At 71.9% G+C, this 56,837-nt stretch carries 45 protein-coding genes (1 of these 45 running past the window's edge); 16 read left to right on the forward strand and 29 right to left on the reverse strand.

Features of this window, described 5'->3' with window-relative positions:
• Positions 1-413 precede the first annotated feature (413 nt).
• Both ACFVT1_RS27545 and ptsP read left to right on the forward strand, forming a co-directional pair.
• On the forward strand, positions 414-863 hold the full coding sequence (locus ACFVT1_RS27545; RefSeq protein ID WP_389800192.1) for a PTS glucose transporter subunit IIA: 450 nt from the start codon (positions 414-416) through the stop codon (positions 861-863).
• A 76-nt stretch (positions 864-939) separates the two neighbouring features.
• Positions 940-2,610, forward strand: a complete 1,671-nt coding sequence (gene ptsP, locus ACFVT1_RS27550; RefSeq protein WP_389800193.1) for a phosphoenolpyruvate--protein phosphotransferase — start codon at positions 940-942, stop codon at positions 2,608-2,610.
• 59 nt (positions 2,611-2,669) lie between these two features.
• Here the strand turns inward: ptsP and ACFVT1_RS27555 are convergent, their stop codons facing one another.
• Together ACFVT1_RS27555 and ACFVT1_RS27560 are read right to left on the reverse strand one after the other, a co-directional pair.
• On the reverse strand, positions 2,670-3,605 hold the full coding sequence (locus ACFVT1_RS27555) for a hypothetical protein (protein ID WP_389800195.1): 936 nt from the start codon (positions 3,603-3,605) through the stop codon (positions 2,670-2,672).
• Between the two features lie 67 nt (positions 3,606-3,672).
• A complete protein-coding gene (locus ACFVT1_RS27560) occupies positions 3,673-5,649 on the reverse strand; it encodes an acetoacetate--CoA ligase (RefSeq protein ID WP_389800197.1) in 1,977 nt (658 codons plus the stop codon).
• A 221-nt stretch (positions 5,650-5,870) separates the two neighbouring features.
• On the opposite strand from ACFVT1_RS27560, the gene ACFVT1_RS27565 reads away from it, so the two are divergent.
• Positions 5,871-8,222 carry a glycoside hydrolase family 31 protein gene (locus ACFVT1_RS27565; RefSeq protein ID WP_389800198.1) on the forward strand — a complete coding sequence of 784 codons (2,352 nt, stop codon included), beginning with the start codon at positions 5,871-5,873 and terminating at the stop codon, positions 8,220-8,222.
• A 36-nt stretch (positions 8,223-8,258) separates the two neighbouring features.
• Here ACFVT1_RS27565 and ACFVT1_RS27570 read toward each other — a convergent pair whose 3' ends face one another.
• A complete protein-coding gene (locus tag ACFVT1_RS27570) occupies positions 8,259-8,789 on the reverse strand; it encodes an NUDIX domain-containing protein (RefSeq protein ID WP_389800583.1) in 531 nt (176 codons plus the stop codon).
• Between the two features lie 68 nt (positions 8,790-8,857).
• Here ACFVT1_RS27570 and ACFVT1_RS27575 point away from each other — a divergent pair, with 68 nt between their 5' ends.
• Together ACFVT1_RS27575 and ACFVT1_RS27580 are read left to right on the forward strand one after the other, a co-directional pair.
• Positions 8,858-9,667, forward strand: coding sequence for a M15 family metallopeptidase (locus ACFVT1_RS27575; protein ID WP_389800200.1), 810 nt, complete (start codon positions 8,858-8,860; stop codon positions 9,665-9,667).
• A gap of 116 nt (positions 9,668-9,783) precedes the next feature.
• Positions 9,784-10,131, forward strand: a complete 348-nt coding sequence (locus ACFVT1_RS27580) for an Mpo1-like protein (RefSeq protein ID WP_389800202.1) — start codon at positions 9,784-9,786, stop codon at positions 10,129-10,131.
• Between the two features lie 138 nt (positions 10,132-10,269).
• Here ACFVT1_RS27580 and ACFVT1_RS27585 read toward each other — a convergent pair whose 3' ends face one another.
• From ACFVT1_RS27585 to ACFVT1_RS27600, 4 genes are read right to left on the reverse strand one after another with little or no spacing between them, the layout of a single operon-like run.
• The gene (locus tag ACFVT1_RS27585; RefSeq protein WP_362208907.1) at positions 10,270-10,875 is read right to left on the reverse strand and encodes an ATP/GTP-binding protein; all 606 of its coding nucleotides are present in this window, start codon (positions 10,873-10,875) and stop codon (positions 10,270-10,272) included.
• A complete protein-coding gene (locus ACFVT1_RS27590; RefSeq protein WP_389800203.1) occupies positions 10,856-11,278 on the reverse strand; it encodes a DUF742 domain-containing protein in 423 nt (140 codons plus the stop codon). Before ACFVT1_RS27590 ends, ACFVT1_RS27585 begins: the two co-directional genes overlap by 20 nt.
• A 9-nt stretch (positions 11,279-11,287) precedes the next feature.
• Entirely contained in the window at positions 11,288-11,731 is a 444-nt protein-coding gene (locus ACFVT1_RS27595) for a roadblock/LC7 domain-containing protein (RefSeq protein WP_362208912.1), read from the reverse strand.
• Positions 11,728-14,613 (reverse strand): nitrate- and nitrite sensing domain-containing protein, encoded by a 2,886-nt coding sequence (locus ACFVT1_RS27600; RefSeq protein ID WP_389800205.1) that lies wholly within the window; start codon positions 14,611-14,613, stop codon positions 11,728-11,730. The genes ACFVT1_RS27595 and ACFVT1_RS27600 overlap by 4 nt, the downstream gene beginning before the upstream one ends.
• A gap of 399 nt (positions 14,614-15,012) precedes the next feature.
• On the opposite strand from ACFVT1_RS27600, the gene ACFVT1_RS27605 reads away from it, so the two are divergent.
• Positions 15,013-15,495, forward strand: coding sequence for a hypothetical protein (locus tag ACFVT1_RS27605; RefSeq protein ID WP_389800207.1), 483 nt, complete (start codon positions 15,013-15,015; stop codon positions 15,493-15,495).
• A 177-nt stretch (positions 15,496-15,672) separates the two neighbouring features.
• Here ACFVT1_RS27605 and ACFVT1_RS27610 read toward each other — a convergent pair whose 3' ends face one another.
• The 6 genes from ACFVT1_RS27610 to ACFVT1_RS27635 all read right to left on the reverse strand — a co-directional run bounded on the left by ACFVT1_RS27610 (position 15,673) and on the right by ACFVT1_RS27635 (position 29,273).
• Positions 15,673-20,490 (reverse strand): hypothetical protein, encoded by a 4,818-nt coding sequence (locus ACFVT1_RS27610; RefSeq protein WP_389800208.1) that lies wholly within the window; start codon positions 20,488-20,490, stop codon positions 15,673-15,675.
• A 116-nt stretch (positions 20,491-20,606) separates the two neighbouring features.
• Positions 20,607-21,536 carry a hypothetical protein gene (locus ACFVT1_RS27615; protein ID WP_389800210.1) on the reverse strand — a complete coding sequence of 310 codons (930 nt, stop codon included), beginning with the start codon at positions 21,534-21,536 and terminating at the stop codon, positions 20,607-20,609.
• A gap of 172 nt (positions 21,537-21,708) precedes the next feature.
• Positions 21,709-23,235, reverse strand: coding sequence for a hypothetical protein (locus ACFVT1_RS27620; protein ID WP_389800212.1), 1,527 nt, complete (start codon positions 23,233-23,235; stop codon positions 21,709-21,711).
• An 82-nt stretch (positions 23,236-23,317) separates the two neighbouring features.
• On the reverse strand, positions 23,318-26,980 hold the full coding sequence (locus ACFVT1_RS27625; protein ID WP_389800214.1) for a hydantoinase B/oxoprolinase family protein: 3,663 nt from the start codon (positions 26,978-26,980) through the stop codon (positions 23,318-23,320).
• 262 nt (positions 26,981-27,242) lie between these two features.
• On the reverse strand, positions 27,243-28,661 hold the full coding sequence (locus ACFVT1_RS27630; protein WP_389800216.1) for a HEAT repeat domain-containing protein: 1,419 nt from the start codon (positions 28,659-28,661) through the stop codon (positions 27,243-27,245).
• A gap of 219 nt (positions 28,662-28,880) precedes the next feature.
• Complete coding sequence (locus tag ACFVT1_RS27635) at positions 28,881-29,273, reverse strand: ankyrin repeat domain-containing protein (RefSeq protein WP_389800218.1); 393 nt, start codon at positions 29,271-29,273, stop codon at positions 28,881-28,883.
• A 323-nt stretch (positions 29,274-29,596) separates the two neighbouring features.
• Here ACFVT1_RS27635 and ACFVT1_RS27640 point away from each other — a divergent pair, with 323 nt between their 5' ends.
• A complete protein-coding gene (locus ACFVT1_RS27640) occupies positions 29,597-29,791 on the forward strand; it encodes a hypothetical protein (protein WP_018103962.1) in 195 nt (64 codons plus the stop codon).
• A gap of 37 nt (positions 29,792-29,828) precedes the next feature.
• Complete coding sequence (locus ACFVT1_RS27645) at positions 29,829-31,466, forward strand: hypothetical protein (RefSeq protein ID WP_389800220.1); 1,638 nt, start codon at positions 29,829-29,831, stop codon at positions 31,464-31,466.
• A gap of 59 nt (positions 31,467-31,525) precedes the next feature.
• Here the strand turns inward: ACFVT1_RS27645 and ACFVT1_RS27650 are convergent, their stop codons facing one another.
• Positions 31,526-33,025 carry a PLP-dependent aminotransferase family protein gene (locus ACFVT1_RS27650; RefSeq protein WP_389800222.1) on the reverse strand — a complete coding sequence of 500 codons (1,500 nt, stop codon included), beginning with the start codon at positions 33,023-33,025 and terminating at the stop codon, positions 31,526-31,528.
• A 102-nt stretch (positions 33,026-33,127) separates the two neighbouring features.
• Between ACFVT1_RS27650 and ACFVT1_RS27655 the strand changes: the two genes are divergently transcribed.
• From ACFVT1_RS27655 to ACFVT1_RS27670, 4 genes are all read left to right on the forward strand, one after another.
• A complete protein-coding gene (locus tag ACFVT1_RS27655) occupies positions 33,128-33,850 on the forward strand; it encodes a YitT family protein (protein WP_389800224.1) in 723 nt (240 codons plus the stop codon).
• Entirely contained in the window at positions 33,847-34,611 is a 765-nt protein-coding gene (locus ACFVT1_RS27660) for a glycerophosphodiester phosphodiesterase (protein ID WP_389800226.1), read from the forward strand. Before ACFVT1_RS27655 ends, ACFVT1_RS27660 begins: the two co-directional genes overlap by 4 nt.
• A gap of 46 nt (positions 34,612-34,657) precedes the next feature.
• A complete protein-coding gene (locus ACFVT1_RS27665) occupies positions 34,658-36,022 on the forward strand; it encodes an MFS transporter (protein WP_389800228.1) in 1,365 nt (454 codons plus the stop codon).
• Positions 36,023-36,287: 265 nt separating this feature from the next.
• Positions 36,288-36,662: an RNA polymerase-binding protein RbpA gene (locus ACFVT1_RS27670; protein ID WP_007262928.1), complete on the forward strand. Its 375-nt coding sequence runs from the start codon at positions 36,288-36,290 to the stop codon at positions 36,660-36,662.
• Positions 36,663-36,812: 150 nt separating this feature from the next.
• Here the strand turns inward: ACFVT1_RS27670 and fxsA are convergent, their stop codons facing one another.
• The 4 genes from fxsA to ACFVT1_RS27690 all read right to left on the reverse strand — a co-directional run bounded on the left by fxsA (position 36,813) and on the right by ACFVT1_RS27690 (position 40,940).
• Positions 36,813-37,403, reverse strand: a complete 591-nt coding sequence (gene fxsA, locus ACFVT1_RS27675; RefSeq protein ID WP_389800229.1) for an FxsA family membrane protein — start codon at positions 37,401-37,403, stop codon at positions 36,813-36,815.
• Positions 37,404-37,489: 86 nt separating this feature from the next.
• Positions 37,490-38,257 carry a polyprenol monophosphomannose synthase gene (locus tag ACFVT1_RS27680; RefSeq protein WP_362208952.1) on the reverse strand — a complete coding sequence of 256 codons (768 nt, stop codon included), beginning with the start codon at positions 38,255-38,257 and terminating at the stop codon, positions 37,490-37,492.
• A gap of 549 nt (positions 38,258-38,806) precedes the next feature.
• Positions 38,807-40,453, reverse strand: coding sequence for an amidohydrolase (locus ACFVT1_RS27685; protein ID WP_389800231.1), 1,647 nt, complete (start codon positions 40,451-40,453; stop codon positions 38,807-38,809).
• Positions 40,454-40,499: 46 nt separating this feature from the next.
• Positions 40,500-40,940, reverse strand: coding sequence for an Lrp/AsnC family transcriptional regulator (locus tag ACFVT1_RS27690; RefSeq protein ID WP_124718962.1), 441 nt, complete (start codon positions 40,938-40,940; stop codon positions 40,500-40,502).
• Between the two features lie 203 nt (positions 40,941-41,143).
• Here ACFVT1_RS27690 and ACFVT1_RS27695 point away from each other — a divergent pair, with 203 nt between their 5' ends.
• Positions 41,144-41,542, forward strand: a complete 399-nt coding sequence (locus ACFVT1_RS27695; protein ID WP_389800233.1) for a hypothetical protein — start codon at positions 41,144-41,146, stop codon at positions 41,540-41,542.
• Positions 41,543-42,002: 460 nt separating this feature from the next.
• Here ACFVT1_RS27695 and ACFVT1_RS27700 read toward each other — a convergent pair whose 3' ends face one another.
• Entirely contained in the window at positions 42,003-43,175 is a 1,173-nt protein-coding gene (locus ACFVT1_RS27700) for an acyl-CoA dehydrogenase family protein (protein ID WP_389800235.1), read from the reverse strand.
• A gap of 376 nt (positions 43,176-43,551) precedes the next feature.
• On the opposite strand from ACFVT1_RS27700, the gene ACFVT1_RS27705 reads away from it, so the two are divergent.
• Positions 43,552-44,826: a glycoside hydrolase family 18 protein gene (locus tag ACFVT1_RS27705; protein ID WP_389800237.1), complete on the forward strand. Its 1,275-nt coding sequence runs from the start codon at positions 43,552-43,554 to the stop codon at positions 44,824-44,826.
• 259 nt (positions 44,827-45,085) lie between these two features.
• Here ACFVT1_RS27705 and ACFVT1_RS27710 read toward each other — a convergent pair whose 3' ends face one another.
• Positions 45,086-46,456 (reverse strand): peptidase C39 family protein, encoded by a 1,371-nt coding sequence (locus tag ACFVT1_RS27710; RefSeq protein WP_389800239.1) that lies wholly within the window; start codon positions 46,454-46,456, stop codon positions 45,086-45,088.
• A gap of 175 nt (positions 46,457-46,631) precedes the next feature.
• Here ACFVT1_RS27710 and ACFVT1_RS27715 point away from each other — a divergent pair, with 175 nt between their 5' ends.
• Together ACFVT1_RS27715 and ACFVT1_RS27720 are read left to right on the forward strand one after the other, a co-directional pair.
• Positions 46,632-47,261, forward strand: a complete 630-nt coding sequence (locus tag ACFVT1_RS27715; protein WP_389800241.1) for a uridine kinase — start codon at positions 46,632-46,634, stop codon at positions 47,259-47,261.
• A gap of 360 nt (positions 47,262-47,621) precedes the next feature.
• Complete coding sequence (locus ACFVT1_RS27720; protein WP_389800243.1) at positions 47,622-49,532, forward strand: AAA family ATPase; 1,911 nt, start codon at positions 47,622-47,624, stop codon at positions 49,530-49,532.
• Between the two features lie 88 nt (positions 49,533-49,620).
• Here the strand turns inward: ACFVT1_RS27720 and ACFVT1_RS27725 are convergent, their stop codons facing one another.
• The 9 genes from ACFVT1_RS27725 to ACFVT1_RS27765 all read right to left on the reverse strand — a co-directional run.
• Positions 49,621-50,718 (reverse strand): hemolysin family protein, encoded by a 1,098-nt coding sequence (locus ACFVT1_RS27725; RefSeq protein ID WP_389800245.1) that lies wholly within the window; start codon positions 50,716-50,718, stop codon positions 49,621-49,623.
• Entirely contained in the window at positions 50,715-52,085 is a 1,371-nt protein-coding gene (locus ACFVT1_RS27730) for a hemolysin family protein (protein WP_389800247.1), read from the reverse strand. The genes ACFVT1_RS27725 and ACFVT1_RS27730 overlap by 4 nt, the downstream gene beginning before the upstream one ends.
• Before the next feature lie 185 nt (positions 52,086-52,270).
• Positions 52,271-52,735 (reverse strand): PH domain-containing protein, encoded by a 465-nt coding sequence (locus ACFVT1_RS27735; protein ID WP_362208983.1) that lies wholly within the window; start codon positions 52,733-52,735, stop codon positions 52,271-52,273.
• Between the two features lie 35 nt (positions 52,736-52,770).
• Positions 52,771-53,619 carry an ATP phosphoribosyltransferase gene (hisG, locus tag ACFVT1_RS27740; protein WP_389800249.1) on the reverse strand — a complete coding sequence of 283 codons (849 nt, stop codon included), beginning with the start codon at positions 53,617-53,619 and terminating at the stop codon, positions 52,771-52,773.
• Between the two features lie 69 nt (positions 53,620-53,688).
• Positions 53,689-53,961 (reverse strand): phosphoribosyl-ATP diphosphatase, encoded by a 273-nt coding sequence (locus ACFVT1_RS27745; RefSeq protein WP_073739434.1) that lies wholly within the window; start codon positions 53,959-53,961, stop codon positions 53,689-53,691.
• Positions 53,962-53,996: 35 nt separating this feature from the next.
• On the reverse strand, positions 53,997-54,482 hold the full coding sequence (gene ribH, locus ACFVT1_RS27750; RefSeq protein WP_114243451.1) for a 6,7-dimethyl-8-ribityllumazine synthase: 486 nt from the start codon (positions 54,480-54,482) through the stop codon (positions 53,997-53,999).
• 30 nt (positions 54,483-54,512) lie between these two features.
• Entirely contained in the window at positions 54,513-55,811 is a 1,299-nt protein-coding gene (locus ACFVT1_RS27755) for a bifunctional 3,4-dihydroxy-2-butanone-4-phosphate synthase/GTP cyclohydrolase II (protein ID WP_389800251.1), read from the reverse strand.
• A complete protein-coding gene (locus ACFVT1_RS27760) occupies positions 55,808-56,452 on the reverse strand; it encodes a nicotinamide riboside transporter PnuC (protein WP_389800253.1) in 645 nt (214 codons plus the stop codon). The genes ACFVT1_RS27755 and ACFVT1_RS27760 overlap by 4 nt, the downstream gene beginning before the upstream one ends.
• Positions 56,449-56,837 carry the 3' portion of a riboflavin synthase gene (locus ACFVT1_RS27765; RefSeq protein ID WP_389800255.1) on the reverse strand. The gene runs 229 nt beyond the window's last position, so the window shows 389 of its 618 coding nt (coding positions 230-618); its start codon lies off the right edge, out of view; its stop codon occupies positions 56,449-56,451. The genes ACFVT1_RS27760 and ACFVT1_RS27765 overlap by 4 nt, the downstream gene beginning before the upstream one ends.

A 56,837-nucleotide genomic window follows, 5' to 3' on the forward strand; every position in this document is an offset into this window, starting at 1 on the left:
GTCTTGCGTTTCCGACTCTATCAGACTCTTTCGTGTCCGATTCCCGGTCGAAGCGGGGTTGCTTTCCAGTTCTTCGCTTTCGCGTTTCCCTTTCCAGCGAGTCCGACTCTATCAGGCCTTTTCATTCCTCTTGACCAACCTCCTGCAGACATGCAGGTGCCGATCCGAGTTAGGGTCAGGGCTTAAAAGTCGCCGCCGACCCCCGACGTGAAGTCGTGCTGGGGTCAGGCAGGGGTATGACAGTACAGGCAGCCGAGAGTCGAGGCAAATCGTTTCCGGCACTTCTCCGAGGGTCCCGAACCGCCAGGACTCGGGCGGAACCGGAACTTCTTATGACTTACTCTGCTGAACAGCACGCCGTCGTCTGCAAGCCGTGACGGCGCCATTCGAGCTCCACCCCTGGGAGGTTCCCCATGACCACTGTGACGTCCCCCCTCGCCGGACGTGCCATCGGGCTCGCCGCCGTGCCGGACCCGGTCTTCTCCGGCGCGATGGTGGGTCCTGGAACCGCCATCGATCCCGTGCGCGAGCCGTCCGAGGCCGTATCGCCGGTCGACGGCATCGTCGTCTCCCTGCACCCGCATGCGTTCGTCGTCGTCGACGGGCAGGGGCACGGCGTACTCGTCCACCTCGGCATCGACACCGTCCAGCTCAATGGCGAGGGCTTCGAGCTGCTCGTGAACAAGGGGGACACGGTCACCCGCGGCCAGGGGATCGTGCGGTGGGACCCTGCGGGCGTAGAGGCCGCCGGCAAGTCGCCGGTGTGCCCGATCGTCGCGCTGGAGGCGACTGCTGACTCCCTCTCCGATGTCCGGGAGGACGGCGACGTCAAGATCGGCGACACGTTGTTCGGTTGGCAGTGACGGACTCGGCGCGATGACGGCCGACTGGATATCCACCGCGGAGGCACGGACCGCCGCACAACCGGGGACGGGTGAAATGGAGACAACGCTGCGAGGCGTCGGCGTGAGTCACGGAGTGGCGATCGGCGAGGTGCGTCATATGGGTACGGCGGTGCTCGAACCGCCGGCGAAGCAGATCCCGGCCGAGGAGGCGGAGCGCGAACAGGGGCGCGCCCGCCAGGCTGTGGAAGCCGTGGCGGCCGATCTGATCGCGCGCGGCAACCTTGCCGGCGGCGAGGCCCAGCATGTGCTTGAGGCTCAGGCCATGATGGCGCAGGACCCCGAGCTGATCGCCGATGTGGATCGGCGCATCGCCGTCGGCAGCACTGCCGAACGCGGCGTCTACGACGCGTTCGCCGCCTATCGGGCGCTGCTCGCCAACGCCGGTGAGTACCTCGCGGGGCGGGTCGCCGACCTCGACGACGTCCGCAATCGGATCGTGGCACGTCTGCTCGGTGTGCCGATGCCCGGTGTACCGGACAGCGACGAGCCCTATGTGCTGATCGCCAGGGACCTGGCGCCCGCCGACACGGCGCTGCTCGACCCTGCCCTGGTGCTCGGCTTCGTGACCGAGGAGGGTGGGCCCACCAGTCACAGCGCGATCCTGGCGCGGGCGCTCGGTGTGCCCGCCGTGGTGGCGCTTCCCGGGGCCGGGGACCTGGCCGAGGGCACGGTCGTCGCGGTGGACGGCAGCACCGGTGAGATCTTCGTCGAGCCCAGCGCCGAGAAGCGTGCGGAGCTGGAGAGCGCCGCTGCCGCGCGCAAGGCCTCGCTGTCCGCTTCGACCGGTCCTGGGGCGACCTCCGACGGTCACAAGGTCCCGCTGCTCGCCAATGTGGGCGGGCCGGGCGACGTGCCGGCTGCCGTCGAGGCCGGTGCGGAGGGTGTGGGGCTGTTCCGTACCGAGTTCCTGTTCCTGGACGACAGCAAGCGGGCGCCGTCCGAGGAGAAGCAGGTCGCGGCGTACCGGGCGGTGCTCGAGGCGTTCCCCGAGGGGCGTGTCGTGGTGCGGGTGCTGGATGCCGGTGCCGACAAGCCGCTGGACTTCCTGACGCCGGTGGACGAGCCCAACCCGGCGCTGGGTGTGCGTGGGCTGCGGAGCCTGCTGGACCACCCCGAGGTGCTGCGGACCCAGCTGACCGCGCTGGCGAAGGCGGCCGAGGGTCTGCCTGTCCATCTTGAGGTCATGGCTCCGATGGTGGCGGACCGTGCGGACGCGAAGGCCTTCGCAGACGCCTGCCGTGAGGCCGGGCTGGCGGCGAAGTTCGGCGCGATGGTGGAGATTCCGTCAGCCGCGCTGCGGGCGCGCTCGATCCTGCAGGAGGTCGAGTTCCTCTCGCTGGGTACCAACGACCTGGCGCAGTACACCTTTGCCGCCGACCGTCAGGTGGGCGCGCTGTCGCGGCTGCAGGATCCTTGGCAGCCTGCGCTGCTCGATCTGGTCGCGCTGTCGGCGGAGGCGGCCGGTGCCGAGGGCAAGAGCTGCGGCGTCTGTGGTGAAGCCGCCTCCGATCCCCTGCTCGCCTGTGTCCTGACGGGGCTGGGTGTGACGTCGCTGTCGATGGGTGCCGCGTCCATTCCGTATGTCCGCGCCACGCTGGCGAAGTACACGCTCGCGCAGTGCGAGCGTGCCGCTTCTGCCGCGCGGGCGGCCGACTCCGCCGAAGAGGCGCGGGTGGCGGCTCAGGCTGTGCTGTCGGGCGAGTAGTCCTGCGGTGTCTGTGGCGAAGGGGCTCCCCGCCGGTGGCGGGGAGCCCCTTCGGCCTGTCAGTGGTGCGTCTCCGGTTCGTCCGCCCCGATGTCGAAGCCGGCGCAGTACTCCACGTGCGGCTCCGGGGCGACGGGTTCGCCGGTGTCGGCGTCGGTGCAGTAGGCGCTGAAGACCTCGCCGGCGGTGAGCGGGACCAGGCTGCCGCGGGCCAGCCGCCAGCCGTGGACCCGGTCCTGGGTTCCGGGGCTGCTCGTCCGGAGTACGACTCCTCCGGGCTTTTCGAGGGCGATGCCGACGGCGAGCACCGTGACGAACTCGGCTCCTTCCGCTGTTTCGAGGCGGGCGGGCCCCGTGGTGTCGCGCTCGGTATGCAGGACGGCGAGCAGGTGCTCGGTCTCGGTGGGGGTGCTGCAGACGAGGTGGTGGGTGCCCGGGCCGGCCGTCTCCAGCATGCGCAGCAGGAGGTGGGAGGCCCGGTCGAAGGCGGCGCGGCCGATGTCCTGTCCGCAGTCGGCGCATGCTCCGAGGTCGGCCAGGGTCATCGTGGCGTATTCCCAGGTGGCCCGGCGGACGGCTCGGCCGACCAGGAGTGGGATCAGGGTGTCGATGGGTTGGCCGGTGTACGCGACGGTGGCGCCGATCGAGGCGATTTCGGCGGTGAAGCGGCTGCGGCTGGCAGGGGTGTCGGGAGCGATTCCGGACTCGGTGCAGAACTCCGCGTACTCCTCGGGGTCGAAGAGGGCGACCGTGGCGTGCATGCCCTGTGCGGCGAGGGCCTTCAGCAGGCCCTCGACCTGCTGGAGGTAGACGGTGTGGTCGTCGAAGGTGAAGGTGCGGTAGCGCTGCATCGCCGCGAAGTCCTTCTCGTCGGCCAGGAGGCCGACGGTGCTGGGTGCTTCGCGGCGCAGCGTGCGCCGCATGGAAGTCCGGGACCGCCCGTACTCGCCGGTCCCGATGGTCTTGTCCTGCTTGGTGTTCCTGGTGTGCGCCATGACTCCCCCAGTGCGCTGTCGATCATTGCTCACTCAGAGTAATCAGGGGCACTGACAGTGCGGGCGGTCAGCGCCGCTTGCGGGCGAGGTCCTCGTAGAAGTGGAGGAGTTCGAGGTTGTCGATCGAGCCGGGATTGACCGCCTTGGCCAGGGTTGTGCCCTGCAGGAGGCGTTTGACCGGAACCTCGATGCGCTTGCCGGTGAGGGTGTGCGGGATACCGGGGACCTCGATGATCTCGTCCGGGACGTGGCGCGGGGAGAGGTTCGCGCGGATGGTCTGCTTGATGCTGTCGCGCAGGTCGTCGTCGAGCGAGGCACCGTCGGCGAGGTGGACGAAGAGCGGCATCCAGTACCCGCCGTCGGGCTCTTCGAGGCCGATGACGAGGGACTCGCGGATCTCGGGGAGCCGTTCGACGGCTTCGTAGATGTCTGCGGAGCCCATCCGGACACCCTGGCGGTTGAGGGTGGAGTCGGAGCGGCCGTGGATGACGACGGAGCCGTGTTCGGTGATCGTGATCCAGTCGCCGTGGCGCCAGACTCCGGGGTACATGTCGAAGTAACTGTCGTGGTAGCGGCTGCCGTCGGGGTCGTTCCAGAAGCGGATCGGCATGGAGGGCAGGGGTGCGGCGACGACGAGCTCGCCGACCTCGCCGATGAGTGGCTTGCCCGCGGGGTCCCAGGCCTGGAGGTCCGTGCCGAGGCACGGGGCCTGGAGCTCGGCGATGTGCACGGGGAGGGTGGGGACCGCGCCGGCGAAGCAGCTGCAGACGTCGGTGCCGCCGCTGACGGAGGCGATCCACAGGTTGTCGTCCACTTCGTCGTGGAGCCAGCGGAATCCGTCGGGCGGGAGCGGGGAGCCGGTGGTGGCGACGCACTGGACGCGGGAGAGGTCGAAGTCGCGGCCCGGGTGGACGCCGGCTTTGCGGCAGGCCATGACATAGGCGGCGGAGGTGCCGAAGAGGGTTGCTCCGGTCTGTTCGGCGACGCGCCACTGGGCGCTGACGTCCGGGTAGCCGGGGCTTCCGTCGTACAGCACGAGTGTCGTCCCGGTCAGCAGGCCGGAGACGAGGAAGTTCCACATCATCCAGCCGGTGGAGGTGTACCAGAAGAAGCGGTCGTCGGGGCCGAGGTCGCAGTGCAGTCCGACCTGCTTGAAGTGTTCCAGCAGGATGCCGCCCTGGGACTGGACGATCGCCTTGGGGAGCCCGGTGGTGCCGGAGGAGTAGAGCACCCACAGCGGGTGGTCGAAGGGGACCTGTTCGAAGACGGGCTCGGTGTCCGCCGACGTGAGGGCGGACCAGTCGAGGGCGCCCTCCGGGGCCTCGGTGCCCAGCAGCGGGATGTGGACGACGGCGCGCAGGGTGGGGAGTTCGCGGCGCAGCTCGGCGACCGTGTCGGTGCGGTCGTGCTCCTTGCCGCCGTAGCGGTAGCCGTCGACGGTGAACAGGACGACCGGTTCGACCTGCTGGAAGCGGTCGAGGACGCTGCGGGCGCCGAAGTCGGGGGCGCAGGAGGTCCAGACGCCGCCGACGGCCGCGGTGGCGAGGAAGGCGACGACCGCCTGGGGGATGTTGGGGACGTAGGCGCTGACGCGGTCGCCCGGTGCGACGCCGAGAGCGCGGAGTTCGGCGGCGAGCGATCCGACCTGCCGGCGGAGTCCGGACCAGGAGAGGGGGACCTGGGTGTGGGTCTCGTCGACGTGGATCAGGGCGGGGGCGTCGGCGCGCAGGGGGTCGTCGGCGGTGCGCAGCGCGTGTTCCGCGTAGTTGAGGGCGGCGCCGGGAAACCACTGGGCGCCGGGCATGGTGCGGTCGCCGATGACGGATTCGTACGGGGTGGAGAACCGTACGTCGAACCAGTCGGCGACGGCCCGCCAGAAGGTGTCGAGCTCGTCGACCGACCAGCGGTGCAGCGCCTGGTAGCCGCCTTCGGCCGGTGCTCCGTAGCGCTCGGCCGCCCAGCTCTGGAAGCGGGTGACGGCGGCGGCCGCGATGCGGTCGGGGCCGGGCTGCCAGAGGGGGGCGTCGTTGGCTGCTGCGGTCATGGCGGCTCCCTGACTGTACGGGTACGCGGGGTGGGCGTGGGTCGCGCGCACACGTGCTGGGGTGTGCGCGTGAGGCGGCTTTTACGGACGATGCCACGTGATCGTCTTTCGCACCAGGGTTCGTCGCCCATGGTCGTGTGTCCGGACATGTGGTCCGGCCACGGGTGAACGGAAGTTGAACGGCGCCCGCACCCGCCCTGCCGGGTGGCAGGGTGAGCTGCATGAACGGTCGTGACCTGGTGCGCTCGGTGAAGATGGTCGGTTCGGTGCGGGGGCTGCGCACGATGCGCTCCTCCTGGCGGCGCCGGAATGCGGATGCGCGGGCGCTGCCCCGGCGCGGTGCGGAGCGGGCGAGGGTGCCGGGCCTCGTGGTGGGGGCGGAGCCGGAGCCGGGCGGGGGTGTGGTGCGGTTCGCGCGTTCGGAGTTGCGGGTCCGGGTGGCGGTGGGCGGGGCGGTGTTCTGGGGCTGGGACGGGGCGGACCCGTTGCCGTCGTACGCGTTGCCCGGCGTGGCGCCGGAGGCGGATCCGCGGGCCGCGCTGGAGCCGGACAAGGACGGCGGCTGGCAGGTCGTCTCGGAGCGGCTGACCGTCGCGGTGTCGCGGCACGGGGCCGTGGAGCTGCGTACGCCGGGCGGGGTGGTGCTCCGGCGCGAGCTGCCGCCGCGCTGGTGGGAGCCGGTCGCGGGCGGTGCCGCTCGTTGGGTGCAGCGGTCCGAGGTGCCGGCGGATGCCCGGTTCTTCGGGCTCGGCGGGCGGGCGTCCGGGCCGCGGCTGCGGGACGGTGTGTACCGGTTGTGGAACACCGACCCGGGTGGTCGCTTCGGGCCGGACGACGATCCGCTGTACCTGACGATGCCGGTGCAACTGGTGGTCTCCGATGCGGGGACGCATCTGCTGTTCCACGACAATTCCTGGTCGGGGCGGGTGACGCTGCGCGAGGGCGAGGAGGGCGCGGGATCCGGCCACGACCGCCCGGGGATGTGCGAGGTGCGGATGGACGGGGGGCCGCTGCGCTGCTGGGTGATGGCCGGTACGCCGGCCCGCGTGTTGCAGGGCTGGACGGCGCTGACGGGTGCGCCCGCGCTGCCGCCGTCCTGGGCGCTGGGTCCGCAGCATGCCCGTTGGGGGTTCGGGAGCGAGCGGGAGGTGCGACGGGTCGTCGCCGGTTACCGGGAGCGGGGGTTGCCCCTGTCCGTGCTGCATCTGGACATCGACCACTACGACGCGCACCGGGTGTTCACCGTCGACCGCGGGCGCTTTCCCGATCTTCCGGGGCTGGCCGAGGAGTTGCGGGAGGACGGGGTGCGGCTGGTGTCGATCGTCGATCCCGCGGTGAAGGCGGAGCCGGGGAACGCGGTGTTCGACTCGGGCGCGGCGGTCGGGAGCCGCGGGGCGTTCGTCCGGGACGCGCGCGGGCGGCTGGTGCGCGGGGAGGTGTGGCCGGGTGAGTGCGTGTATCCGGACTTCACCGATCCGCAGGTGCGGGAATGGTGGGGCGGGCTGTACGAGGAGCGGTTCGCGCAGGGGTTCTCCGGTGTGTGGCACGACATGAACGAGCCGGTGTCGTTCGCGGCGTTCGGGGATCCGACGCTGCCGCGGTCGGCGCGGCACTGCCTGGAGGGCCGCGGGGGTGATCACCGCGAGGCCCACAATGTGTACGGGCTCGCGATGGCGCGTGCCGGGTACGAAGGGCTCCGCCGGCTGCGGCCGGAGACACGTCCCTTTCTGTTCTCGCGTTCCGGTTGGGCGGGGATGCAGCGGTACGGGGGGACCTGGTCCGGGGATGTGGAGACCGGCTGGCCCGGGCTGCGGGCCTCGCTGGCGCTGGTGCTGGGGCTGGGGCTGTGCGGGGTTCCGTATTCGGGGCCGGACGTGGGCGGGTTCGGCGGGTCGCCGTCGCCGGAGCTGTATCTGCGGTGGTTCCAGCTGGGTGCGTACCTGCCCTTGTTCCGTACCCACAGCGCCATCGACGCGGGGCGGCGGGAGCCGTGGGAGTTCGGGCCGGGGGTGCTTGAGCACGCGCGGGCCGCGCTGGAGGAACGGGAGCGGCTCCACCCCTACTTCGTGACGCTGGCGCAACTGTCCGGGCTGACCGGTGCGCCGTATGTGCGACCGCTCTGGTGGGGTACGCCCGGGGAGCGGTCGTTGCGGGAGTGCGAGGACGCGTTCTTGCTGGGTGACGCCCTGCTGGTGGCGCCTGTGCTGGAGCGTGGCGCGGACCGCCGGGCGGTGCGGCTGCCGCGGGGGCGTTGGTACGACACGGCGACGGGTGAGGCGTACGAGGGGCCCGGTCAGGTGTTGCTCGATGCTCCGTTGTCGCGGGTTCCGGTGTTGGCGCGGGCGGGTTCGGTGCTGCCCGTGCGGGGCGCGGACGGGGGTGTGGAGCTGGAGGTGTGGGCTCCGGCCGCAGGGCGCAGTGGCGGTGGTCTGGTGGTCCGGGACGCGGGTGACGGCTGGGAGCGGGCGGAGGTCGAGCGGTATACGTCGCGGCTGGTGGACGGGGAGGTCGTGGTGGCGCGGGAGGGTGAGGAGGGGCCGGTGGACGGTCCGGTGCGCGTCCGCGGTTTGTAGGCCGCGCGCCGAGTTCCGGAAGTGGCCTCGGGCCGGTCAGGGGTAGCCCCCGTCGAACCAGGTGCGGACGGCCCGGGTGTGCAGGGGGAAAGCGAGCTCGGTGGGTGTGCGGAGCAGGTGGAAGCCGGAGGTCTCGTCGGTGGGCGCGGAGGGCGGGAGGCTGTCGGCGGGGCGTTCCGGAAGCAGGCCGAAGAGGAGTAGATGGCCGTCCGGGGCGCTGAGGGCGTCGGCCAGGCGCACGTCCTCCTCGCCGGCTTCGATGCCGGTCTCCTCGCGCAGTTCGCGTACGACGGCGTGCTTCCAGTCCTCGTCGTGGTCGATGAAGCCGCCGGGGAGCGCGAGGCCGCCGCGGTGGGGCGGGACGGTGCGGGTGATGACGACGAGGCCGGTGCCGTCCCGGTCGGTGGCGGGGAGCAGTGCCACGGCGACCGGCAGCGGGTTGCGGTAGGCCGTTTCTCCGCACGCGGCGCAGGTGCGGGGCCAGGCGGCGGAGGCCGCCGAAGCGGCGAACGGTGCTCCGCAGCTGCCGCAGTGGGAGTCCTTGGCCGGCTTCTCGGGGTCGCTCATGGGGGCGGACACGCGCGGACTGTATCCGATCGCCCGCCGGACGTGCCGTTCTGCTGGATTATGTGCTCATGACAGGTATCGCTTCCGCTCTCCGTGTCCTGGCCACTGCCGCTGCCGCCGCCCTGCTCGCCGTCACCGCCACCGCCCCCGTGGCGCAGGCGGGACCCGAGCCGAAGGCCCCTGAGGAGTTCGTCGCGCTGCGTTCGGTGGATCCGACGATCATCCAGGAGATGCGCTACCCCACCGCGCACAACTTCATGGGCGTGCCGGTGGACGGCTACCGTCAGCCGCTCTGCATCCTGACCCGGCCGACGGCCCTGGCCCTGCACCGCGCGCAGACCCGGCTGCTGGCGCAGGGCTACTCCCTGAAGGTGTACGACTGCTACCGGCCGCAGCGGGCGGTCGACCATTTCGTGCGGTGGGCGAAGGACCTCGACGACGAGACCATGAAGGGCGAGTTCTATCCGCGCGTCGACAAGGCGCGGCTGTTCGCCGACGGCTACATCGCGGAGAAATCCGGACACAGCCGCGGCAGCACGGTGGATCTGACGCTGGTGAAGCTGCCGGCCGCACCGACCGGACCGTACCTGCCGGGCGGGCGGCAGGTGCCCTGCTACGCGCCCCGCTCCGACCGCTTCCCCGACAACTCCCTGGACATGGGCACGGGGTTCGACTGCTTCGACACGCTCTCCCACACGGACGACCCGCGTATCCAGGGAGCTCAGCGTGCCCATCGGCAGTTCCTGCGGAAGACGCTCGCCGATGCCGGTTTCGTGAATCTGGCCGAGGAATGGTGGCACTACACGTTCGAGCCCGAGCTGTTCCCGGACACCTACTTCGACTTCCCGGTGGCCAGGAGGTCCGTCGCGGGGCACTGACACGCGTGCGGAGAACGAGCGGCCGGGACCACCCCCGTGGGTCCCGGCCGCCCGCTCTTCCTCTCGGACGCGAACCGACCGTTTCCGGTTGCCACCCCAGCCGTTACGGTGCCCGTATGCCACAGCAGACGTTCGATTCCTACGAAGAGTTCTGGCCCTACTACGTCGCGATGCACTCCCGGGCCGCGACCCGCTGGGTCCATCTGACGGGCACCCTCACCGGGCTCGCGGTCACCGCGTACGGCCTGGCCCGCGGCCGCAAGAGGTACGCGGCCGCGTTGCCCCTGATCGGGTACGGGACGGCCTGGCCCGCGCACTTCCTCATCGAGAAGAACAATCCGGCCACCTTCGGGCATCCGGCCTGGTCGCTCCGTGGCGACGTGCAGATGATCCGGATGATGCTCGCGGGCCGCGACCGGGACCTGGCGGAGATCGCGGCCAAGTGGCTCGCCGAGAACCGCTGACCGCTCCTGCCGGCAGCCTTGACGGCCCCTCACGCCGGGTGAAAAATCCTTGCGCGGTCGGGCAGCAACGCGCGGCCCGTACCCCGGTCGGCGGGGGTGCGGGCCGCGTTGTCCGTGCCGCGGCCGCCGTACGGGCCGCTACGTCGTGGCGGGCTCGCGGGGGCGCTCCGCACGGGCCACCGCATGCTCGACGACCGTCACCAGCACGTCCCGCGCGGAGGAGCGGTCGCGCGCGTCGCACATCAGGACCGGCACCTCGGGATCGAGGTCCAGCGCAGCCTGCACCGTCTCGGTGGCGAACTTGTCCGCCCCCTCGAAGCAGTTGACGGCGACGGTGAAGGGAATCCTGCGGCGCTCGAAGTAGTCGACCGCCGCGAAGCAGTCCTGGAGCCGCCGGGTGTCCGCGATCACGACCGCGCCCAGCGCGCCCTGGGCCAGTTCGTCCCACAGGAACCAGAAGCGGTCCTGTCCCGGGGTGCCGAACAGGTACAGCACCAGGTCCTCGCGGAGGGTGATCCGGCCGAAGTCCATGGCCACGGTGGTGGTGGTCTTGGCCTCCACGCCCGCCACGTCGTCCACCGGGCGGCCCGCCTCGCTGAGTCTCTCCTCCGTACGCAGCGGCCTGATCTCGCTGACCGCGCCGACCAGAGTCGTCTTGCCCACTCCGAAGCCGCCCGCCACCAGGATTTTCAGGGTAACGGGCTCCACGGGCCGCCTGTTGCGGCTAGAGCGCCCGAAGGCCATTGATCACCTCGCGAAGAATGTTCACGTCCGGCAGCTCCGCCGGCGGAACGGGACGGGTTACGTGCACCAGCTCGTCCTCGACGAGATCACCGACCAGCACCCGGACCACCCCTACGGGGAGGTCCAGGCCGGCCGCGAGTTCGGCGATCGACTGGGGCATGTCACTGCAGAGTTCGACGATCTCCACATGTTCCGGGGAGAGCGTCTGGTCCCGGCCGGGGTCGTCGGCCGCGGGTTCGGGGACGACGACCGCGATCAGGTCGAGGCGATGGCGGGAGGCGCTGCTGGTACGGCCCCGGGTCATCGCGTACGGACGGACCACGGGTCCCGCATCGGCGTCGTACCAGCGCGATGCCTGCGGGTCCGCGGGCGCGGCCGGAGATCTGGAGAAGTCAGCGCTCATGCCGTCCCCTCACCCCCCGGCGGACAGACCGGTCGTCCGGGGAGCGTTGGCCAGGTGGGCGCCGACGCGCTTGACCATCAGCGTCATCTCGTACGCCACCTGGCCGACGTCGGAGTCGGCATCGGCCAGCACGGCGAGACAACTGCCGTCACCGGCCGCCGTGACGAAGAGGAACGCCTCGTCGAGTTCGACGACGGTCTGGCGCACCCGCCCCGCGTCGAAGTGGCGCCCCACCCCCTTGGCCAGGCTGTGGAATCCGGAGGCGACGGCCGCCAGATGTTCGCTGTCCTCGCGGGTCAGGTCCTTGGACGTGCCGGTGGCGAGGCCGTCGCTGGAGAGCACCAGCGCCTTGTGGATGCTGGCGACGCGCTCGACGAGTTCGTCGAGGAGCCAGTTCAACTGGCCGGAGCCCTGGCGTGCGGTGTTGGGTGCTGCGGCGTTCGGTGCGGTCATGGACCGTCCCCTCCCGAAGTGGTTCCTTGTGCTGTGTCACCGGGACCGGTCACGTCCTCGGCGTTCTGCCTCCGGCCGCGCTGCCAGCCGCGCTGGAGCGAAGCCATGCGGCTGCGCACCTCGTCCGCGTCGCGTTCGAAGTCCTGGTCGGGTTCCGTACGGGCCGGCTCCGCATCGCGGCCGCCGGAGACTTCGCGAAGCTGCGGGGCGAGGCTTGCCTGCCTGATGCGCCGGGGCAGGCCGCCCACCGTCTCGGGGGCCGCGACCGGGGCTGCCGGGCGCGCGGGTTCGGTCGGCGCGACGGGTTCGGTGGGCGCGGCAGGACCGGTGGGTTTCCGGAAGCCGGCGGACTGCCGGATTTCGGTGGGCTGCCGCGGCTCGGAGGGCCTGCCGGTGTCGGCGGCGGAGAGCCACGGGCCGGCGGCCGGCGGCCTGAACCCAGCGTCACGGGTGGGACCGTCGGAGCCGGAAGCGGGGTCGTGCTCGGCGGCTGCGGGGTGGGCGCGGCCCGCCTCGTCGACCCGGCGGCCGTTGTCGGTGACCAGGATCGGCGGTTTCCGGCGGGGCAGCGGCACCGGGCCGCCGGGGCGACTCGCCCGTACACCGGCCGCGGACTGCCCCGCCTGGTCGGACGCCTGCTGGTGCTGTTCGCGGTCACCGTCGCGCCGGAGGTCGCGGGAGCGGAAGATGCCTCCGCGTTCGCTCTCGGTGTCGTCGATGTCGGACACGCCGCCGGGCAGGGGATCGAGCAGGGGATCGAGTACGGGGTCGTTCTCGAAGCCCAGTGCTTCCACGGGTCCTTCGAGCTCCACCGGTCCGTCCAGGAGGGCCGGGTCCACGAGGCCGGTGGGGACGGGGGCCAGGCCGGAGGACCTGCCGGTGACCCGGCGGTCCTTGTCGCCGCCCGGTACCTGTCCGGCCGCCTTTGCGCTGCCGATCGCCTTCTCGGACCGGCGGTCGAGCCGGAATCCGGTGCCGTGCGTGTCCGGTGCGTCGGTGAGGAGCGCCGCGGGAATGAAGACGACCGCGGTCGTGCCACCGTACGGAGAGGTCTGCAACGAGACCCGGACGTTCTGCCGCTGGGCCAGACGGCTGACCACGAAGAGACCGAGCCGGTCGGTGTCGGAGAGCTCGAACTCCGGGGTCTCGGCGAGCCTCAGGTTGGCGTCGAGGAGGACATCCGGGGTCATACCGAGGCCCCGGTCGTGGATTTCGAGCGTGAAACCGTTGGCGACGCGTTCGCCGAGCACCTGCACCGCGGTGTGCGGGGGCGAGAACACGGTGGCGTTCTCCAGGAGTTCGGCGATCAGATGGGTGAGGTCGGCGACGGCGGGGCCCCCCACACCGAAGCGGGGCAGCCTGCGGACCTCGATCCGCTCGTAGTCCTCGACCTCGGCGACCGCCGCCCGTACCACGTCCATCAACTGGATCGGCTTGCGCCACTGACGGGACGGCGCGGCACCGGAGAGGATCACCAGGCCCTCGGCATGGCGTCGCATGCGCGTGGTGAGGTGGTCGAGGCGGAAGAGGTCCGCGAGTTCATCGGTGTTCTCGGTGCGGCGCTCCATGGTGTCCAGGAGCGTCAACTGCCGGTGCAGCAGCACCTGGTTGCGGCGGGCGAGATTGACGAAGACCTCGGACACCCCGCGTCGCATGTCCGCCTGCTTGACCGCGGCTTCGACGGCCGCCCGTTGCAGGGTGTTGAGAGCCTGTCCGACCTGTCCGATCTCGTCCCGTTCATACTGGAGGCGCGGGGCCTCGGTCTCGACATCGATCTGTTCACCGGCGGCGAGGCGGCGCATCACGCTCGGCAGCCGTATGCCGGAGACCTCGTGGGCGTCCTTGCGGAGCCGGGAGAGGTCACGGATGAGCTCACGGCCGATGCGTACGGAGACGAACACCGAGGCGAGCAGGGCGAGGAAGCCGAGGACGCCCGCGACGCCCGCCTTGATCAGGACGCTGTAGCCGGCGGGCTTGCCGCGGTCCTGGAAGCGGTTGTTCATCTCGGTGGAGTCGTTGGCCAGCCGGTCCAGGACGGGCGGAGCGACCTCCTGCCAGCGCTCGGCGTCGACCGCTCGCGGGTCCTGGGTGGGACCACCGTTGATGAGCGTGCTCTCGGCCGTTCTCAGTGCTTCGCTGTCCGGGCTCGCCCAGTACTGCTCGACACGTTGGCGTTCCGACGAGGGGAGCATCTCGCCATTTGTCTCGTAGAGCAGCTTCCGATTGGCGACGAGGTCGGAGATCTGGCGCAGTTCGGCGGCGGAGAGCCGGCCGGCGACGAGCGCCGAGGCCACCAGGGCGTCTTCGCGGGAGAGCATTTCGCGGGCTCGTGAGATACCGGCCAGCGCGCGGACCTGCTTGTCCATCGACACGTTCTCAATCGTGCGGAGACCGTTCAGAAAGCGGTAGCAGGGATCTATGAGACGGTCGTAGAACTCCATCGCCTTCAGACGGTCGATGGTGCGTTTCTCGACCGAATCGCGGAGCGCTCCAAGGCCCTCGACCGTGCGGAGGACCGCATTCAGCTGGGTCTCGTCCTCGGGCCTCAGTGCGTCGCGAATGCCCTTCTGCCGTGCACTGTCCTGGACGTCCGCGACGACGCGGTCGGTGGCCGCTCGTTGGCGCCGCAGAAGGGGAAGGGCATTGGATGCTCTGGGGTCGGCGAGAAAGACCACGGTCTGGCGGCGCTCGTCCTGGATGGCGCGGACGGTGTCCTCCAGAGGATGACCCACCTTCTCCACGATGGTGCTCGCACTCAGCAGGTGGCTTGCCTCGCGCCCCGTCAGGAACGTGGCGAAACCCCAGAGTCCGGTGAGGGAGACGAGCGGCACCAGCAGCAGGGCCACGATCTTCCTGCGGATGGACTTTCCGCGAAAGCGCATGGCCTCCCCCAGACCGACCCCACGGGTCGGGGATCGTGTTCCGTCAACAAACGGCGTGAGCCTACTACTGACAGCGAGGCAACTCGAAGAGATGTCCGTGATGTTTTTCAGCCGGACTCCCCGTTGTTGATCATGAGTTGTCCGGGCATTCCGGGCTATTAAATTCGCGAAAGCGGCAGAAGAGACCGGTCGGAGCAGCATACGATCCGGCAGGGCAGTTGGCTTGAATTCTTCGCTCGATGACGGTTCGAGGGAATCTTCACAGCTGGTCACTCGTCTCTCTGTACGGGCAGGGAGAACACGGGGAGCGCTGGGCAGACGGTCCGATCCGCCCGCGTAGACACGGCGTACGCCGGGCAACAACCCTGAAGTCGGACAGCGGTGGGGAGTTGAGGGTCCTTGGATACGGAAGAGCGTCGGAGCCCGGTGCCGTCGGCACCGGGCGCGACGGCGGCCTCGGCAGCGACCGGCGGGGCGAGGATCCCGCGCCAGGAGCGCCGGCAGCTCTGGGTGGAGGAGCCGGCGACACGTCGGCGGATGCCGGATCCGGTGCGTACGGCCGCTGTGCGTGCCGTGCTCATCATGTCGTTGACGATCATCCAGGCCGTGGTCGCGTTCCTGTGCACATTGGCGGGGTCCTGGCTGGCCTTTCCGATGGTGCTGAGCGGTGTGGGCAGCACCGTGGTCGCGACCTGGTCGGTGCTGGACGTCTGGGTCACCCGGCAGGTCTGGAATCAGCGCAATGGCGTGGTGTCCGTGCCGAGCAGTTCGGCGCGGCAGTTGCGCCGTGAGCGGCGCAGAGCACGACGGGCGGCACGGACCGCGCGGCGGGACGATGCCCGGATACGCCGCCGGGGCGCGGGCAGCCTCTCGCGGGCCTGAGCGGCGCCGGTCCACCGGGCGGTGCAGGGACCGCCCGGTGGACCGGGCCGGACCGGGTTCGGGAGTCGGCCCGGTCCACCGACCCGCCCCGCCTCGCCCCCCGGTCCAGGAGCCTCGTCCTCGCTGCCCCGTCCCTGGTGCCCGCCGTCGTCCGACGTCGCTCGCCGTTGTCCGCCGTTACTCGCCGGACGAGTCCGCAGGGGGTGTCCGGACGGTGTCGGGCGGTGTCGTGGTGCGCTTGAACATGCGGGTGGCGGTGATCTCGCCGTGCACCGTCCCACCCTTCGGGTCCTGCTGCGGCAGCCCGGGACGAAGGTGCTCCTCCACGCTGATGTACTTCAGCCCGGCCCGCAGGTCCGCGTCATTGCGCAACCGGATCACCAGCGGGAATTCGGCGAGCGCCGTGGTGTCGAACAGACCGGTCGTGTAAAGCAGCTGCACACCGAGGGCGTCCGACACCGCGCGCTGGAGTTCCAGGAGATAGGTGGCGTTGGCGCGGCCGATGGGGTTGTCCAGGAAGAGCGTGCCCGCGTGCCGGTGCTGATGGCGGTCACGGCCGCGGTCGTTGCTGCGCAGTGCGGCCATCGTGCAGTAGAGGGCGATGGCCGCGGTGAGCAGCTGACCCCCGGAGAAGACGTCGCCCATCTGGCCGACCGGGACGCGTTCGGCACGGAGCACCGCGTCCGGCTTGAGGATCTCCACGGCGATGCCCTTGGGCTCCAGCGCCGCCTGCACGCCGCGCAGCAGGAGGGACATGCCGTCCCTGCGCAGGTCGGAGTTCTTCTTCAGGGCGGCGCGGGTGGCCTCGTCGATGACGTCGCCGAGCCGCTCGGTGAGCGTCGCCTGGTCGGGTTCCTCGAAGCGGATCCGGAGGAACTCCTGGCCGGACCACTCCCCCAGCCCCTCGGGGAGCTGGGAGAGCCGCTGGGCGGAGCGAAGGGTGGTGAGCGCGGACTCCACGAGGCCGCGGAGCCGGTCGACGATGGAGTCGCGGTTGCGCTCCAGCTGGGCCAGCTCGTCGGTGAGGACCCGGAGCCGGGGCGCGAAAGCGGCGGCCCACTTCTCCGCGTGCTCGGGCAGCGCCGCGGCCGGCAGCTCACGGATCTGCTGGCGGGCGGGGGTGCGGACCTGTTCGTAGCGGGTGGAGTTGGCATGCCGTACGAGGACGTCGCTCGCTTCGCGTACGGCGCTCTCGGCGGCGGACAGGTCGGCGGTGCAGCCGCGCAGTGAACGGCGGGCCTCGGCGGCGGACTGCCGGGCCTCGTCGAGGCTGCCCGGGTACGGCTCGGGGGCCTCGGTGTCGTCGTCCGCGCCGTGGTCCCGGAGGAGGTCGCGCAGGAGCGCCGCGGTCTCGTCGAAGCCGCCCGCCGAGTCCTCGGCGGTGCGGTGGGCGTGCAGCAGTTCGGCGTGGGCGGCCCGTGCGGTGTCCAGGGTCGCGGTGGCGGCGGTCAGTTCGGCCGTGGCGCTGCGCAGGAGAGTCTGGGCCTGCTCGGCGTCGGCCGGGACCAGCTCGCCGGGGAGTTCGGTGTGGTGGGTCTCGCCGTCGACCGGGGCCAGGCGCTCGGCCTCACCCCGCAGCCGGCCCAGTTGCTCGCTCGCGGTGGAGGCACGGGTCTCCAGGAGCTGGACCAGGGACTCGGCGCGGGCGGCGGCCGCCTGCCGGGAGGGGCCGTCGGCGCCGTCGGTGCTTTCGAGGAGCTGGGCGGCCCGGGTGCGGACCTTGTTGGTGAGCCGGTCCAGTTCGGCCAGAGCGGCACTCTCGTCGCTCTCCGCGCGGGCCTGTTCGGCGCGCAGGTCGGCGCCGACGCCCACCTTCTCGTACAGCTGGGACGCGGCCCGGTAGGCCTCCCGCAGCGCGGGGAGCGCGCGGCGCGGGGCGTCGGGCGCGGGCTCCGGGAGGTGCTCGGGCGCACCCGCGATCTCGGCACGTTCGGCGCGCAGGGCGCGGGCCGTGCGGCGGGCGTCGTCCGCAGCGCGCTGGGCGGCCCTGCGGTCCTCGTCGGCGGCGCGGGCCCGCTCCAGGCAGACGGTGGCGCGGGCCTCGGACTCGGCCGCCTCGTCGATCAGTTCGCGCAGCTTCGCCTGCCAGCCCGCGCGTTCGCGGAGCCGGTAGGCGAGGCCCGCGAGCGCGTCGGCGGCCCGTCGGGCACGCTGAGCGGCCTCCTGGCGTTCGTCGCGGACACGGGCGGTGTCCGCGGCGGCCTCGTCGGCCTCGGCTCGCACGGTACGGGCTTCGGCGAGCGCGGCTTCCGCCGTCTCGGCGGCCGTACGGGCGGTGCGCGCGGCTTCGGCCAGTTCGGCCAGCATGCCGGGCGGGCAGTCGGCGCGCCAGGAGCCGATGCGGGCGGCGAGGGAGCGGTCGGCCGTGAGGCGGGCCGCGAGCGTGCGGATGTCCTCGTCGCGGGCGGCGGCCCTGCTCCTGAGGGCCTGCCGCTCCTCGTCGGCGGCGTGTTCGTCGTGCATCGCCGGGTTCGGCGGGACGAGGAAGACTCCTTCCGTGCTCGCGGCCGAGCCCGTGCCGGTGGCCGGGACGGGGGCGAGCAGTGCGGCGGCGGTGCCCACGGCGACGGCGGAGCGCGGCAGCAGGGCGGCGCCGCTCAGGACCTCGCGGGCGCGGGCGTGCGAGTCGGGGTCGGTGATGACCACGCCGTCGACCAGTTCGGGACGGGCGGCGAGTACGGACGCGTGGTCGGCGGGGTCGACGGCCTGGGCGAGGTAGCGCCAGCCGGGCAGGGCCGGGATGCCGTGTTCGCCGAGGTATTCGACGGTGGCGAGGACGTCGGGGCCGGGCGGCAGCAGTCCGCCGTCGCCGAGCGCGCCGAGGATGCGGGAATCGTCGGCGGCCGCGGTCCGCAGTTCGAAGAGGCGGCGTTCGGCGGCGGCGATGCCCTGGTCGAGCAGCTCCCGCAGTTCGCCGGCGCTGCGGTCGAACTCCTCGGCGGTGAGCGGCTGTTCGCAGGTGTCGGGCTGTTCGGCCGTGACGGTGTGCGTGCCGTGCGCGGCCTGGCCCGGTCGGTCTGCCCGGCCGCCCTGATCCGCGTGGTCCGCGCGGTCGGTGGCGTTCTGGTGGTCCGCGCCGTGCGGGGCGTCGGGGTCCGTCTCCGTGCCCGCCGGTCCGCGGCGGGGCCGGGGCACGTCGGCGTCCTGCGCGGCGGGCAGGCCGAGCAGGTCGGCCAGGCGGCGCTCGGCGGCGATCGACTCGGCGGCCCTGAGCTCGGCCTCGTACGAGTGTTCCGCGGCCTGCGCGGCGTCGGCGGCGCGCGCCGCGGCCAGTTCGGCGCGGCTCTCTGCGGCCGCGGCTTCCCTGGCCCGGTCGGCTGCCGAGCGGGCGGCCTCCCTCGCGGTGTCCCACCCGGCGACGGCGGACTGCTCGGCGTCGCTGGCGGCGAGGGCGGCGCGCGCCGGGTCCGCGTCCGGCGCGGTGTTGTCGAGCCAGCCGGCCCGTACCGCCTCGGCCGTCTCCTGCTCGACCTCGGCGAGGCGCTGGCGCAGGTGTCCGGCCTCGCTGCGGGCACGCTGGGCCTCGGTCGCGGCGGTGGTGGCGTCGCGGTGAGCCGTCTCGCTTGCTGTCTGGAGCGTGTCGGAGCGCTCCTCCTCCTCGTTGGCCAGCGTCTCGCCGGCCTCCGCCGCGGTGTGCAGGGCCCGTACGAGATCGGCGGCCGCGTCCGCGCGGGCGGCGAGCGCGGGTGCGGCGTCGCGCTCGGCCTCACGGATGGCGACGGCGACCCGTGCGGAGCGGTCGGCGGCGGCGCGGTGGCGCAGTACGGCCTCGGCGGCCTGCCAGGCGGAGTGCAGGGTGCGGGCGTCGCCCAGTTCGCGGCGCTGGGCGGCCGCGCCCTTCTCCGCCGCGGTGAGGGCCAGGGAGGCGTGCCGGTAGGCCAGTTCCGCCGCGATCTGCGCGCTGCGGCTGCGGGCCTCCTCGGCCGCGGTGACGGTGTGGGCCGCGGCCGTGACCTGCTGGGCCAGCTCGGCGGCCCGGCCGCGCTCCTGGCCGGCGCGGGCGGAGAGCCTGCGGGCGAGCGTACGGGTGCGGCGCTCGGCGCCCGCGTGGATGTCCCGGGCGTGGGAACGGGTGCCGGTGGCCTCCACGATGCGGCCGAGCAGATCGGCCGAGCCCGCGGTGAAGTCGCGCTCGGCGGTCAGCTCGGCGCGGCGGCCCAGCTTGTTGCCGAAGCCGCTGACCAGGTCGGCGAGGCCGTCCGTGTCACGGGTGTCCGTGACGGCGCGCAGGAGCAGGTCGGTGAAGTCGGAGTCCTTCTTGACGGCGAAGAGGCCGGCCGCCTCGCCCTCGTCGGCGTTCATCTCGCGCTGGTAGCGGAAGAGTTCCGGGTCGAGGCCGAGGTCGCCGAGGTGCTCGTTCCAGCGGTCGTGGATCTCTTCCCAGTGCACATCGAGGTGCTGGTAGAACTTGCCCGCCTCGGTCAGGGCGTCGCGGAAGCCCTTCATCGTGCGCCGTCGGCCCTGTGCGCCGGAGGCGCCCTCGACGGGGCGGTGCACGGAGGTGGCCTCGGCGACCGGCAGGGAGTCCAGGCTGAGCCCGGGGCCGGGGCGGAAGGAGTACCACGCCTCGGCGAACTTCCGCGGGTCGTTGGAGACCTGCCGGCCGCGCCACTCGCTGACCTTGCCGACGACCACGCACTCGCCGGTGAGGGTGTGCTGCCACTCCAGGGCGACATGCCCGCAGTCGTCGGCGAGCAGGAACTTGCGCAGCACCCCGGAGCTGGCGCCGCCGAGGGTGTTGCGGTGGCCGGGCAGCATCACCGAGAAGATCAGCTTCAGCAGCACCGACTTGCCGCCGCCGTTCTCCAGGAAGAGCACCCCGGCGGGGGCGGGGCGGCGCGGCGGGCCGACCGGTTCCTCCTCGAAGAACTCCGCCTGGGCCGGGGCGGGGCGGGGCACGGGTTCGCCCACTCCGCGCAGGTCAAGCACGGTGTCGGCGTAGCGCGCACCGGCAGGCCCGATGGAGTAGAGGCGGACCCGGGACAGCTCGTACATGGCGGCGGACTCTCGTCGTTCAGACAGCGGGAGGGAGACGGCGGTGGTGGGGCGGGGGGACAGCGATGGTGGGGGGCGGCGATGGCGGTGGGAGGACGGCGGTGGTGGGGCGGGGGTCAGGCGTGGAAGGGCAGACCGGCGTCGGCGGCCAGCTCCAGGTCGTCGGAGTCGGGCGGCGGCAGGAGCGTCGCCGTGCCGTCGCTGACCGGCACGACTCCGAGTTCCAGGAGTTCGGCCATGGCGGCGCTGCCGGCCATGTCGCGGACCTGGAGCTGGTAGCGGGCGGTGGTACGGAAGGCGCCTCCGGCGTCGTCCCCGGTGCGCTGGAGGAAGCCGGAGTCGGTGAGGAAGGCGACGGCCTTGCCGACGATGCCGGTGGTGGAGCCGGCCAGCCTGCGGGCGTCCTTCGTCGCCCCGGTGGAGCTGCGCCGGGCGTAGATCCGCCAGGCCGCTTCCAGCCCGGGGTGGTCGGTGGCCGGGTCGGTGTTGTCGCCGTGCTCCTCGGCTCGCTCCTCCAGGCGGTGGCATGCCTGGCGTACGAACGAGTCGACGCCGTTGACGGTGATCCGGCCGATGTACGCGTCGTCGGCGAGGTCCTCGGGGCGGGGGAACGCCATCGCGGCGACGGCGAGATGGGCGAGCCCGTGCAGGAAGCGGTCGGCGGAGTCCGAGGAGGCGCGGCGGGCGTAGTCGCCCATGCGGACGGCGAAGACCGAGTCCTCACCGGCGGTCACGGCCATGCCCGCGCGGGTGGACACCTCCAGCACGACCAGGCCGAGTCCGGTCGCCACGGCGTCGGCGAGCCGGGCGAAAGCGGGCTCCTCCCGGTAGCGGCGCAGGAGTTCGGCGTATTCGGCGTCGCGTGCGGGCAGCAGTTTGGGCTGCAGTCCGAAGGCGACGAGCCGGGCCGCGTCGGCTGTGTCGGCCGGGGTGACGGGTGCGGTCGCGGCGGGGCCGGCCGGGTCGGCGGGCGCCGTGCTCTCGGTCGTGTGCGCGGCGGTCGGCTCGCTCCACGCGTCGGCGTGCTGTGCGCGGTGGTCGCTCACGACGGTCGCTCCTTGCTGCGGAAGATCTTCGGTACGGGGTGAACGGAAGCGGTTCTCGCGGCATCCGTCCCGAGCGGTGCGGTGCCGGCCGGTCCGCCGGCGGGGCGGCGACGCCCACGGCCGGGGTGCGGCGGCCGGGTCGGCGACCGGTGTGCCTCCCGCGGCACGCCGCTCATGATGCCTCCGAACGGTCCGCGGCCATTCCGGCCGCGTCCAGCAGGGCTGTGCCCACTATCAGGTCGGCGCCGCCGAACTCCGGGTCGTCCAGCTGCGTTCCGTCGTCGACGGAGAACAACAGGCGCTGCTCGCCCTGCCGGTAGGCGGTGCCGACCGGCGGGCTGGCGGCGTGCACCGCGAGCAGGGCTACCAGATAGGGCAGTTCGGGGTCGCGGCGGCGGGCCTCCGCGAGGAGTCCGGAGAGCCGGCGCGGGGCGTCGTGCTCCAGGTCGAGGAGTTCCATGGCACTCGCGAGCTGTTCCTCGCTGAACCTGCTGTCGTCCGGGGTGGCGATGAGGTCGGGTTCGGGCATCTCGGCGCCCAGGTGTTCCCGTTCCAGGGGCGGGGTGAGCAGCATGTCGACGAGGTCGCCCACCCGTACCGAGGTGGGGGTGCGCAGTCCGGTGCCGTGGGCGAAGAACGCGTCGGTGACGCGGATGGCCTCTTCCACGGGGAGCGGCAGCAGTGGGGCGACCAGCTGGCCGTACAGGTCGAGGCCGCCGCGGGCCATGGGGGCGGCGAACGCCTGCCGGTCCTGTTCGGCGCGGAACAGCGGCCCGGCTTCGAGCAGTCGGGACTGGAGCTGGGTGTGGCGGCGGATGCAGTCCTTGACGATGTCGACGAGTTCGGCGGCGCGTCGCTTGTGCTCGGGCTCCTCGGCCTCGTCGCGCGCCTTGCGGATGTTGGTGAGGATCGCGTTCTCGTGGCGGTAGCGGTCGGCGACGTGATCGAGCGCCTCGGCGATCATGTCGGGGACGGCGTTGAGCCAGTCGACGGCCCGGACGTTGCGCCGGGTGGCCTCCAGCGTCTTGCGGAGGGTCTCGGCGTACTGCACGGTGCGGTAGCGGGCCTGTTCGGCGGCGAGCTGGGCGTCCGCGAGGCGGCCCCGGCTGATGAGGACCTCCAGCTTCACCTCGGCGGCGATCTGGGCGCTGGTGACGTCGGTGTCGAGGGCGCCGACCAGGACGTTGACCGCTTCGTCGGTGGCCCGGAGGTAGACGGTGCCGCCGTATCCCGGGACCTCTTCGATCAGCTTGAAGTCGTAATCGCGACGGACATACACCCCATCGGGGCCGAAAGTGCCGTACACCGCACGGAATCCGCGGTCGACGCTGCCGACGTTGATGAGGTTCTCCAGCACCCAGCGGGCGACCCGCTCGTGCTCGGCGGCCGGGCGGTCCGGGGCCTGGGCGGCGACGCGGGGGAGGAGCCTGGCCACTATCTGGTCGTGGTCGGCACCGGTGTCGAAGTCCATGTTGAGGGTGACGTGGTCGATCGCGGCGAGCGCGACCTCGGCCATCGCGTAGACCGTGTACTCACCGGCCAGATTCGCCTTGCGCACATCGAGGTCGTGCAGCGGCGCCGTGCAGGCGAGCGCGCGCAGCCGCCGCGAGAGCCCCTCGTCGGCGGCGGGGCCCGGGGCGGGCCGCGGCCCCGCGCTGAGCTGGGGCGCAGCGTTGTCCGTGTAGGCAGGCGAAGTCACGCTGCACAGATTAGGTCCTCGGACTGACAACGGTCGAAACGGCGCAGAAGCGACCGTTGCCCGGAGTCGGCCGGCCGCGTCGTCACGGCTGCTCGCCGGTGCGCTCCGTACCGCCGCCGCGGCCCGGTTCCGGGGCTCCGTAGCCCCCGCCGCCCGGCGTGCGGAGCACCAGGACGTCCCCCCGCTCCAGGTCGGCGGTGTCGCAGCCGCGCAGCGGTGCGACCGTCCGGCCGTCCGCCCGCTCGATGTGCTGCTCGCCCAGCGCGCCGGGCTCTCCGCCCGCCATGCCGTACGGCCTCACCCGGCGGTGGCCGGAGAGCAGCGCCACGGTGACGGGTTCGAGGAAGCGGATGCGCCGCTCCACGCCGCGGCCGCCGTGCCAGCGCCCCGCGCCCCCGCTGCCGTCCCGTACCCGGAAGCTCTCCAGCAGCACGGGGTAGCGCCATTCGAGGACTTCGGGGTCGGTGAGGCGGGAGTTGGTCATGTGGGTCTGCACGGCGTCGGCGCCGTCGAAGCCGTCGCCCGCGCCCGAACCGCTCGCCACCGTCTCGTAGTACTGGACCCGTTCGTTGCCGAAGGTGAGGTTGTTCATGGTGCCCGAACCCTCGGCCTGGATGCCGAGCGCCGCGTACAGGGCGCCGGTGACGGCCTGGGACGTCTCCACGTTTCCCGCGACGGTGGCGGCCGGATGGACGGGGGCCAGCATGGAGCCCTCCGGAATTCTGACCTCCAGGGGTGCGAGGCAGCCGCTGTTGAGGGGGATGTCGTCGGCGACCAGGGTCCGGAAGACGTACAGCACGGCCGCCATGACCACGGATTTCGGTGCGTTGAAGTTCCCCGGCTGCTGCGGTGAGGTGCCGGTGAAGTCGACGACCGCGCTGCGGGCGGCCGTGTCCACGGTGAGGGCGACCTCGATGACCGCGCCGTTGTCGGTCTCGTAGCGGTAGGTGCCGTCGTGCAGTGCGGCGATGATCCGGCGGACGGACTCCTCGGCGTTGTCCTGTACGTGTCCCATGTACGCGGCAACGGTCTCGGGCCCGAACTGCTCCACCATGCGCCGGAGTTCGGCGATGCCCTTCTCGTTGGCGGCGATCTGGGCGCGGAGGTCGGCGAGGTTGGTCTCCGGGTCGCGGGAGGGGTACGCGGCGGCGGTGAGCAGTTCGCGTGTCTCGGTCTCGCGGAGTCTGCCGTCCCGCACCAGGAGCCAGTTGTCGAACAGCACTCCTTCCTCGTGGATGGTGCGGCTGAAGGCGGGCATGGAGCCGGGGGTGATGCCGCCGATCTCGGCGTGGTGTCCACGCGAGGCGACGAGGAACCGCAGCCGCGGCCCCTCGCCGGCGGTCCCGTCGGGGGCGAACACCGGTGTCACCACGGTCACGTCGGGCAGGTGCGTGCCGCCGTGGTACGGGTCGTTGATGGCGTACACGTCGCCCGGCCGCATCGCTGCGCCGTTGCGCCGCAGCACCTCCTTGATGGACTCCCCCATCGAGCCGAGGTGGACGGGGATGTGCGGGGCGTTGGCGATGAGGTTGCCGTCCGCGTCGAAGAGGGCGCAGGAGAAGTCGAGCCGTTCCTTGATGTTGACGGAGTGGGCCGTGTTCTCCAGGCGCACGCCCATCTGTTCGGCGATCGACATGAAGAGGTTGTTGAAGACCTCCAGCATGACGGGGTCGACCCGGGTGCCGACGGCGGTGCGGCCGGGGCGCGGGCGGACCCGGGTGAGCAGCAGGTGGCCGGTGGCGGCGAGAGCGGCCTGCCAGCCCGGGTCGACGACGGTGGTGGCATCCGCCTCGGCGATCACGGCGGGGCCGGTCACGGTGTCCGCGGGGTGCAGTTCCTCGCGCCGGTGGAGCGGGGTGTCCTGCCATCGCCCCTCGGCGAACATGCGTACGGTGTCGTGTGGTCGAGGCTCGGTGCTCTCGCGGGGCGCGTGGCCGGCGGGGCGCGGCCGGTGCTGTCCCGCCGTCCCGGTCGCCTCGACCGACACCGCTTCGACGACCAGGGGTTTGTCCATGGTGAACGCGTAGCGGGCGCGGTGCTCGGCGGTGAACGCCTCGGCCATGGCGGACACGGTGTCCAGGTCGACGGGCAGGCTGGAGTCCGTGCCGGCGTAGCGCAGCAGTACGCGGGCGCGCGTGCTGATCGCGCTGTCGGGGACGGCGTCGGCGCGCAGTTCGGCGCGGGTGCGGCCGGCGAGTGCGTCGCAGAGTTCGCCGACCTCGGCGCGGGTCGCCTCGGTCAGTTCCGCCTCGACGGACTGCTCGCGCATCGCGGTGGCGTCGGCGAGGCCGATGCCGTACGCGGACAGCACACCGGCCAGGGGCGGTACGAGGACGGTGTCGATGCCCAGGGCGTCGGCGACGGCGCAGACGTGCTGGCCCCCGGCTCCGCCGAAGCCGGTCAGGGCGTAGCGGGTGATGTCGTGCCCGCGTTGCACGGAGATCTTCTTGACCGCGTTCGCCATGTTCAGCACGGCGATCTCCAGGAACCCCGCGGCGACCTCGGCCGCCGTGCGCCGTGTTCCGGTGGCGCGCGCCACGTCCTCGGCGAGGGCGTCGAAGCGTTCGCGGACGAGGTCCGCGTCGAGCGGGAGGTCGCCGTCCGGTCCGAAGACGGCCGGGAAGTGGGCGGGCTGGACCCGGCCGAGCATCACATTGGCGTCGGTGACGGTCAGCGGCCCGCCGCGGCGGTAGCAGGCCGGGCCGGGGATCGCGCCCGCCGAGTCGGGGCCGACACGGTAGCGGTGGCCGTCGAAGTGCAGCACGGAACCGCCGCCGGCCGCGACGGTGTGGATGTTCATCATGGGGGCGCGCATCCGCACCCCCGCCACCTGGGTGCCGAGCTCGCGCTCGAACTCGCCTGCGTAGTGCGACACGTCGGTGGAGGTGCCGCCCATGTCGAAGCCGATGACGCGGTCGTATCCGGCCTGTCCGGACGTACGGGCCATACCGACCACGCCACCGGCGGGTCCGGAGAGCACCGCGTCCTTGCCCCGGAAGTGGGAGGCCTCGCGCAGCCCGCCGTTGGACTGCATGAACATCAGCCGGACGCCGTCGAGTTCCCGGGCGACCTCGTCGACGTACCGGCGCAGGATCGGTGAGAGGTAGGCGTCGACGACGGTGGTGTCGCCGCGTGGCACGAGCTTGATCAGCGGGCTCACCTCGTGCGAGCAGCTGATCTGGGTGAAGCCGGCCTCGCGGGCCGCGGCGGCCACGGCTTTCTCGTGTGCGGGGTGGCGGTAGCCGTGCATCAGGACGACGGCCGCGCTGCGCAGGCCGTCGGCCCGGACGGCCCGCAGCCGCTCGGCCACCGCGTCCCGGTCCAGTGGCGTCACGACCCGGCCGCGGGCGTCGGTCCGTTCGGGGACCTCGATCACCCGCTCGTACACGGCTTCGGGCAGCAGGATGCGGCGGTCGAAGAGCCTCGGCCGGTTCTGGTACGCGATGCGCAGGGCGTCCCGGAAGCCTTCCGTGATGACCAGCACGGTCGGCTCGCCGCGCCGCTCCAGCAGGGCGTTGGTGGCGACCGTCGTGCCGATCTTCACCGTGCCGACCCGGTCGGCGGGGACGGGGTCGGCCGGACCGAGTCCCAGCAGACCGCGGATTCCCGCCACGGCGGCATCGCGGTAGCGGTCCGGGTCGTGGGAGAGCAGCTTTCGGGTGACCAGGTATCCGTCGGGGTCCCGGCCCACGACGTCGGTGAACGTCCCGCCACGGTCGATCCAGAACTCCCAGCGTCCGGTCATCTCTCCATACTGGCCCGCGGCGCCCCAAACTGGCCCGCGGCACCGGCGACGGCCCCGCCGGCACGGCCTGCTCCCTGGTGGTCGGCGCACCGCGGGGGAGCGGCCGACGGCACGGCCCGGACCCCGGGCACCGCGCAGGCCCCGGCGGGGAGTTCGACGTGCTTCTCCGGGGCGAACCGTCCGACGTACCCGACGATCCGCTCCCGCCGGGCGCGAGACGGTGCCGCGCGCCCCCCGACGCGCGCCGCCGGGTGCGCCCCGGTCAGACCGCGGGGGTGTCGGGCCCGATCCTGCTGCGTACCGCCGTCTGCACCTCTGCCTCCTCCGCCGGGTCCGCGGCGAGTCGGCGCAGCCGCTCGGCGACCCTGATGTCGCCGGTCTCGGCGTGGAGTGCGGCGACCTCGCGGGTGGTCTCCTCGCAGTCCCACAGGCATTCGACGGCGAACCCGGTGGGGAAGGAGGGGTCGGTCGCGGCCAGTGCGCGGGCCGCACGGCCGCGCAGGTGCGAGGAGGACGTCTCCCGGTAGACATGGCGCAGTACGGGGGCGGCACAGGCGATGCCCAGTCGGCCCGCGCCGTCGACGAGGGTCCACAGGCGTGGCGCGTCAGGGCCTTCGCCCCGTACGGCTTCGCGGAGTGAGCCGAGGACCAGTGGGGCGTCCTGGGCGCCGCCCCGGCAGGCGAGCACACCGGCCGCGGAGGCGCCGAGGGCGTCGGGACGCCGGGCCCAGCGCCGGGCGCGCTCCACCGCCGCGTCGCCGCACATCCGCTCGAAGGCGGCGACGGCCGCGTCGGCGACGGTGCGCGAGGCGCTGACGGCGGCGTCCTCGATCAGATCGAGCACGGCCGGGTCCCTGGTCTCGGCCAGGTGGTGCAGGGCGGCGCAGCGCGCGCCCTCCGGGCCGCTGCGGGCGGCCCCGATGATCGCGGACCGGTCGTCGGGACCGGCGACGGCCGTGAGGCAGCGAGCGGCCGGTACGTGGAGGACGCTGCCCCGTTCGAGTCCCTGCTGGGCCCAGTCGAACACGGCCTGGACGCTCCATCCGGGGCGCGGGCCGCCGGGCCGCATCTGTCGCTGCCAGCGGTCGAAGGAGCCCTGTTCCGAGGCGGCCCTGACCCGAGCGCCGACCTCTTCGCGGGGGTCGTCGGCCCAGAGCCGCCAGGGGCGTGGTTCGAACGCGTCCCGCACGGTGGCGGCCAGCTCGGCGGTGCCCTCCTCGGTGGCCGGGAACCGGCCGAGCACGGGTACGGCGAGGGCACGGAGTCCCGCGTCGTCGTCGCGCAGGGCCAGCTCGTCGAGGGCCCAGGCCCAGTTGGCCCCGGTCGCGGCATACCGCCGCAGCAGGGCCAGGGCGTCGTCCCGTCCGTACGAGGCGAGGTGGCCGAGAACGGCGAGGGCCAGCCCGGTGCGCGAGTCGTCGGTGTCGAGGTGGTCGTCGGGATCGCACAGGTGGCGCTCGATCTCTTCGACGCCGCCGTCGAGGTCGAGATACAGGCGTGCGTAGTAGAGCGAGCGGTTCTCCACCTGCCAGTCGTGGCGCGGATCGCTCAGGACGCAGTGGTTGAGAGCCGCCAGGGCCTCGGGGCGTGGCGCGGCGAGCGCGTGGAGCGTGCCGTCGCCACGGCCCCTCTGCAGCAGGCCGAGCAGAGTGCCGCTCGGCGCTATGAACGGATCAAACATGAAAAAAGCCTCACATCAAGCTGTCGACGCAACCGGGACTGTGCAGTTCCAAGTGCCGGGTGGGGCACTACGCCGCGCAGCGACATGATCGGCCGACCGCCGTCTTCTGCTTGGTGTAGACCATCTTCCTCTGCCTCTCGTCGGTGGCCCGAATCGGGCCCGCGACGTCATGATGACCCAGCCATTTCGCCACCGCGACCACATTTACGACGTACCCGGTCAGTGGGAGCCGAAGAGTTCCAGCAGGTCGACCTTGCCGAACATGCGTGCGGTGTCCAGCGCGGAGGGCGTTCCGGCCGCCGGGTCGGCCCCCGCGGCGAGCAGCGCCGCGATCACCGCGTCCTCACCCTTGAAGACGGCTCCGGCGAGGGGGGTCTGCCCGCGGTCGTTGGCCCGGTCCGGGTCGGCGCCACGGGCGACGAGGGCGGTGACCGCGGCGGCATGGCCGTGATAGGCGGCGAGCATCAGCAACGAATCGCCCCGGTCGTTGGTGAGGTTCGCGGGAACACCCGCGTCGACGTACGCGGCGAGCGTGTCGGTCTCACCGCGGCGAGCCAGGTCGAAGACCTTCGTCGCCAGCTCGACCACCTCGGGATCGGGGGCTTCGCTCATCGGACGGACCGCCTTCCATTAACCGGTTTCACCACTGTTGACCTGCTGGGCCGTACGTCCCGGGGGCCGTACGAGTGAACCGACAGGGTACTGCCCAACCGCGCACATACCCCGTGCCGCCCGCGGCAAAAGATCACACCCGGTGACGGCGGAACGGCACGCGGCATCGGATGTTCCGCCCCCACCGGCACCCATCGAGACTCGATCCGCCAATCAAGTGAAAATACAGACTTTTCACTCGAATGCAGCTTTTATCGCATAGATACTTCCGGTGAACCTGGAAGGACTCATGGTGACTGTCCCCCCAACCAGGAGAACTCCTCATGATCCTGTCCATGTCAGGCGTCGTCATCCTCGGCATCATCGTCTTCCTGTTCTTCAGGAAGGACGGCCTCAAGGCATCGCACGCACTCGTCACTGCCCTGTTCGGTTTCTATCTGGCAGGCACCGCCATCGCACCGAGCATCACCGCGGGCGGCGCGAGTCTCGCCGGCCTCCTGGGCGGGATCAAGTTCTGACCCCCCACGACCGCTCCCACCCCTTCAGGAGACCGACGTGGCCCGGCGACCACTCCCCCGCATTCTGAGCAGCGGCACCGCATCGATCACTCGCAGCCGCGAGTTCGCGCGCACGGCCACCGACAACGCCACGGACGTCCTCACTCCGCTGATCACGATCGGCCGGGGTCTGCGGCTGCTGGCCGGAGCCGGACGGCAGAAGTGGGCCGCGACACCCAAGGACAAGCGCGGCCCGGTGCTGTGCTCCGTCGCGGCCTGCGTACTGGTGGTCGCGCTCATGCCGTACGGGTCCGTGCTCACCCTGGTCACGGTGATGGGCGCCGCCGCCTGGAAGGGGCGGGAGCGGACGCCGGTGAAGACCGGCCCGGACGAGGCGGAGACCGGGCGGCTGCGATCCCTCTACGAAGCGCTCGTGCCCTACTTCTCCGTGGCCGACGACCCCAGTCCGCTGTTCGCCCGCGGCGGCGACTGGGACAAGACCTTCAGCGGCTACGAATTCGACTCCGACGGGCGCCTGACGCGTCTCCAGTTGACGTACCCCGCCTACTTCACCGACAGCGAGGCCGATTCCCGCGCCCGGATCGAGCAGCTGCTGCACGCCAAGTCGGGCCGCGGCCGCGAGTACCACTTCGCCTGGGACGAGGAGAGCAACCGGCTCGTCATGAACGTGCTCGGCGCCCTGCCCACCTCGATCGGCGCCCAGCGCTTCGTCACCGCTCCCGGCGAGACCGTGCTCGGCTTCACCGACGGCGACGCGGTGCAGCGCACCGTTCCCGTGAACGACGACGGCACGACCCGCGACGCGCCTCCGGTCGTCTGGCGGACCGGCTCCCGCTCCACCGAGCCCCATCTCCTGGCCGTCGGGCAGCCCGGCAGCGGCACCACCACGCTGATGCGCTCCATCGCCCTGCAGGCGCTCCAGCACGGCGACATCCTGGTCGTCGAAGGGAGCGGCACCGGCGAGTACGCCTGCCTGGCCGGGCGCGACGGAGTACTGGCCGTGGAGTGCGGCCTGGCCGGCGCGCTGGCGACCCTGGAGTGGGCGGCCCACGAGACGGAGCGGCGGCTGATCGCCGCGAACCGGGCCCGGCAGTCCGGTCACCCCGCCCCCGACGACATCAAGCGCCCCCTCTGGGTGCTGCTGGACCGCCCCAGCGTCCTCGGACACCTGGCGGTCGCCGACGGCAGACCCGATCCCCAGGAACTGCTCCAGGTACCACTGCGGCACGGCAGGGCGGCGAACGTCACCGTGGTCATCACCGATCAGTTCGACAGCCTGGACATGCTCGGCGAGACCGTCAGGACCCACACCCGGGCCCGGGTCGTGCTCGGCGACTGCTCCCGCGACCGGATCGAGTCGGTGCTCGGCACGGAGCCGCACACCACCCCGACGCCGCATGTCCCGCCGGGCCGCGGGTACGCGCGGCTCGGCACCGGCCCCGTGCTGCGGCTCCAGGTCCCGGCCACACCCGATCCCCACGACGAGGCGACCAGCGAAGCGCAGCGGCAGGCGGTACTCGGTCTGCTCCCGGAACGGCAGGCGGAGGCCGGGACGGCTCCCCCGGTCGAGGCGGCCGAGGGGCCCGCGCCCGTCGGGGCGGGCGTCCCGGATCCGGTGATGCCGCACCCCCTGACCGCGGCCGTGGCCGTCGAGGGCGTGGGGGTCGGCGACTGAAGCGGACCGGTGCGGGGGCGGTGTACCGGCCGGTCCGCCGCCCCCGCGCCGTTGTGCGGTCAGGCGACGAACGTGCGCGGCGCCTCCACCCCCGCACCCGCCCCCGAACCCACCAGCTGCGCCGCCGCCGCGAGCCGTACCGCCGCCTCGTCCGCGACCGGCCCCGAGACCGTGAACGGCAGCCGTACGTACCCTTCGAAGGCGCCGTCGACACCGAACCGGGGGCCGGAGGGAACGCGTACGCCGACCCTCTCCCCCGCCACCGCGAGCCTCGAACCCGAGAGGCCGCCGGTACGCACCCAGAGGGTCAGCCCCCCGCGCGGAACCGAGAACTCCCAGTCCGGCAGCTCCCGGCGAACGGCGGCGACGAGCGAGTCCCGGTTCTCCCGCGCCTGTTCGCGCCGGACCTGGACCGCCTGCTCCCAGCCGCCGGTACGCATCAGCCAGTTGACGGCGAGCTGCTCCAGGACGGGCGTACCCATGTCGGCGTAGGCGCGGGCGGCCACCAGGCTGCGGATCACGTCCGGGGCGGCGCGCACCCAGCCGATCCGCATGCCGGCCCAGAAGGCCTTGCTCGCCGAACCGACCGTGATCACGGTGGAGCCCGCCGGGTCGAAGGCGCAGACCCGGCGCGGCATCCGGACGTCGTCGTCGAGGTACAGCTCGTTCATGGTCTCGTCGACGACGACGACCGTACCGGCGGAACGGGCGGCGTCCACCAGCTCGCGCCGCCGGTCCTCGTCGGCCAGCGCGCCGGTCGGGTTGTGGAAGTCGGCGACGACGTAGGCGAGCCGCGGCGCCGCGTCGCGCAGCACCTGCCGCCACCGGTTCATGTCCCAGCCGCCGAGCCCCTCCTCCATCGCCACCGGCACCAGCCGGGCACCCGCCTCCCGCATCAGCTGCAGGATGTTGGCGTAGCTCGGGGACTCCACCGCGATCCGCTCGCCGCGCCCCGCGAACAAGTGGCAGATGGCGTCGATCGCGCCCATCGCCCCGGTGGTCACCATGATCTGCTCGGGCATGGTCGGGATGCCGCGCCCGGTGTAGCGGTCGGCGATCATCTGGCGCAGCGCGGGCAGACCGGCCGGGTAGTCGCCGTGCGTGTGGGCGTACGGGGCCAGCTCCTCCAGGGCTCCCTGGACCGCCCGGGTCAGCCACGGCTCGGGGGCCGGCAGCGAGGCGCAGCCCAGGTCGATCACCGAACCGAGCGACTCCGGAGGAAGCGGCTCCAGGCCGCGCGCGGGCAGCGGATTGCCCGCGGGAACGGCCGTCCAGCTGCCGGCGCCGCGGCGGGACTCCAGGAACCCCTCGGCCCGCAGCGCCTCGTAGGCGGCGGCGACGGTGGTGCGGCTGACGGACAGGGCGAGCGCCAGTTCGCGCTCCGCGGGGAGCCGGGCGGCCACCGGCACCCGGCCTTCCAGGACGAGCAGACGGACCCCGTCGGCCAGCGCCCGATAGGCGGGCGGCCTGCGGGTGCCCGGTCCGGCGGGCCGGGGCTGCTGGGCATGGAGCTGCCGGGCGAGCTGTGCCGCACCGACTGCCGAAGTCCACTGCGCCATGGAAATCAGTCCACCTTCCTCGGATTGGCCATAGTTGGCAGCCAATCCCCTGCCACAGAGTGACATGCGGCAGTCCACCACCACCACTTCAGGGGGCATCTCTTGTCCATCACCAGCGCCCCTAGCGGGGCACATCTCCCCCGAAGGCTGACGCAGCTGTACGTCGGCCTCGTGCTGTACGGAGCCAGTTCGGCGCTCCTGGTCCGCGCCGGTCTCGGCCTCGAACCCTGGGGGGTGCTGCATCAGGGGCTCTCGGAGCGCACCGGGCTGTCCATCGGGGTCGTCTCCGTCGTCGTCGGCGCCGCCGTTCTGCTGCTGTGGATACCGATCAGGCAGCGTCCGGGCCTCGGCACCGTCTCCAACGTCTTCGCCGTCGGCCTCGCCATGGACGGGACGCTGGCGCTCGTGCCCGGGGTGCACGGCCTCGCCGCCCGGATCGCCGTGATGGTCGCGGGGGTCGTGGTCAACGGTGTCGCGACGGGGCTGTACATAGCGGCGCGGTTCGGCCCGGGACCGCGCGACGGACTCATGACCGGCCTGCATCTGCGGACCGGCCGCTCCATCCGGCTGGTCCGCACCCTGATCGAGGTGGCGGTCGTGGCGACCGGTTTCGCGCTCGGGGGCTCCCTCGGCGCGGGCACGGTCCTCTACGCCCTGTCCATCGGCCCGCTCGCCCAGTTCTTCCTGCGCTTCTTCGCGATCGGCGGGAATCCGGCCGAGGAGGCCGCCGCCGGGCCGGGCGAGGAGGCGGCCTTCGCACCCCCGCCCGGCGGCACCACCACCGTCACCACCCGGACACCGGAGCAGGCCATACTGCCGAAGTGACCTCCGTACGCCACCCCTATCTGGACCATCCCGCGACGATCCCCTTCGCCCATCGGGGCGGTGCCGCCGACGGGATCGAGAACACGACGGCGGCGTTCCGCCGGGCCGCCGAGGCCGGATACCGCTACTTCGAGACCGATGTGCACACCACGGCGGACGGCCGGCTGGTGGCCTTCCACGACGCCACCCTGGACCGGGTGACGGACGCCCGGGGCCGGATAGCCGAGCTGCCGTGGAGCGAGGTACGGCGGGCCAGGGTGGCGGGCCGGGAGCCGCTCCCGCTGTTCGAAGAACTACTGGAGACGTTTCCCGGAGCCCGCTGGAACGTCGACCTCAAGACCGGGTCCGCCCTGGTCCCGCTGATCGACCTGATCCGCCGGGCGAATGCCTGGGACCGGGTGTGCGTCGGCTCGTTCTCCGAGAGCCGGGTCGCCGCGGCCCACCGCCTCGCCGGGCCCCGGCTCGCCACGTCCTACGGAGTCCGCGGCGTGCTGGGCCTGCGGCTGCGCTCGTACGGTGTCCCGGCGGCGCTGCGGGCCGGTGCGGTGTGCGCCCAGGTGCCGGAGAGCCAGAACGGCGTCCGGGTGGTCGACCGGCGCTTCGTGCGCGAGGCGCACGTGCGCGGACTCCAGGTGCACGTCTGGACGGTGAACGAACCCGAACGGATGGCAGCACTCCTCGACCTCGGCGTGGATGGCATCATGACCGATCACATCGAGACGCTGCGTACGGTGCTGAGCGAGCGGGGGGCCTGGGCCTGACGCCGGTCGTGCGAGGTCTCCACGGGGAGAGACGAGGGGGTGCGCCTTGAGCGCCGAGACCGCTGAGCCGACGGAGCTCGTGACCGGTTCCGCAGATGCCGCGAGCCGCAGACGGGAACAGCGCGGCTGGTATTTCTACGATTTCGCCTGCTCCGTCTACTCGACGAGCGTCCTGACGGTATTCCTCGGCCCCTATCTGACGTCGATCGCCAAGGCGGCCGCCGACGCCGACGGTTTCGTGCACCCGCTGGGCATACCGGTGCGCGCCGGGTCGCTCTTCGCCTACGCGGTCTCCGTGTCGGTGGTGGTCGCGGTGGTCGTGATGCCGGTCGTGGGCGCCGCCGCGGACCGTACGGGGCGGAAGAAGCCGCTGCTCGCGGCCGCCGCGTACGTGGGGGCCGCCGCCACCACCGGCATGTTCTTCCTGGACGGCCACCGCTATCTGCTGGGCGCGTTCCTGCTGATCGTGGCGAACGCCTCGATCTCGGTGTCGATGGTGCTCTACAACGCCTATCTGCCGCAGATCGCCGAACCGGACGAGCGGGACGCGGTCTCCTCGCGCGGCTGGGCGTTCGGTTACACCTCGGGCGCGTTCGTCCTCGTCCTGAACCTGGTCCTGTACACGGGCCACGACTCCTTCGGCCTCTCCGAGTCCGACGCGGTGCGGATCTGCCTCGCGTCGGCCGGCGTCTGGTGGGGCGCCTTCACGCTCGTCCCGCTGCGACGGCTCCGCGACCGGCGGGTGGCACCGGGCGGCGAGGGGACCGTCGGTTCGGGGTGGCGGCAGTTGGCGAACACCCTGCGCGACATGCGCCGCCATCCGCTGACGCTCTCCTTCCTGCTGGCGTACCTGGTCTACAACGACGGCGTGCAGACGGTGATCTCCCAGGCCTCGGTGTACGGCTCCGAGGAACTGGGCCTAGACCAGACGACACTGATCACGGCCGTGCTGCTGGTGCAGGTGCTCGCGGTGGCCGGGGCCCTGGGCATGGGCCGACTCGCCCGGGTGTACGGCGCCAAGCGCACGATCCTCGGCTCACTCGTCGTCTGGACGCTGATTCTCGTCGCCGGCTACTTCCTGCCTTCCGAAGCGCCGGTCTTCTTCTATGTGCTGGCCTCGGCGATCGGTCTGGTGCTCGGCGGCAGCCAGGCACTGTCGCGCTCGCTGTTCTCGCATCTGGTGCCCCGCGGCAAGGAGGCCGAGTACTTCTCCGCGTACGAGATGAGCGACCGCGGACTGAGCTGGCTGGGGCCACTGGTGTTCGGGCTCGCGTATCAGCTGACCGGCAGTTACCGGGATGCGATCATCTCGTTGGTGATCTTCTTCGTGGTCGGTTCCGTACTGCTCGCGAGGGTGCCGATCAGGCGGGCCGTGGCCGCCGCGGGCAATCCCGTTCCGGAACGGATTTAGACGTTGAAGTGAAAGGCCGGTAGTGTACGCCTTTGGCCTGCCCGGAGGACCGTTACTGCGAGTGGAAGAAGCCAAACCGTTGGGTGACAACTTCTGCCAGATGTGACAAACCGGGCATTGGCGGGTACCCCAACCCTGAAGAAGCAGCGGCACGACGGGCGACGCATGACCGGCAACGGGAATCTTTACCGCCGACCGGACGTTGACCGGATGACGACGACAGCGACACCTGTCCTGTGGGCGACAAGCCCGGGAGGCACGATTCATGAGTGAGCGAGCTCTCCGCGGCACGCGACTCGTGGTTACCAGCTACGAGACGGACCGCGGCATCGATCTGGCCCCGCGCCAGGCGGTGGAGTACGCATGCCAGAACGGACATCGATTTGAGATGCCGTTCTCGGTAGAGGCGGAAATTCCGCCGGAGTGGGAGTGCAAGGCGTGCGGCGCCATGGCACTCCTGGTGGACGGGGATGGCCCCGAGGAGAAGAAGGGCAAGCCTGCGCGTACGCACTGGGACATGCTCATGGAGCGGCGCACACGCGAGGAGCTGGAGGAGGTGCTGGCCGAGAGGCTGGCGGTTCTGCGCTCCGGAGCCATGAATATCGCCGTGCATCCGCGGGACAGCAGGAAGTCTGCCTGACCGCCCGACACCGCCGTACGACGGAGCCGCGGGCTGTGACACACCGAGCGTGTGTCACAGCCCGCGGCTCTGTCGCGTCCCGGGCCCGGCACCGGGGCCGCGCGGTCGCAGCCCCGGTACCGGGGGTTAGGTGTCCTGCGCCCGGAGCGCTCAGGGGGTCAGCGGCGGGCGGGGGCCCTCGTCGGGGCGGGAGTCTGGCTGCGCGCCGTCCTGACGGATGACCTCACCCTGCACGACCTTCCCGTCCGGCCGGTGAATACGGGCCTGCTGGAAGGCGTCGGAGAGGCTGCCGGGACCCGCGGCACGCATCCGGCGCTCCAGCGACCGCTCCGCGTACCGGCCCAGCATCGAACGGACCGGCGGCACGAGCAGCAGAAGCCCCGCCGCGTCCGAGACCACCCCCGGGATGATCAGCAACAGCCCGCCGAGCATCAGGAAGCCGTTGCCCTCGCTTCCCGGCGACGCGGCCTGCGGGGCCTCGGCCGCCCCGGGCTGCCCCGGCATCCGCTGGAGCGTCTCGGTGAGGTTGCGGAAGGCCCGGCGGCCGGCCCGCTTCATCACCGCGGCCCCGAGCACGATCCCCGCCACCAGGAGCAGCAGCACGGTGAACCCGCCCGCCGCGTTCGCCACGACGGTGAGCAGCCAGATCTCCAGCACCGCCCAGGCGGCGATGGCGAGAGGAACGAAGGTACGGGCGCGTGAGCGCTTCGGGGCGGTCGGGGGCGGTGTGCCGGTCGTCATGCTCCCCAGTGTGCCCGTACGGGCGTCCAAGCGGCGTAAGGGGGGTGATCATGGGCGACGGGCCGGTGCCCGCCGCCCGCGGCGGATCAGATCGCCTTGCGGCCGAGGACCCGGTTCGTACGGGAGGCGACGCCCCAGGAGGTGACCCGCCAGAGCGCCTCGACCAGGATGTCGCGGCTCATCTTCGAGTCACCGATCTCGCGGTCCACGAAGGTGATCGGGACCTCGACGACGTGGTATCCGGCGTCGACGGCGCGGCGGGCCAGGTCGACCTGGAAGCAGTAGCCCTGGGAGGCGACCCGGTCGAGGCCGATCCCCTCCAGGGTCTCGGCGCGGAAGGCCCGGTAGCCGCCCGTGACGTCCCTGGTCCGCAGCCCGAGGAGGAGCCGGGAGTACGTGCTGCCGCCGCGGGAGATCATTTCCCGCGTCTTGGGCCAGTTGACCACCCGTCCGCCCGGCACCCAGCGGGAGCCGAGCACCAGGTCGGCACCCTTGAGCGCGGTGAGCAGCCGGGGCAGTTCCTCGGGCTGGTGGGAGCCGTCGGCGTCCATCTCCACGAGCACGCCGTAACCGTGTTCGATCCCCCAGCGGAAGCCCGCGAGGTAGGCGGCGCCCAGCCCCTCCTTGCCCTTGCGGTGCAGCACCTGGACCTGGTCGTCGGCGGAGGCGAGCTCGTCCGCGACCTTGCCGGTGCCGTCGGGGCTGTTGTCGTCGGCGACCAGGATGTCGGCTTCCGGCACAGCCGCGCGCACCCGGCTGACGATCGGCTTGATGTTCTCGGCCTCGTTGTAGGTCGGAATGATCACCAAGGTTCTGCCGAGCGGGCCGTACCGCCTCTGACCGCCGTCGTTCACTTACTGCCCCTTAAGTCCGTACGCAGATGCACACCATATCCAGCGGACGGGGCGCCGATGGCTACGCGGTCGGGCGGGAGCGGGCACCGCCACGGACAGAAGGAGGGAAGTACGGACAGATTCCCTGACGGGAACCGACGGGAACTGCGGATGGGGGCCCGGCGCCCTTCGGGCCGACCTGGGACCCGCCGGCTGCGGGTCGACCTAGAGCCGTTGTCTACTGAACGTCCGGGCCCCACCCGGGTCGCACCTACCGTCCGGCTGAAACCTTCCCTCGCCCCGAGGCGCGGGCGCTGAACCTGGCTGTCAGAAGTGGTGCGCCGGTGCGGCACACCACCCCATGACCCAGCGGCGTTCGACGACTGCGTGGAGGTTTAACCGGTCGGACGTCCTGTGGTGGACTCGGCCGAACCTACCGGCCGGTGGGCGCGTTCTGTCAATAGCCGCCTGACCTGCAATGTTTACGGAACTTGCCTGGTCAGTAGCGAAGATCCGCAGGTCGCGGCGGAGCGGCGGCGTCTTCGGTCGGCGGTACGAAATGTCCGGACGTCACTCGTTCGGCCGTACGTAGACAGTTTGTCCGAAGACTACGGTTCGCAGGCAGACCGGGAGCTCGGCGCCCGGGGTGAGATCCGGCAGGCCGGGCGTTCCCGACCTCGGGTCGGTCGACCAGCGGGCGACCCGGTCGTCCGGAGCCTGGACCACCAGGTCAGCGGTGCGCCAGACCGCGTAGTCGGCCGGGGCGCCGGGCACCAGGGTCCCCGCGTCGTCACGCCCGACGGCCCGCCAGCCGCCCCTGGTGTGAGCCGTGAATCCGGCCCGCACGGAGATCCGGTGTTCGGGCGTGCGGTGGAAGGCGGCGGCCCGTACGGTCCCCCAGGGATCCAGCGGGGTCACCGGGCTGTCCGAGCCGAAGGCCAGGGGCACACCGGCCCGCAGGAGTGCCGCGTACGGGTTGAGGGTCCTGGCCCGCCCGGCACCGAGCCGCTGGGCGTACATGCCCTCCTCGCCGCCCCAGGCCGCGTCGAAGGCGGGCTGGACGGAGGCGGTCAGGCCCAGTTCGGCGAAGGCGGCGACGGTCTCGGGGGTGAGCATCTCGGCGTGCTCGACCCGGTGCCGGGCGGCCCGGATCCGTGCCCGCCCGAGCGTCTCGCAGGCGGCCCGGACGCCCTCCACCACGGCGGATACCGCCGCGTCGCCGATCGCGTGGAAGCCGGCCTGCAGCCCGGCCTCGGTGCACGCGGCGACATGGGCGGCGATCCGCGCCGCGTCCAGATGGGCGGTGCCGGTGTGTCCGGCGGGACCGTCGGCGTACGGCTCGTGCAGACAGGCGGTGTGCGAGCCGAGCGAGCCGTCGACGAAGAGGTCCCCGGCCGCGCCGACCGCGCCGAGCTCCCGGATGCGGCGGGCGTCCTTCTCGTCGGAGACCTGCTCGGCCCAGTAGCCGAAGACCCGCGGTCCGCTCTCCGCCGCGGCGAGCTTCAGCAGCGCGACGAAGTCCTCCTCGTCGGAGATGTCCGGGCCGCCGCACTCGTGGACGGTGCCGATGCCGAGCGAAGCCGCGTGGCGCAGGGCGGCGCGCTGGGCGTCGGCACGCTGCCGGGGCGCGACGGCGCCGTGGGCCGCGGAGCGCACCGCGTGGTGGGCGGCGCCGGTCAGCGGGGCGTCGGGGTGGTACCCGGTCAGCCCGGTGACGCCCGGAACCAGATCGAGCAGGGCGGTGGTGACGGCCGCGGAGTGCACGTCGACGCGGGGCAGGTAGACCGGCCGGCCGGGCGCGGCCGCGTCGAGCTCGCCGCGCGAGGGGGGACGCCCCTCGGGCCAGCGTGCGGCGTCCCAGCCGTGCCCGAGGACGACCCGGTCCTCGGGGTGCGCCACCGCGTACGCGCGCAGGAGACCGAGCGCCTCGCCGAGCGTCCGGGCACCGGAGAGGTCGAGGCCGGTGAGGGCCAGGCCGGTCGAGGTGGTGTGGACGTGGGCGTCGGTGAACGCGGGGGTGACCAGCGCGCCTTCGAGGTCGATCACCTCGTCGACGCCGCTCGCGAAGGCGTCTGCGGCCCCTTCCGAGCCCACCCAGGCGACATGGCCGCGCTCGACGACCATGGCGGTGGCGAAGGGATCGGCGGGGCTGTGGACGTCTCCACCGCGCAGCAGCACGGTGCGGTGTTCGCTCTGGGGGGCGGTGCTCTCGGTCATGGGACCAGTCTCGCGCCTGTCCGGACCCGCGCGGTCCGCGGCCCCCTCAGATCTGCGGCGGCCGGGCCTCGTACGGCGTGGAGAGGACCACCGTCGTCCGGGTGGAGACACCGGCCAGCGAGCGGATCCGGGTGAGCAGGTGCTCCAGCTCCAGCGGGGTCGCGACCCGCACCTTGAGGATGTAGTTCTCGTCACCCGCGACGCTGTGGCAGGCCTCCAGCTCCGGGACGTCCGCAAGGCGCTCCGCGATGTCGTCCGGTGCGCTCGGGTCGAAGGGTTTCACCGAGATGAAGGCGGTGAGCGGCAGCCCGACGGCCTCGGGGTCGACGACCGCCGCATAGCCCCGGATCACCCCGCGCTGCTCCAGCCTGCGGACACGCTGATGAACGGCCGAGGTGGACAGGCCCGTGGCCTTGCCCAGGTCGGTGTAGCTCATCCGCCCGTCCTTGACGAGCAACTCCACGATCTGTCGGTCCAGCTCCTCCATACGGATCAACCTATTGCCCCCGGTGCCTCCGGGCACAGTGGCGAGGGCCCCGGAAGGGCACCTGCGGCAGACATGTGACGAACGCCACAGGTTTACGGGCGGGTAGCCACTCCCCTGGCGGTTACAGCCGATGCGCGACGGGAAGTGCTTGCTGTGGTCGAGGCCGTGGCGCCTTGTCGGCCCACCCGAGGGGGGAACTTCCCATGCAGAGCCTGAAGCTGACCGGACGCGTCGAACCGGAACCCGCTGATCCGGTCGAGGACACCGGTCCCGACGCGTACGACATGTTCGAGATGTACCGGGTGATCTGCCCGGACTGCGCGCAGCCGATCGCGCTGCTGGCGGACGAGGACGTACTGCCGGAGCACGCGCTGTGCCCGACGCCGTGGAACCCGTTCGTCCTGACGGTCTGTGCCGGTACGGGGCGCGCGGCGTCGCAGACGCGGCCCGCCGACGAGTCGGTCGACCTCCAGGAGCAGGAGACGGCCCTGCTGTTGACGCTCCCTCAGGGACTCGACTGGAGAATGCAGCCTTTCTCGCACGCCGGCGGCCCCGGCTCGCGCCCGCTGCGGATGCCGCAGATGCGGCGCGACGCCGCCTGAGAGAGCCCCCGCCCGCACGGGGCCGGCCCGGACGCGTCCGGGCCCGTCGCACCATCGCGCCGCACCACGACGGCCCGGCCGGCGTGGTGCCCGCACCCGAAAGGCTCCGCCGCCCGGGAAGCGGGCGAACGGGCTCGCGAATCGGCCCGGCAGTGACCCCGGCCCACCCCGCGCCGTTGGCCGGGCATGACCCTGCTGCAATCAACGGCCGGTCCCGGTCGTCGCCGTCTCGCCGCTCCGACCGCCGAAGAATCGGTTCCGCAGCCCGGTTCGCAGCCGGTGCCGCAGCCCGCGCCTCCCTGCTCCGCGCCGCGGCCGGTGCCGCACTCCACCGATCCGCCCATCTACCGGGCCCTGCTGCGTCATTGGGAGGGCGCCGGACGGACCCTGCCGGGCCGCCACGACCAGGAGTGGAACCGGATCATGGCGACGCCCGTGTGGTCGGCGCGGCCGCTGCGGATCAGCGCGTCTCAGGACCCGCGAGGTGGCGCGCGATGACCATCCGCTGGATCTGATTGGTGCCTTCGACGATCTGCAGCACCTTGGCCTCGCGCATCAGCCGCTCGACGGGGAAGTCGAGGGTGTAGCCGTATCCGCCGAGGACCTGGACGGCGTCGACGGTGACCCTCATGGCCGCGTCCGTGCAGAACAGCTTGGCCATGGCCGCCTGGCGCGAGAAGGGCTTGCCCTCGTCGCGCAGCCGGGCCGCCTCCAGGTAGAGCGCCCGGCCCGCCTCGATCTGGGTGGCCATGTCGGCGAGCATGAAGCGCAGTCCCTGGAAGTCGGCGATGGGGCGGCCGAACTGCTGCCGCCCGGTGGCGTAGGCGACGGCCTCGCTCAGGGCGGCCTGGGCGACACCGATCGCGCAGGCGGCGATGCCCAGGCGGCCGGAGTCGAGTGCGGACAGGGCGATCGCGAAGCCCTGGCCCTCCTCGCCGATCCGGCGCGCGTCGGCGACCCGTACGCCGTCGAAGTTCAACTGGGCGGTGGGCGAACCCTTCATGCCCATCTTCTTCTCGGGGGCAGCGGCGTTCAGCCCCTCGGCGCCGCCGGGGACCAGGAAGGCGGTGATGCCGCGGGCACCCTCGGCCCCGGTGCGGGCCAGGACCGTGTAGAAGTCGGCGATGCCGCCGTGGGTGATCCACGCCTTGGTGCCGGTGAGGACCCAGTCGTCGCCGTCCCGTACGGCCTTCGTGCGGAGCGAGGCGGCATCGGAGCCCGAGGCGGGCTCGGAGAGGCAGTAGGCGCCCAGCAGGCCGCCTCCCAGCATCGCCGGGAGGTGTTCGGCCTGCTGCTCCTTGGTGCCGAATCCGGCGAGCGCGTGGCAGGCGAGGGAGTGGACGCTGACGCCGAGACCGACGGTGAGCCGGGCGGCCGCGAGTTCTTCGAGTACCTGGAGGTAGACCTCGTACGGCTGGTCCCCGCCGCCGTGGGCGGAGTCGTAGGGCAGTCCGAGCAGTCCGGACTCGGAGAGCAGCGTGAAGACTTCACGCGGGAAGCGGCCCGCTTCCTCCTCCTCGGCCGCGCGCGGCGTGATCTCTCGCTGGGCGATGTCGCGGACGAGCGCGACGAGCTGCCTGGACTCCTCGGTGGGCAGACGGCGTTCCACCAATTGCGGGGCACGGTCGGACATGACGGCGCTCTCCTCCCTGTCGGGCGTTGCGACGGTCGCGCGCGCGGGGTGTGGACGGCGCCGCCGGGGGGACTTCCGGGCAGGGCCCGGAAGAGCACTACTACCCAGCCGGTGCCGGCCCCTCGGATTACGAGAGCTGCTGGCCAGCGGCTGTGGCGGCTTGAGTATGCCCGATCGGACGATATCCGTCACGGGGTGCCGGAGCGACTCGGCTGCGAGCGGGGCGATCACCGGAATTGGTCCGAACCATTGACCCAACTGGTCTAGTCCATCTACGGTTCCACCCGAACCGGCCTCACCGCGTTCATGCCAAGTCCACGGTACGGCCGGCAGCACGCCCCCCACTCGCGAGTTCCCTCCCCCACGAGGAGACAAGATGTTTGGACCGCATCGTCCCCGCGCCCGCTTCCGGGCGCTCGCCGCAGCCGTCTGCACCACCGCCCTCGGAGCCGCCCTGCTGGGCGTCGCGGGCGCCTCATCGGCCGGCGCGGCCCCCACCACCACGCGGGCCGCGGCCCCCGCAGCCGACGGGGCCGCCCCCACAGCGGCCGGCGACAAGGTGGTCGGGTACTTCACCAACTGGGGTGTCTACCAGCGCAATTACCACGTCCGGAACATCGAGACCTCGGGTTCCGCCGACAAGCTCACGCACATCAACTACGCCTTCGGCAACGTCACCGGCGGCAAGTGCGCGATCGGCGACTCGTACGCCGACTACGAGAAGGCGTACACGGCCGACCAGTCGGTCGACGGTGTGGCGGACACCTGGGACCAGGACCTGCGCGGCAACTTCAACCAGCTGCGCAAGCTGAAGAAGCTGCACCCGAACCTCAAGGTCGTCTGGTCGTTCGGCGGCTGGACCTGGTCCGGCGGCTTCGGAGAGGCGGCGAAGAACCCGGCCGCGTTCGCCGAGTCCTGCTACAACCTGGTGGAGGACCCCCGCTGGGCCGATGTCTTCGACGGCATCGACATCGACTGGGAGTACCCCAACGCCTGCGGCCTGACCTGCGACACCAGCGGACGTGACGCCTACGGCAACCTGCTGGCTGCGCTGCGCTCCAAGTTCGGCGCGGACAACCTGGTCACCTCGGCGATCTCCGCCGACGGCTCCGACGGCGGCAAGCTCGACGCCGTCGACTACGGCGGCGCGGCGAAGTACGTCGACTGGTACAACCCGATGACGTACGACTTCTTCGGTGCCTGGGACGCGAAGGGGCCGACCGCCCCGCACTCCCCGCTGACCTCCTACGAGGGCATCCCGAAGGAGGGCTTCAACAGCGAGGCCGCCATCGACAAGCTGAAGGCGCAGGGCGTCCCCGCCTCGAAGCTGCTGCTCGGCATCGGCTTCTACGGCCGCGGCTGGACCGGCGTCACGCAGGACGCGCCCGGCGGCACCGCCACCGGCGCGGCCCCCGGCACGTACGAGGCAGGCATCGAGGACTACAAGGTCCTCAAGAACAGCTGCCCCGTCACCGGCACCGTCGCCGGCACGGCGTACGCGCACTGCGGCACCAACTGGTGGAGCTACGACACCCCGGCCACCATCGCCACCAAGATGGACTACAAGAACCAGCAGGGGCTGGGCGGCACCTTCTTCTGGGAGCTCAGCGGTGACACCACCAACGGCGAGCTGATCAAGGCGATCAGCTAGTCACGGCCCGGTCGGCGCCGGTCACGGCTGTCACGGCTAATCACGGCTGATCACGGCTGTCACATCTGTCGGGGCTGTCACAGCAGAAGGAGCGGGGCGGTGGGCCGATCGGCCGGCCGCCCCGTTTCGTCCGCGCCGTGGCTCTCCGGGGGGGGGCCGGCCCCCCCCCTGGGGCGGCCCGGGGGGCCGACCCGGGCCATCACCCCGGGGGGGCCCGGGGGCAGAGACGTCCGTCACTGCCCCGGGGCCCCGCTCCGCGTCAGCGGATGCCGACGGCCGCCAGAGCCCGCTTCTGCGCGGGTGTCGGGTGCGCCGGGAAGTACAGGTAGCAGACGCCGCCTGTGCCGGAAACCACATTGCCGGCGGCGTTGCGGCGCTTGGTGCGGAGCCAGATCGTCTCCCACTCCTCGCGCTTGTAGACCCGGCGCACGGCCTCGTCGCTCGGCGAGGCGGGGTCGTTCGCGATCACGTCGCCGTCCTCGGTGAACCCGATCACGGTCATCAGATGACCCGACGTTCCGTATCCCGCGCCGGTCAGCTCTTCCTTGAGGAAGGACTGCGACGTTATGGCCGGGATGCCCGCCCGGATCAGCGTCTCCAGGTCCGTCAGCGAGCCGAGCCGGGTCACGACCGCGCTCATGCCGTCGTACGTCGCGGCGTAGGCGGCGTTGAACGGCCAGTTGCCGCAGCCCTCGTACTGGTAGTCGTACGTGAACCGGGCGGCGTGGCAGACCTGCGGGTCGGCCAGGCCCGGCTCGACCCAGGCGAGCTCCTCGGCGGTGGGCCTGCGCCCCCAGTACTCGATGATCATCTGCGAGGAGGTGGGGCTGCACCAGGCCTCGCCGCCGTTGTCGTACTCCGGGTACTGCCCCGCGTGGATGTTCTGCGAGTAGCGCGGCACCGGCAGTTCCCGGGCGAGGCCGGGGGTGCTGGCGGGCACGGTGAAGCGGTCCGGAATGTCGGACGCCATCGCGCCGAGCCGCCACACGGTGGGCGTGAGGCGCGTGCCGGGGGTGCGGTGGAGGGTGAGCCGCAACCGGTACGAGACCAGCCGCAACCCGCTCGCCGCGTCGTCCACCGAGAAGGTGTCGGTCCAGACGGAGCTCCTGCCGTCGCCCTGGTCGTCGACGGAGGTCCGGCGGATGTCGCCGTCGCCCGCGGCCCAGCGGCCCATGACGTACCAGGGTGTCGGGGTGGCGTCCGAGTAGCGGCCCTGCAACTCGATCTGGATCCAGGTGCCCGCCGGGGTGTCGGCGTTCCAGGAGGCGATCACCTCGGTCGCCGGGACGGCGGACCGGTGGACCGGCGAGGTCCAGGTCGCGTACTCCCAGGCGGCGGTCCGGCCGGTGTGCGGGTCGGTGTAGTCGGTACGCCCCTCGGCGTGGCCGATCACCAGACCGGGCCGGCGGCCCGCGACGGCGCGGGTCCTGGCGCCGCGACCGCTGCGCCAGTCGGTGTACGTGTGCCAGGAGTGGTTGTCCACGGCAGGGGCGGCTGCCGGGGGCGCGGGAGACGAGGCCGAGGAGCGGGCGGCGGCGGTCGCGGGGCCGGCGGACGACACCGTGCCGGCGGTGGCCGCTGCCGCGAGCGCGGCGGTCAGCACGGTTCTGCGCGAGGTCGGTCTGTTCATGGGCGAGACCCCCGGTCGTAAGCGGAATGGGGCTGCAGGTGCACGACAGTGCGCCAACTATCGCGGGTCGTGGCCGGATTCGGCCAGCGATTCGACTCGCGCCGATAAACCAATATTGGTCTGGTCCACTGGCGTGACCTGCGATTGCTTCGGACCTGCTCGTAGGCTGGGACGCATGAACGACCTCTCGTCCCTCGCCGCGCGGCTGCGTGCCCTGGCGCCGTCCTGCGGACCGGTGCGCCTGGTCGCCGTCGACGGGCACGCCGGATCGGGGAAGAGCACCTTCGCGTCCCGCCTCGCCGCCGCGCTCGACGGCGCTCCTGTCCTGCACCTGGACGACCTGGCCACCCACGAGTCCTTCTTCACCTGGACGGAGCGGCTGCGGGAGCAGGTGATCGAGCCGCTGTCGCGCGGGGAGTGCGCGCACTACGCGCCGTACGACTGGACCGCGCGGACGTTCGCGGCGCCGCGCGACCTGGAGCCCGCGCCGGTGGTCCTGATCGAGGGGGTCGGGGCGGGCCGCCGGGCGCTGCGGCCCTGCCTGGCGCGGCTGTTGTGGATGGATCTCGCGGCGGCGGAGTCCTGGGAACGGGGCCGCCGCCGGGACGGTCCGGCTCTTTCGGCCTTCTGGGACGGGTGGACGGCGGCCGAGGCGGAGCATTTCTCAGCCGATCCCTCGCGCTCCCACGCGGACACTCTGGTACGGCAGTTGCCGGTGGGGTACGAGTGGCTGGAGGGGCCTCTCACGGCAGCAGGAACGAACCATTCCGTCACGGACCGTGAGCACATCGCCCCACCGTCCTGAGTGGTGAGAAAACGCCCCGGAAGTACCTCAACTCCGCTTGACCCGAGGGCGGTACAGGTCTTACGTTCTCAATGTGCGGCTTTTCGGAGCCCCCACAGACACGAAGCCCCCGGTTGTTCCCCCGTGATCGGGGGCTTCGTTCTGCCCTCGCACCCTCGTTCCCACGCCGGTTCGGCGGATTCCGCTCACCCTCGGTCACGGTCTCCCTTCTGCCTGCGGCGCTCTTAGTCGCACACTCCCTGCGCAGGTACGATGCCTCTCGGTGCGGTCAATTCCCGTCCGTGGCACAGCGATTCAGCGCGCCTCGGCGGGCAGGTCGTGCGGCGGGACATCCTGGGGGCACGGTTTGTGGGGGACCAGATGGACATCGGCACGCAGGGCGCACAGGCCCCGGCCGACCTCGCCTGGCTGCGCGGCGTGGACGCCTACACCATGGGCGCCTACCCCCAGGCCGAAGAGGAGTTCAAGGCTGCGGTACGGATCGATCCCGGCATGGCGGACGGCTGGCTGGGCCTCCATGCACTGAGGGTCGACACCACGACGGCGCTGCTGCGCATGTACCGCCATCGCGAACGCTTCGGCGAGCAGCGCGCCCGCCATCGGCGCACGCTCAACTCCTGGTACTGGCTGGGCTGGTGGGTACAGCCGGTGCTGGAAAGCCCGCGCGACCTGCTGCTCGCGCACGCCTCGCACTGGCTGGACGGGCGGCATGTCGCCGAGCTGGACCGCGCGCTGGCCGGCCTGCCGCCGGTGGACGCGGACCCGCAGGTGCGCTTCCTGCACGCCTGCCGCTCCTATCTCGTCAAGGACTGGGATCAGCTCGTACGCAACACCGAACAGCTCGTCGACGACCCGATGCTCGGCATCGAGGCGGGGCTGTTCGGCGGGATGGCACGGGTGCGGCTGGAGATGTACGGGCAGGCCGAGCCACTGCTCTCCACCGCGCTGATGCGCTGCCGCAGCGAGCAGCCGCAGCGCAAGGAGCTGCGCTACTGGCTGGCCCGCGCGCACGAGGGCACCGGGCGCAGCGCGGCCGCCCTCCCGCTCTACCGGGCGGTGCACCGGATCGACCCGGCGTTCATGGACACCTCGGCGCGGCTCGCCGCGATCGCGGACTACGACGGCCTCGACGGCGCCGACGAGGCCGCCGGTCTCACCGCCGTCTCGCTGGCCGGGCCCGGCACGGACGCCGTGGCGGAGGCGCAGCCGGACGGGGATTCGCTGCTCGGCACCGATCTGGTGGACGGCCGCGAGCTCCGGCCGGGCGGCGAGCCCCCGGGCCTCGTCGGCATCGGGGTGCCGCCGCCGTCCGACGGAGCGCGTCGCAAGACGGCGGTGCCCGGCCAGCCGCCGTCCCCCTTCCCGGCCGGGCCCAGCGATCCGGTGCTGCTCGCCGAGGCGCTGGCGGAGCTGGAGCGGATGGTCGGTCTGGAGCCCGTCAAACGCCAGGTCAACGCGTTGTCCGCGCAGTTGAACATGGCACGGTTGCGGGCCGGTCAGGGGCTGCCCGTACAGCCGCCGAAACGCCATTTCGTCTTCTCGGGTCCCTCCGGCACCGGCAAGACCACGGTGGCCCGCATCCTGGGCCGGGTCTTCTACGCCCTCGGCCTGCTCGGCGGTGACCATCTCGTCGAGGCCCAACGGGCCGATCTGGTCGGCGAGTTCCTAGGCCAGACCGCCGTGAAGGCCAATGAGCTGATCGATTCGGCGCTCGGCGGGGTGCTGTTCGTCGACGAGGCGTACAGCCTCTTCAACACCGGCTACAGCAAGGGCGACGCGTACGGCGACGAGGCGCTCCAGGTCCTCCTCAAGCGGGCGGAGGACAACCGGGACCACCTCGTCGTCATCCTCGCGGGCTATCCGGAGGGCATGGACCGGCTGCTGGCCACCAATCCGGGGCTCTCCTCGCGCTTCACCACCCGGGTGGACTTCCCGAGCTACCGGCCGCTGGAACTCACCTCGATCGGTGAGGTGCTGGCCGCGGAGAACGGTGATGCGTGGGACGAGGAGTCCCTGGAGGAGCTGCGCTCCATCAGCGGTCATGTCGTCGACCAGGGCTGGATCGACGAGCTGGGCAACGGGCGGTTCCTGCGCACCCTGTACGAGAAGAGCTGCGCCTACCGGGATCTGCGGCTCTCCGGTTACGCGGCCCTGCCGAGCCGGGACGATCTGGCCACACTGCGGCTGCCGGATCTGATGCAGGCGTACGGCGAGGTGCTGTCCGGCCGGGGGCCGGTGGACCGCGGCCCGCAGGAACCGCCGGTGTTGTGAGGGCGGTCCGCCGGGGGCCCGGCGGCCGTTGTTCTCGACCGCCGGGCCGGCCGAGGGCCGCGCATCGGCCCGCCCGGCGGTCGGGAACTCAGTGGACCGACGCGGTGAGTTCGCCGGTGCCGGTCGTCGTCTCCGCCGCCCGGCGCGGTACCGAGACCCGGTGGGCCGGGTCGCGCACCTCGCCGACCAGCATCTCCAGGACGTCCTCCATGGCGACCAGGCCGAGGATCCGGCCCGACGCGTCGGCGACCTGCGCCAGATGCGTGGCCGCGCGGCGCATCACGGTCAGGGCGTCGTCCAGGGGCAGCTCCGCCCGTACCGTCGCCATCGGGCGCCAGACGTGCTGGGGGACGGCCCGCTCGCCGTCCTCCAGGTCGAGGACGTCCTTGACGTGCAGATAGCCCATGAACGGACCGCCGCCCTCCGCGCACACGGGAAAGCGCGAGTAGCCGGTCCGTACGGTCAGCTCCTCGATCCGCTGCGGGGTGACGGAGGGGTCCACCGTCACCAGGGAGGCCCGGTTGAGCAGCACATCGGTGACGGGCCTGCTGCCCAGTTCCAATGCGTCCTCCAGCCGTTCCTGCGCCTCCGGCTCCAGCAGTCCCGCCTGGCCGGAGTCCTCGACGAGCCGGTTGAGCTGCTCGCTGGTGAAGACGGCCTCCACCTCGTCCTTCGGTTCGACGCCGAAGAGCCGGAGCACCAGCCGGGCGCAGGCGCCCAGCGCGGAGGTGACCGGCCGGCAGACGCGGGCGAAGCCCACGAGGCCGGGGCTGAACCAGAGCGCGGTCTTCTCCGGCGCCGCCATCGCGAGGTTCTTCGGGACCATTTCGCCGATGACGAGATGGAGGAAGACCACGAAGACCAGCGCGAGGACGTAGCCGAGCGGGTGGATGAGCCCCTCGGGCAGGTGAACCGCGTGGAAGACCGGCTCCAGCAGCCGGGCGACGGTCGGTTCGGCGACCGCGCCGAGGGTCAGCGAGCAGACGGTGATGCCGAACTGGGCGGCGGCCATCATCTGCGGCAGGTTCTCCAGGCCGTACAGCACCTGGCGGGCCCGTGCCGACCCGGCCGCCGCGAGCGGCTCGACCTGGCTGCGCCGTACGGAGACGAGGGCGAACTCGGCACCGACGAAGAAGCCGTTCGCCAGCACGAGGAGCCCGGCGAAGATCAGCTGGACCAGGCTCATCGCACGGCCTCCAGGGCGTCCTGGGTCAGCGGCGCCGTGGTGACGGGATCGGTCGCCTCCGCCGTGCGTACGAAGCGGACCTTCTCGGCGCGGTAGTGGCCGACCTGGCGGACGGAGATCCGCCAGCCCGGCAGCTCGGCCCGGTCACCGGGGGCGGGGATGCGTCCCAGCAGATCGGCGACGAGTCCGGCGACGGTCTCGTACGGGCCGTCGGGGACGTCGAGCCCTATCCGGCGCAGGGTCAGAACCCGGCAGCTGCCTTCGGCCTCCCAGGCCGGGCGGCCGTCCTCCGCGGCCGCGGGGGCGAGTTCGGGGCGGTCGGCGCCCTCGGCGTCGTGCTCGTCCCTGACCTCACCGACGAGTTCCTCGATGATGTCCTCAAGGGTGACGACTCCGGCGGTGCCGCCGTACTCGTCGACCACGACGGCGATCGGCTGCTCGTTGCGCAGCCGCTGGAGCAGCTGTTCGACGGGCAGGGACTCCGGCACCAGCAGTGGCGGTACAGCGATCCGGCCGGCCGGGGTGCGCAGCCGGTCCTGGGCGGGCACGGCGAGCGCGTCCTTGAGGTGGATCATGCCGACGACCTCGTCGATGCGCTCCCGGTAGACCGGGAAGCGGGAGAGGCCGGTGGCGCGGGTGAGGTTGAGGACGTCCTCCGCGGTCGCCGAGGACTGCAGGGCACTGACCTTCACCCGCGGGGTCATGACGTGCTGGGCGGTGAGTCCGGCGAGCGACAGGGTCCGTACGAAGAGATCCGCGGTGTCCTGTTCGAGGGTGCCGGCCTCGGCCGAGTGCCGGGCCAGGGAGACCAGTTCTCCCGGGGTGCGGGCGGAGGCCAGCTCGTCGGTGGGCTCGACGCCCAGCAGCCGCACCAGCCGGTTGGCGACGGTGTTCAGCAGGCTGATCACCGGCCGGAGAGCGGCGGAGAAACGGTGCTGGGGACCGGCGACGAACCGGGCAACCTGGAGCGGCCGGGAGACCGCCCAGTTCTTCGGCACGAGCTCGCCGATGACCATCTGGACGGCGGAGGCGACCAGCATCCCGATCACCACGCTGACGCCGGGTACGGCACCGTCGGGCAGACCGGTCGCGGTGAGTGGGCCGTCCAGCAGCTGGGCCAGCGCCGGTTCGGCGAGCATGCCGACGACCAGTGAGGTGATGGTGATGCCCAGCTGGGTGCCGGAGAGCTGGAAGGAGAGTTCGCGCAGGGCTTCGACGACGGTGCGGGCCCGCCGGTCGCCCTCGGCGGCGGCGCGCTCGGCGTCCGGCCGCTCCACCGTGACGAGCCCGAATTCGGCCGCCACGAAGAATCCGTTGGCGAGGATGAGAAGGAACGCTGCGCAGAGAAGCAGCAGGGGGGTGGTCATGCCGCCGCCTCCGGAGAAGGGGCGGCGCAGGTACTACCGGACGATCCGTCCATTGCTGGAAGGAGTCACTCCTTGGGTCGCAGGAAAGCCCCGCCGGCCTCGTGGACCTTCTCGTGCGGGGCGGGGCGCACAGGGCGCCGCCGCCCTCCAGAGTAATCAAGAAGAGGCCGTACGGGGCAGGGGGCTCAGCCGATGTCCGTACCGGTGCCGTGGTTCTCGGCGAGGGCGCGGAGCGCGCGGGCGTCGCGGATGGCCTGCTGCTTGGCGATTCCGGGCTGGATTCCGAGGGCGGGCATGCTGGTCCCGTCGCTCAGGTCCAGAAAGACCCAGGGGTCGCCGACCCGCAGGTTGACGCGGAGAATCTCCGCCCAGGAGAGTTGGCGCGTCCGGGTGAGATTGACCACGGTCACGCCGTCCTCGTTCGCGACGATCTTCGGACGGCTGAGCAGTGCGAGCACGCCGAAGAACAGCAGCGCGGTGAAGATGAAGCTGGACCGCTCCCCCGCGCTCAGCTGCTCCAGGGTCAGGGCGATGACGGTGATGACGACGAACATCGCCGCCCCCACGGTCAGCAGGACCACTCTGGTTCGAGTCGGCCGGAACGTGACCGGGAGTGTGGGGAGTTCGGACCGGGGCGCGGGGGCGGACATGGTGTTCTTCAGTCTTCCGGGTGGTCGCCGGGCCGTCAGAGGCGGCAGGCGTGGATGGCGGTGGTGAGGATGGCGCGGGCGCCGAGGTCGTACAGATCGTCCATGATCCGCTGGGCCTCCCGGGCGGCGACCATGGAACGGACGGCGACCCAGCCCTCGTGGTGCAGCGGGGAGATGGTCGGCGACTCCAGGCCCGGGGTGAGGGCGACCGCGCGCTCCAGGTGCTCGACGCGGCAGTCGTAGTCCATCATCACGTAGGAGCGGGCGACCAGGACGCCCTGGAGGCGGCGGAGGAACTGCTGGACCTTGGGGTCGTCCTCCGGTGCGCCGGTGCGGCGGATGACGACGGCTTCCGACTTCATGATCGGCTCGCCGATGACTTCGAGTCCGGCATTGCGCAGGCTGGTGCCGGTCTCCACGACATCGGCGATGACCTGGGCGACTCCGAGTTCGATGGCGGTCTCGACCGCGCCGTCGAGGTGGACGACGGAGGCGTTGACGCCGAGATCGGCGAGGTGCTTGGCGACGATGCCCTCGTAGGAGGTGGCGACCGTCTTGCCGTCGAAGTCCTGCGGGCCCTGGGCCGTGCCGGGCTTGGTGGCGTAGCGGAAGGTGGAGCGGGCGAAGCCGAGCTGGAGGATCTCCTCGGCGTCGGCGCCGGAGTCCAGCAGCAGATCGCGGCCGGTGATGCCGATGTCGAGGCGGCCGGAGCTGACGTAGATCGCGATGTCGCGGGGCCGCAGGTAGAAGAACTCGACCTCGTTCTCGGGGTCGACGAGGACGAGTTCCTTGGACTCCTTGCGCTGCTGGTAGCCGGCCTCATGGAGCATCGCCATCGCAGGCCCGGAGAGTGAACCCTTGTTGGGAACGGCGATGCGCAGCATGAGGTCGGGTTTCCTTTGCGAGGAGGAGGTCTGTGCGGTCTGCGGTGTGCGGGTGTACGTGGGGCGTGCTCAGAGGTGGGCGTAGACGTCGTCGAGGGAGATCCCGCGGGCGACCATCATCACCTGGACGTGGTACAGCAGCTGGGAGATCTCCTCGGCGGCGGCGTCCTTGCTCTCGTGCTCGGCGGCCATCCAGACTTCGGCGGCCTCCTCGACGACCTTCTTGCCGATGGCATGGACCCCCTTGTCCACCAGCTCGGCGGTGCGGGAGGTGGAGGGATCGCCGTCGGCGGCCTTGAGCTGCAGCTCGGCGAAGAGCTCTTCGAAGGTTTTGTTCGCCATGATGGTCCTTAGAGTACGGGGTCCGGGCCCTTCGATCAGCGCCAGGGCTCGCTGACGGTGCGCAGTGTGGCGGCGGTGGCGACGGCCGCGGTGACCGCTTCGTGCCCCTTGTCCTCGTTGGAGCCCTCCAGTCCGGCCCGGTCGAGCGCCTGCTCCTCGGTGTCGCACGTGAGTACGCCGAAGCCGACCGGGACGCCGGTGTCGACGGCGACCTGGGTGAGGCCGTTGGTGACGCCGTGGGAGACGTACTCGAAGTGCGGGGTGCCGCCGCGGATGATCACGCCGAGGGCGACGATCGCATCGTAGCCGCGACCGGCGAGGACCTTGGCGACCACTGGGAGCTCGAAGCTGCCGGGCACCCGGAGCAGGGTCGGCTCGTCGATGCCGAGCTCGTGCAGGGCGCGCAGCGCGCCGTCGACGAGTCCGTCCATGACCTTCTCGTGCCACTGGGCGGCGACGACCGCCACGCGCAGGTCACCGCAGTTGCGTACGGACAGTTCGGGTGCGCCCTTGCCGCTCATGTCTCTCCTACCGCTCGTTTCCGTGATCGTTCACTGGTTGCCACAGGTCGACGCCGTGGTGGCGTCGAGCCAGGGAAGGTCGTGCCCCATGCGGTCGCGCTTGGTGCGCAGGTAGCGCAGATTGTGTTCGCCGGCCTGGACGGGCATCGGCTCGCGGCCGGTGACGGCCAGACCGTGCCGCAGGACCGCGGTCGTCTTGTCGGGGTTGTTGGTCATCAGCCTGAGGCTCCGGACGCCGAGGTCCTTGAGGATCTGGGCGCCCGCCGCGTAGTCGCGGGCGTCGGCGGGCAGGCCGAGTTCCAGGTTGGCGTCGAGGGTGTCGCTGCCGCGCTCCTGGAGTTCGTAGGCGCGCAGCTTGGACAGCAGGCCGATGCCCCGCCCCTCGTGGCCGCGCAGGTAGACGACGACGCCGCGGCCCTCCTCGGTGATCCGGCGCATGGAGGCGTGCAGCTGGGGCCCGCAGTCGCAGCGCTGGGACTGGAAGATGTCGCCGGTCAGGCACTCGGAGTGGATCCGCACCAGGGTGTCGTCGCCGTCCCCGATGTCGCCGTGGACGAGCGCGACGTGCTCGACGCCGTCGGCCGTGGAGCGGTAGCCGTACGCGGTGAACGCGCCGAAGCTCGTCGGCAGCCGTACCTCGGCCTCGCGGCGGACGGTCGGCTCCGAGGCGCGGCGGTAGGCGATCAGGTCCTCGATGGAGATGATCGTGAGGCCGTGCTTGCGGGCGAACGGGACGAGCTGGGGCAGGCGCAGCATCACGCCGTCCTCGCCGGCGATCTCGACGATCGCCCCGGCGGGCCGCAGTCCGGCGAGCCGGGCGAGGTCGACGGCGGCCTCGGTGTGGCCGTTGCGGACCAGCACGCCGCCGGAGCGGGCGCGGAGCGGGAAGATGTGGCCGGGGCGTACGAAGTCGCCGGGGCCCGCCTCGCCGCCCGCCAGCAGCCGGAGTGTGGCGGCCCGGTCGGCGGCGGAGATGCCGGTGCTCACGCCGTGCGCCGCCGAGGCGTCGACGGAGACGGTGAACGCCGTGCGCATCGACTCGGTGTTGTGGGAGACCATCTGCGGCAGTTCGAGCCGCTCCAGCTCGTCGTTCTCCATGGGCGCGCAGATCAGGCCGCGGCACTCGCTCATCATGAACGCGACGATCTCGGGGGTCGCCTTCTCGGCCGCGACGACGAGGTCGCCCTCGTTCTCGCGGTCCTCGTCGTCGACGACCACCACGGGCCGTCCGGCGGCGATGTCGCGGATCGCCTGCTCCACGGGGTCGAGCGCGAGGTCTTCGACGGCGCCCTCGTGTTCCCGGTGCAGCCAAGTGGGCTGGGCAGTCATGCCGTGGCTCCTTCCAGAGCGGGTGTCCGCGAACGCAGCCACCAGTCGCGCATGCCCCACAGGACGAGGGCGCCGTACACGACGTAGATGAGACCGGAGAAGGCGAGGCCGCTGTGGAAGTTCAGCGGCACGCCGACCAGGTCGACGAGGAGCCAGGCGAACCAGAACTCGACCATGCCGCGGGCCTGGGCGAACATCGCGACGAGCGTGCCGGCGAATATGTACGCGTCCGCCCACGGGCTCCAGGAGAGCGAAGGGAACGCGGTGAACAGGCCGCCGACCGCGAGGGTGCCGAGTGCGGCGCCGCCCAGCAGCCAGCCGCGCTCGCGCCAGGTGGCGAACCGTACGGCGATGGAGCCGTCCTGGGCCTGCTGCCTGCCCCGGGTCCACTGCTGCCAGCCCCAGACGGCCACGGCGATGACCACGAGCTGCTTGCCGACGCTGCCGGCCTGGTGCACGGAGACATTGGCGGCGACCAGGACGACACCGGACAGGAGCTGGGCGGGCCAGGTCCAGATGGAGCGGAGCCAGCCCAGGGTCAGCGCGATCAGTCCGACCGTGTTGCCGATCATGTCGGACCAGATGATGTGCTGCCCGAAAGCGCTGAACGCCTCCGAGTTCAGCCAGTTCAGCGCGGTCACTTCGCCGGCTCCCCGGGCTCCCGCGCGCTGTCGCCGAGCAGCCGCTCGACGTACTTCGCGATGACGTCCACCTCCAGGTTGACCGGGTCGCCGGGCTGCTTGATGCCGAGCGTGGTCAGGGCGAGGGTGGTGGGGATGAGGCTGATGGTGAAGTAGTCGGGTCCGGCGTCCACGACGGTCAGGCTGACGCCGTCGACGGTGATCGACCCCTTCTCCACCACGTAGCGGGTCAGGTCCGCGGGGAGGGAGATCTTCACGATCTCCCAGTTCTCGGAGACCTTGCGCTCGACGATGCGGCCGGTGCCGTCGACATGGCCCTGGACGATGTGGCCGCCCAGCCTGCCGCCGACCGCCATGGGCCGTTCCAGGTTGACCCGGGAGCCGG

The sequence above is a fragment of the Streptomyces sp. NPDC057963 genome (assembly GCF_042887155.1).
Lineage (GTDB): Bacteria > Actinomycetota > Actinomycetes > Streptomycetales > Streptomycetaceae > Streptomyces.

What these genes read in the sequence shown, in the direction of transcription:
- ACFVT1_RS27545 (WP_389800192.1), top strand. Translation starts at nt 414, where the DNA reads ATGACCACTGTGACGTCCCCCCTCGCCGGACGTGCCATCGGGCTCGCC.
- ptsP (WP_389800193.1), top strand. Translation starts at nt 940, where the DNA reads ATGGAGACAACGCTGCGAGGCGTCGGCGTGAGTCACGGAGTGGCGATC.
- ACFVT1_RS27555 (WP_389800195.1), bottom strand. Translation starts at nt 3,605, where the DNA reads ATGGCGCACACCAGGAACACCAAGCAGGACAAGACCATCGGGACCGGC.
- ACFVT1_RS27560 (WP_389800197.1), bottom strand. Translation starts at nt 5,649, where the DNA reads ATGACCGCAGCAGCCAACGACGCCCCCCTCTGGCAGCCCGGCCCCGAC.
- ACFVT1_RS27565 (WP_389800198.1), top strand. Translation starts at nt 5,871, where the DNA reads ATGAACGGTCGTGACCTGGTGCGCTCGGTGAAGATGGTCGGTTCGGTG.
- ACFVT1_RS27570 (WP_389800583.1), bottom strand. Translation starts at nt 8,789, where the DNA reads ATGAGCGACCCCGAGAAGCCGGCCAAGGACTCCCACTGCGGCAGCTGC.
- ACFVT1_RS27575 (WP_389800200.1), top strand. Translation starts at nt 8,858, where the DNA reads ATGACAGGTATCGCTTCCGCTCTCCGTGTCCTGGCCACTGCCGCTGCC.
- ACFVT1_RS27580 (WP_389800202.1), top strand. Translation starts at nt 9,784, where the DNA reads ATGCCACAGCAGACGTTCGATTCCTACGAAGAGTTCTGGCCCTACTAC.
- ACFVT1_RS27585 (WP_362208907.1), bottom strand. Translation starts at nt 10,875, where the DNA reads ATGGCCTTCGGGCGCTCTAGCCGCAACAGGCGGCCCGTGGAGCCCGTT.
- ACFVT1_RS27590 (WP_389800203.1), bottom strand. Translation starts at nt 11,278, where the DNA reads ATGAGCGCTGACTTCTCCAGATCTCCGGCCGCGCCCGCGGACCCGCAG.
- ACFVT1_RS27595 (WP_362208912.1), bottom strand. Translation starts at nt 11,731, where the DNA reads ATGACCGCACCGAACGCCGCAGCACCCAACACCGCACGCCAGGGCTCC.
- ACFVT1_RS27600 (WP_389800205.1), bottom strand. Translation starts at nt 14,613, where the DNA reads ATGCGCTTTCGCGGAAAGTCCATCCGCAGGAAGATCGTGGCCCTGCTG.
- ACFVT1_RS27610 (WP_389800208.1), bottom strand. Translation starts at nt 20,490, where the DNA reads ATGTACGAGCTGTCCCGGGTCCGCCTCTACTCCATCGGGCCTGCCGGT.
- ACFVT1_RS27625 (WP_389800214.1), bottom strand. Translation starts at nt 26,980, where the DNA reads ATGACCGGACGCTGGGAGTTCTGGATCGACCGTGGCGGGACGTTCACC.
- ACFVT1_RS27630 (WP_389800216.1), bottom strand. Translation starts at nt 28,661, where the DNA reads ATGTTTGATCCGTTCATAGCGCCGAGCGGCACTCTGCTCGGCCTGCTG.
- ACFVT1_RS27635 (WP_389800218.1), bottom strand. Translation starts at nt 29,273, where the DNA reads ATGAGCGAAGCCCCCGATCCCGAGGTGGTCGAGCTGGCGACGAAGGTC.
- ACFVT1_RS27640 (WP_018103962.1), top strand. Translation starts at nt 29,597, where the DNA reads ATGATCCTGTCCATGTCAGGCGTCGTCATCCTCGGCATCATCGTCTTC.
- ACFVT1_RS27650 (WP_389800222.1), bottom strand. Translation starts at nt 33,025, where the DNA reads ATGGCGCAGTGGACTTCGGCAGTCGGTGCGGCACAGCTCGCCCGGCAG.
- ACFVT1_RS27670 (WP_007262928.1), top strand. Translation starts at nt 36,288, where the DNA reads ATGAGTGAGCGAGCTCTCCGCGGCACGCGACTCGTGGTTACCAGCTAC.
- fxsA (WP_389800229.1), bottom strand. Translation starts at nt 37,403, where the DNA reads ATGACGACCGGCACACCGCCCCCGACCGCCCCGAAGCGCTCACGCGCC.
- ACFVT1_RS27685 (WP_389800231.1), bottom strand. Translation starts at nt 40,453, where the DNA reads ATGACCGAGAGCACCGCCCCCCAGAGCGAACACCGCACCGTGCTGCTG.
- ACFVT1_RS27690 (WP_124718962.1), bottom strand. Translation starts at nt 40,940, where the DNA reads ATGGAGGAGCTGGACCGACAGATCGTGGAGTTGCTCGTCAAGGACGGG.
- ACFVT1_RS27695 (WP_389800233.1), top strand. Translation starts at nt 41,144, where the DNA reads ATGCAGAGCCTGAAGCTGACCGGACGCGTCGAACCGGAACCCGCTGAT.
- ACFVT1_RS27700 (WP_389800235.1), bottom strand. Translation starts at nt 43,175, where the DNA reads ATGTCCGACCGTGCCCCGCAATTGGTGGAACGCCGTCTGCCCACCGAG.
- ACFVT1_RS27705 (WP_389800237.1), top strand. Translation starts at nt 43,552, where the DNA reads ATGTTTGGACCGCATCGTCCCCGCGCCCGCTTCCGGGCGCTCGCCGCA.
- ACFVT1_RS27710 (WP_389800239.1), bottom strand. Translation starts at nt 46,456, where the DNA reads ATGAACAGACCGACCTCGCGCAGAACCGTGCTGACCGCCGCGCTCGCG.
- ACFVT1_RS27715 (WP_389800241.1), top strand. Translation starts at nt 46,632, where the DNA reads ATGAACGACCTCTCGTCCCTCGCCGCGCGGCTGCGTGCCCTGGCGCCG.
- ACFVT1_RS27720 (WP_389800243.1), top strand. Translation starts at nt 47,622, where the DNA reads ATGGACATCGGCACGCAGGGCGCACAGGCCCCGGCCGACCTCGCCTGG.
- ACFVT1_RS27725 (WP_389800245.1), bottom strand. Translation starts at nt 50,718, where the DNA reads ATGAGCCTGGTCCAGCTGATCTTCGCCGGGCTCCTCGTGCTGGCGAAC.
- ACFVT1_RS27730 (WP_389800247.1), bottom strand. Translation starts at nt 52,085, where the DNA reads ATGACCACCCCCCTGCTGCTTCTCTGCGCAGCGTTCCTTCTCATCCTC.
- ACFVT1_RS27735 (WP_362208983.1), bottom strand. Translation starts at nt 52,735, where the DNA reads ATGTCCGCCCCCGCGCCCCGGTCCGAACTCCCCACACTCCCGGTCACG.
- hisG (WP_389800249.1), bottom strand. Translation starts at nt 53,619, where the DNA reads ATGCTGCGCATCGCCGTTCCCAACAAGGGTTCACTCTCCGGGCCTGCG.
- ACFVT1_RS27745 (WP_073739434.1), bottom strand. Translation starts at nt 53,961, where the DNA reads ATGGCGAACAAAACCTTCGAAGAGCTCTTCGCCGAGCTGCAGCTCAAG.
- ribH (WP_114243451.1), bottom strand. Translation starts at nt 54,482, where the DNA reads ATGAGCGGCAAGGGCGCACCCGAACTGTCCGTACGCAACTGCGGTGAC.
- ACFVT1_RS27755 (WP_389800251.1), bottom strand. Translation starts at nt 55,811, where the DNA reads ATGACTGCCCAGCCCACTTGGCTGCACCGGGAACACGAGGGCGCCGTC.